This window comes from Acidovorax facilis (assembly GCF_023913775.1).
Lineage (GTDB): Bacteria > Pseudomonadota > Gammaproteobacteria > Burkholderiales > Burkholderiaceae_C > Acidovorax > Acidovorax facilis.
Map to the genome: position 1 here is coordinate 55150 of NZ_JAMXAX010000005.1, position 55852 is coordinate 111001.

The 55852-nt window shown below is 65.7% G+C and carries 45 protein-coding genes and 1 pseudogene (1 of these 46 cut by a window edge); 38 read left to right on the forward strand and 8 right to left on the reverse strand.

Annotation, left to right across the window (positions count from 1 at the left end; translation table 11 throughout):
- The 20 genes from NFX52_RS03270 to NFX52_RS03365 form a co-directional block, all read left to right on the forward strand.
- Positions 1 to 310, forward strand: partial view of a branched-chain amino acid ABC transporter permease gene (locus tag NFX52_RS03270; RefSeq protein ID WP_055394030.1) — the final stretch only. It extends 1019 nt beyond the left edge of the window; the window shows 310 of its 1329 coding nt (coding positions 1020-1329); its start codon lies off the left edge, out of view; its stop codon occupies positions 308 to 310.
- Positions 311 to 312: 2 nt separating this feature from the next.
- The gene (locus NFX52_RS03275; RefSeq protein WP_055394028.1) at positions 313 to 1107 is read left to right on the forward strand and encodes an ABC transporter ATP-binding protein; all 795 of its coding nucleotides are present in this window, start codon (positions 313 to 315) and stop codon (positions 1105 to 1107) included.
- A gap of 1 nt (position 1108) precedes the next feature.
- Positions 1109 to 1804 (forward strand): ABC transporter ATP-binding protein, encoded by a 696-nt coding sequence (locus tag NFX52_RS03280; protein WP_055394026.1) that lies wholly within the window; start codon positions 1109 to 1111, stop codon positions 1802 to 1804.
- Positions 1805 to 2119: 315 nt separating this feature from the next.
- Positions 2120 to 4219, forward strand: coding sequence for a 3-hydroxyacyl-CoA dehydrogenase NAD-binding domain-containing protein (locus NFX52_RS03285; RefSeq protein ID WP_055394024.1), 2100 nt, complete (start codon positions 2120 to 2122; stop codon positions 4217 to 4219).
- A 40-nt stretch (positions 4220 to 4259) separates the two neighbouring features.
- Positions 4260 to 5435, forward strand: coding sequence for an acetyl-CoA C-acyltransferase (locus NFX52_RS03290; protein ID WP_055394022.1), 1176 nt, complete (start codon positions 4260 to 4262; stop codon positions 5433 to 5435).
- Between the two features lie 352 nt (positions 5436 to 5787).
- Positions 5788 to 6270 (forward strand): hypothetical protein, encoded by a 483-nt coding sequence (locus NFX52_RS03295; protein WP_055394020.1) that lies wholly within the window; start codon positions 5788 to 5790, stop codon positions 6268 to 6270.
- A 56-nt stretch (positions 6271 to 6326) separates the two neighbouring features.
- Positions 6327 to 8180 carry an acyl-CoA dehydrogenase gene (locus NFX52_RS03300; protein WP_055394018.1) on the forward strand — a complete coding sequence of 618 codons (1854 nt, stop codon included), beginning with the start codon at positions 6327 to 6329 and terminating at the stop codon, positions 8178 to 8180.
- Positions 8180 to 8389, forward strand: coding sequence for a hypothetical protein (locus NFX52_RS03305; RefSeq protein ID WP_055394016.1), 210 nt, complete (start codon positions 8180 to 8182; stop codon positions 8387 to 8389). The genes NFX52_RS03300 and NFX52_RS03305 overlap by 1 nt, the downstream gene beginning before the upstream one ends.
- A gap of 386 nt (positions 8390 to 8775) precedes the next feature.
- Positions 8776 to 9567 carry an SDR family oxidoreductase gene (locus tag NFX52_RS03310; protein WP_055394014.1) on the forward strand — a complete coding sequence of 264 codons (792 nt, stop codon included), beginning with the start codon at positions 8776 to 8778 and terminating at the stop codon, positions 9565 to 9567.
- Between the two features lie 152 nt (positions 9568 to 9719).
- Entirely contained in the window at positions 9720 to 10151 is a 432-nt protein-coding gene (locus NFX52_RS03315) for a PaaI family thioesterase (RefSeq protein WP_055394013.1), read from the forward strand.
- Between the two features lie 95 nt (positions 10152 to 10246).
- Complete coding sequence (locus NFX52_RS03320; protein WP_055394011.1) at positions 10247 to 11263, forward strand: NADP-dependent oxidoreductase; 1017 nt, start codon at positions 10247 to 10249, stop codon at positions 11261 to 11263.
- On the forward strand, positions 11263 to 11727 hold the full coding sequence (locus tag NFX52_RS03325) for a GNAT family N-acetyltransferase (RefSeq protein ID WP_055394009.1): 465 nt from the start codon (positions 11263 to 11265) through the stop codon (positions 11725 to 11727). Before NFX52_RS03320 ends, NFX52_RS03325 begins: the two co-directional genes overlap by 1 nt.
- A gap of 9 nt (positions 11728 to 11736) precedes the next feature.
- Positions 11737 to 13407 (forward strand): acyl-CoA dehydrogenase family protein, encoded by a 1671-nt coding sequence (locus NFX52_RS03330; RefSeq protein ID WP_055394007.1) that lies wholly within the window; start codon positions 11737 to 11739, stop codon positions 13405 to 13407.
- A 186-nt stretch (positions 13408 to 13593) separates the two neighbouring features.
- A complete protein-coding gene (locus NFX52_RS03335; protein ID WP_055394005.1) occupies positions 13594 to 14526 on the forward strand; it encodes a glutathione S-transferase family protein in 933 nt (310 codons plus the stop codon).
- Positions 14527 to 14702: 176 nt separating this feature from the next.
- A complete protein-coding gene (locus NFX52_RS03340) occupies positions 14703 to 15608 on the forward strand; it encodes an SDR family oxidoreductase (RefSeq protein WP_055394003.1) in 906 nt (301 codons plus the stop codon).
- Positions 15609 to 15732: 124 nt separating this feature from the next.
- Positions 15733 to 16293 carry a methylated-DNA--[protein]-cysteine S-methyltransferase gene (locus NFX52_RS03345; RefSeq protein ID WP_055394001.1) on the forward strand — a complete coding sequence of 187 codons (561 nt, stop codon included), beginning with the start codon at positions 15733 to 15735 and terminating at the stop codon, positions 16291 to 16293.
- 162 nt (positions 16294 to 16455) lie between these two features.
- Positions 16456 to 16698 carry a hypothetical protein gene (locus NFX52_RS03350; protein WP_055393999.1) on the forward strand — a complete coding sequence of 81 codons (243 nt, stop codon included), beginning with the start codon at positions 16456 to 16458 and terminating at the stop codon, positions 16696 to 16698.
- Between the two features lie 59 nt (positions 16699 to 16757).
- Positions 16758 to 25403, forward strand: coding sequence for a glycoside hydrolase family 94 protein (locus tag NFX52_RS03355; RefSeq protein WP_252635387.1), 8646 nt, complete (start codon positions 16758 to 16760; stop codon positions 25401 to 25403).
- A 192-nt stretch (positions 25404 to 25595) separates the two neighbouring features.
- The gene (locus NFX52_RS03360; protein ID WP_055394229.1) at positions 25596 to 26270 is read left to right on the forward strand and encodes a Crp/Fnr family transcriptional regulator; all 675 of its coding nucleotides are present in this window, start codon (positions 25596 to 25598) and stop codon (positions 26268 to 26270) included.
- Positions 26271 to 26445: 175 nt separating this feature from the next.
- Positions 26446 to 27147 carry a Crp/Fnr family transcriptional regulator gene (locus NFX52_RS03365; RefSeq protein ID WP_252635384.1) on the forward strand — a complete coding sequence of 234 codons (702 nt, stop codon included), beginning with the start codon at positions 26446 to 26448 and terminating at the stop codon, positions 27145 to 27147.
- Between the two features lie 77 nt (positions 27148 to 27224).
- Here the strand turns inward: NFX52_RS03365 and NFX52_RS03370 are convergent, their stop codons facing one another.
- Positions 27225 to 27842: a BON domain-containing protein gene (locus tag NFX52_RS03370; RefSeq protein ID WP_238385473.1), complete on the reverse strand. Its 618-nt coding sequence runs from the start codon at positions 27840 to 27842 to the stop codon at positions 27225 to 27227.
- 132 nt (positions 27843 to 27974) lie between these two features.
- A complete protein-coding gene (locus tag NFX52_RS03375; RefSeq protein ID WP_055393991.1) occupies positions 27975 to 28838 on the reverse strand; it encodes a GGDEF domain-containing protein in 864 nt (287 codons plus the stop codon).
- Between the two features lie 380 nt (positions 28839 to 29218).
- Here NFX52_RS03375 and NFX52_RS03380 point away from each other — a divergent pair, with 380 nt between their 5' ends.
- Positions 29219 to 30241, forward strand: a complete 1023-nt coding sequence (locus tag NFX52_RS03380) for a GGDEF domain-containing protein (protein WP_055393989.1) — start codon at positions 29219 to 29221, stop codon at positions 30239 to 30241.
- A 98-nt stretch (positions 30242 to 30339) separates the two neighbouring features.
- A complete protein-coding gene (locus NFX52_RS03385) occupies positions 30340 to 31542 on the forward strand; it encodes a multidrug effflux MFS transporter (protein WP_055393987.1) in 1203 nt (400 codons plus the stop codon).
- 338 nt (positions 31543 to 31880) lie between these two features.
- Here NFX52_RS03385 and NFX52_RS03390 read toward each other — a convergent pair whose 3' ends face one another.
- Both NFX52_RS03390 and NFX52_RS03395 read right to left on the reverse strand, forming a co-directional pair.
- On the reverse strand, positions 31881 to 32987 hold the full coding sequence (locus NFX52_RS03390; RefSeq protein WP_055393985.1) for a DUF72 domain-containing protein: 1107 nt from the start codon (positions 32985 to 32987) through the stop codon (positions 31881 to 31883).
- A 42-nt stretch (positions 32988 to 33029) separates the two neighbouring features.
- Positions 33030 to 33440 (reverse strand): hypothetical protein, encoded by a 411-nt coding sequence (locus NFX52_RS03395; protein WP_055393983.1) that lies wholly within the window; start codon positions 33438 to 33440, stop codon positions 33030 to 33032.
- Positions 33441 to 33607: 167 nt separating this feature from the next.
- On the opposite strand from NFX52_RS03395, the gene NFX52_RS03400 reads away from it, so the two are divergent.
- The 3 genes from NFX52_RS03400 to NFX52_RS03410 all read left to right on the forward strand — a co-directional run bounded on the left by NFX52_RS03400 (position 33608) and on the right by NFX52_RS03410 (position 38136).
- On the forward strand, positions 33608 to 35977 hold the full coding sequence (locus NFX52_RS03400; protein WP_055393981.1) for a Tex family protein: 2370 nt from the start codon (positions 33608 to 33610) through the stop codon (positions 35975 to 35977).
- An 81-nt stretch (positions 35978 to 36058) separates the two neighbouring features.
- Positions 36059 to 36886 (forward strand): HDOD domain-containing protein, encoded by an 828-nt coding sequence (locus tag NFX52_RS03405; protein WP_055393979.1) that lies wholly within the window; start codon positions 36059 to 36061, stop codon positions 36884 to 36886.
- A 44-nt stretch (positions 36887 to 36930) separates the two neighbouring features.
- On the forward strand, positions 36931 to 38136 hold the full coding sequence (locus NFX52_RS03410) for a patatin-like phospholipase domain-containing protein (protein WP_055394227.1): 1206 nt from the start codon (positions 36931 to 36933) through the stop codon (positions 38134 to 38136).
- A gap of 3 nt (positions 38137 to 38139) precedes the next feature.
- On the opposite strand, the gene NFX52_RS03415 is transcribed toward NFX52_RS03410, so the two are convergent.
- Both NFX52_RS03415 and gbd read right to left on the reverse strand, forming a co-directional pair.
- On the reverse strand, positions 38140 to 40974 hold the full coding sequence (locus NFX52_RS03415) for a bifunctional diguanylate cyclase/phosphodiesterase (RefSeq protein ID WP_252635385.1): 2835 nt from the start codon (positions 40972 to 40974) through the stop codon (positions 38140 to 38142).
- 270 nt (positions 40975 to 41244) lie between these two features.
- Positions 41245 to 42381, reverse strand: coding sequence for a 4-hydroxybutyrate dehydrogenase (gene gbd / locus NFX52_RS03420; RefSeq protein ID WP_055393978.1), 1137 nt, complete (start codon positions 42379 to 42381; stop codon positions 41245 to 41247).
- A 97-nt stretch (positions 42382 to 42478) separates the two neighbouring features.
- Between gbd and NFX52_RS03425 the strand changes: the two genes are divergently transcribed.
- From NFX52_RS03425 to NFX52_RS03435, 3 genes are all read left to right on the forward strand, one after another.
- The gene (locus NFX52_RS03425; RefSeq protein ID WP_055393976.1) at positions 42479 to 43348 is read left to right on the forward strand and encodes a 2-keto-4-pentenoate hydratase; all 870 of its coding nucleotides are present in this window, start codon (positions 42479 to 42481) and stop codon (positions 43346 to 43348) included.
- Between the two features lie 62 nt (positions 43349 to 43410).
- The gene (locus NFX52_RS03430) at positions 43411 to 44373 is read left to right on the forward strand and encodes an alpha/beta hydrolase (RefSeq protein WP_055393974.1); all 963 of its coding nucleotides are present in this window, start codon (positions 43411 to 43413) and stop codon (positions 44371 to 44373) included.
- A 7-nt stretch (positions 44374 to 44380) separates the two neighbouring features.
- On the forward strand, positions 44381 to 45238 hold the full coding sequence (locus NFX52_RS03435; protein ID WP_055394225.1) for a YbgC/FadM family acyl-CoA thioesterase: 858 nt from the start codon (positions 44381 to 44383) through the stop codon (positions 45236 to 45238).
- Between the two features lie 65 nt (positions 45239 to 45303).
- Here the strand turns inward: NFX52_RS03435 and ygfZ are convergent, their stop codons facing one another.
- The gene (gene ygfZ / locus NFX52_RS03440; protein ID WP_055393972.1) at positions 45304 to 46212 is read right to left on the reverse strand and encodes a CAF17-like 4Fe-4S cluster assembly/insertion protein YgfZ; all 909 of its coding nucleotides are present in this window, start codon (positions 46210 to 46212) and stop codon (positions 45304 to 45306) included.
- Positions 46213 to 46257: 45 nt separating this feature from the next.
- Between ygfZ and mltG the strand changes: the two genes are divergently transcribed.
- The 6 genes from mltG to NFX52_RS03470 all read left to right on the forward strand — a co-directional run bounded on the left by mltG (position 46258) and on the right by NFX52_RS03470 (position 50958).
- Positions 46258 to 47244: an endolytic transglycosylase MltG gene (gene mltG / locus NFX52_RS03445; protein WP_369801316.1), complete on the forward strand. Its 987-nt coding sequence runs from the start codon at positions 46258 to 46260 to the stop codon at positions 47242 to 47244.
- Between the two features lie 20 nt (positions 47245 to 47264).
- Positions 47265 to 47942, forward strand: a complete 678-nt coding sequence (gene tmk, locus NFX52_RS03450) for a dTMP kinase (protein WP_055393968.1) — start codon at positions 47265 to 47267, stop codon at positions 47940 to 47942.
- A complete protein-coding gene (locus tag NFX52_RS03455) occupies positions 47939 to 48949 on the forward strand; it encodes a DNA polymerase III delta subunit-related protein (protein WP_055393966.1) in 1011 nt (336 codons plus the stop codon). Before tmk ends, NFX52_RS03455 begins: the two co-directional genes overlap by 4 nt.
- A gap of 17 nt (positions 48950 to 48966) precedes the next feature.
- Positions 48967 to 49326 carry a PilZ domain-containing protein gene (locus NFX52_RS03460; RefSeq protein WP_010465538.1) on the forward strand — a complete coding sequence of 120 codons (360 nt, stop codon included), beginning with the start codon at positions 48967 to 48969 and terminating at the stop codon, positions 49324 to 49326.
- A 154-nt stretch (positions 49327 to 49480) separates the two neighbouring features.
- Positions 49481 to 50287 (forward strand): TatD family hydrolase, encoded by an 807-nt coding sequence (locus tag NFX52_RS03465; RefSeq protein ID WP_055393963.1) that lies wholly within the window; start codon positions 49481 to 49483, stop codon positions 50285 to 50287.
- Positions 50284 to 50958 carry an ankyrin repeat domain-containing protein gene (locus NFX52_RS03470; protein ID WP_055393961.1) on the forward strand — a complete coding sequence of 225 codons (675 nt, stop codon included), beginning with the start codon at positions 50284 to 50286 and terminating at the stop codon, positions 50956 to 50958. The genes NFX52_RS03465 and NFX52_RS03470 overlap by 4 nt, the downstream gene beginning before the upstream one ends.
- 54 nt (positions 50959 to 51012) lie before the next feature.
- Here the strand turns inward: NFX52_RS03470 and msbA are convergent, their stop codons facing one another.
- A complete protein-coding gene (gene msbA / locus NFX52_RS03475) occupies positions 51013 to 52818 on the reverse strand; it encodes a lipid A export permease/ATP-binding protein MsbA (protein WP_055393959.1) in 1806 nt (601 codons plus the stop codon).
- Between the two features lie 187 nt (positions 52819 to 53005).
- Here msbA and tolB point away from each other — a divergent pair, with 187 nt between their 5' ends.
- From tolB to NFX52_RS03495, 4 genes and pseudogenes are all read left to right on the forward strand, one after another.
- The gene (gene tolB, locus NFX52_RS03480; RefSeq protein WP_055393957.1) at positions 53006 to 54325 is read left to right on the forward strand and encodes a Tol-Pal system beta propeller repeat protein TolB; all 1320 of its coding nucleotides are present in this window, start codon (positions 53006 to 53008) and stop codon (positions 54323 to 54325) included.
- 44 nt (positions 54326 to 54369) lie between these two features.
- A complete protein-coding gene (gene pal / locus NFX52_RS03485) occupies positions 54370 to 54909 on the forward strand; it encodes a peptidoglycan-associated lipoprotein Pal (protein ID WP_055393955.1) in 540 nt (179 codons plus the stop codon).
- Positions 54909 to 55700, forward strand: a complete 792-nt coding sequence (gene ybgF, locus NFX52_RS03490; protein WP_055393953.1) for a tol-pal system protein YbgF — start codon at positions 54909 to 54911, stop codon at positions 55698 to 55700. The genes pal and ybgF overlap by 1 nt, the downstream gene beginning before the upstream one ends.
- Positions 55700 to 55852 (forward strand): annotated as a pseudogene (locus NFX52_RS03495) (tRNA threonylcarbamoyladenosine dehydratase); the annotation flags it as partial. The gene ybgF and the pseudogene NFX52_RS03495, both read left to right, overlap by 1 nt.

The window sequence follows — 55852 nt, forward strand, 5'->3', positions numbered from 1 at the left end:
GTACGGCAAGCTGCGTCAGCTCTGGAGTTCTTACCTGGCGCTGGGCGGCACGGCGCTGGTGGGGGTGATGGGCGCAGCCTGCATGATCGAGATGACCTACCACCTGCAGCTCAACGCGGCCCTGGGGCCAGAACTGACGTTCCTAGGGGCCACGCTCAATGCCGCGGGCTTTACGAGCTGGTTTGGCGCCATTTTCGTGATGGTCACGGGCTTTGGACTTTTTGAACTCTGCCGCCGCCAGTTCCTGCGGCAGTGGAGCACGATCCAGGAAGAGATCGAACATGAAATCAAGCGTGGGGAGGCGCTGTAAACATGGCAGCTGACAACCCAACCAACACCACCTATGCCCTGGAACTGCGCGACCTGCGCAAGAGCTTTGGCAAGACGGAAATTATCCGTGGCGTTAACCTGTCCGTGGCCTCGGGCGAACGCGTGGCCATCATCGGCCCCAATGGCGCGGGCAAGTCCACGCTGTTCAATCTCATCAGTGGGCGTTTTGCGCCCACAAGCGGGGATGTGATCCTCAATGGCCAGCGCATCAACGGGCTGGCGCCGTACGAGATCAACCGCAAGGGGCTGTCGCGCAGCTTCCAGATCACGAACATCTTTCCCAAGCTCTCGGTGTTCGAGAACCTGCGCTGCGGTGTGCTCTGGAGCATGGGCTACAAGTACACGTTCCTGCGTTTCCTGTCGAACCTGCACGATGCCAATGAGCGCGCCAAGCAGCTCATGGAAATGATCAAGCTCGACAAGAAGCGCGACACGCTGGCGATGAACCTCACCTATGCCGAGCAGCGCGCGCTGGAGATCGGCATCACCATCGCGGGTGGTGCCAACGTGATCCTGCTCGACGAGCCCACGGCCGGCATGAGCAAGACCGAGACCACGCGCTTCATCCACCTCATCAAGGAAGTGACCGAAGGCCGCACGCTGCTGACGGTGGAGCATGACATGGGCGTGGTCTTTGGCCTGGCGGACAAGATTGCTGTGGTGGTCTATGGCGAGGTCATTGCCTATGACACGCCCGACAAGGTGCGCGCCAACCAGCGCGTGCAGGAGGCCTATCTGGGCTCTGTCGTTGCGGACGAGCAAGGGGCGGGACATTGACATGCTGAAAATCGAAAATCTCCACGCCTATTACGGCAAGAGCCATGTGCTGCATGGCGTGACCTTCGACGTACAACCCGGTGAAATCGTGGCCCTGCTGGGGCGTAACGGCTCGGGCCGTTCCACCACCGCCAAGGCCATCATGGGCCTGGTGGACTGGGAGGGCACGCTGAACTGGAAGGGGCAGGACCTCAACGGCAAGAAGGCTTACGAGATCGCCCACCTGGGGGTGGGCTACGTGCCCGAAAGCCGCGATGTGTTCCCCAACCTCACCGTGCACCAGAACTTGCTGCTGGGCCAGAAAGGCAAAGGCAAGAGTAGCCGCTGGTCGTTTGACGACATGTACGAGATGTTCCCGCGCCTCAAGGAGCGCCAGCACACCGAGGCGGGCGTGATGTCGGGCGGCGAGCAGCAGATGCTTACGCTGTGCCGCACCCTGATGGGCGACCCCGACCTGATCATCATCGACGAGCCCACCGAAGGCCTGGCCCCAAAGATTGTCGAGCTGGTGGGGCAGTACCTGCAGACCATCAAGGCGCGGGGTATCTCGGTGCTGCTGATCGAGCAGAAGCTGACCATTGCCATGAAGATCTCGGACCGCGCGCTGGTCATGGGGCACGGCTCGATCGTGTTCCAGGGCACACCGGACAGCCTGCGGGCCGACAACTACATCCGCAAGGAATGGCTGGAGGTATGAAAGCCCCCCTGAGTCGCTTCGCGCCTTCCCCCCAAAGGGGGGACGCCCCCAGCGCGGCGGGGCGGCCCTTGCGCGGGGGCACTGGCCTTGGCCGCGCCGGTCTCACCGGCTGCGGGCCGTGCCCCAGCCTGTGATTGGCCAATAGAGGCGCCTGGAATCCCCATGGCGCCTTCTTTATGTCCGGTGGAGCCGTTTGGCGGCGACAGCCTTGTCCCGCCCGGGACAAATTGACACTGTCAATGTCACGCGAAGTCTCTACAATAAAAACGCACGACCGTTCTTTTTCACTTTTCCAAGCAAGCAAGGAACACCAGCATGACCGCTGAATACAAAGTCCACGGCTCCGTTGCCGTGATCACCATGGCCAACCCTCCCGTCAACGGACTGGGCCTGGCGACCCGCCAAGGCATCGTGGACGGCCTTGGCCGTGCCAATGCCGATGCAGCGGTCACGTCCATCGTGATCACCGGTGCCGGTGGTGCGTTCTCTGGCGGCGCCGACATCAAGGAGTTCGGCACCGACAAGTCGCTGCAAGAACCCAACCTGCTGTCGGTGATTGCCGCCATTGAAAACTCGGCCAAGCCTGTCGTGGCCGCCATGCACAGCGTGGCCATGGGCGGCGGGCTGGAGCTGGCCCTGGGTTGCCACTACCGCATTGCGGCGCCTGGCTGCTCGATTGCACTGCCCGAAGTCAAGCTGGGCCTGATCCCCGGCGCGGGCGGCACGCAGCGCCTGCCCCGCGTGATTGGTGTTGAAGCCGCGCTCAACCTCATCGTGAGCGGCGAGCCCGTGAAGAGCGAAATGATTGGCGCCGTGCCCGGCCAGAAGCTGTTTGACAAGATGGCAGCGTCGGCCGAATCGCTGGCCGCAGAAGCCCTGGCATTCGCGCAGAGCGTGGCCGATGCCCGCCCGCTGCCCCTGGTGCGCAACTTCCCCTGCAAGCACCCCGAAGGCGACGCGTACTTCCAGTTCGCGCGCAACATGGTCAAGGGCATGGCCAAGAACTTCCCCGCACCCGCCAAGTGCGTGGACGCTGTTGAAGCCGCCACCAAGAAGAAGTTTGCCGAAGGCATGCTGGTCGAGCGCGAGATCTTTATCAACCTGATGTGGACGCCGGAGTCGCGTGCATTGCGCCACCTGTTCATGGCCGAGCGTGCGGCGAGCAAGATCCCTGATGTCGCATCCGACACCCCCAAGCGCGACATCAAGCTGGTGGGCGTGATTGGCGCGGGCACCATGGGCGGCGGCATTTCCATGAACTTCCTGAACGCAGGCATCCCCGTCAAGATCCTGGAAATGAAGCAGGAAGCCCTGGACCGTGGCGTGGCCACGATCAAGAAGAACTACGAAGCCCAGGTCAAGAAGGGAAAGCTCAAGCAGGACAAGTACGAGCAGCGCATGGCCCTGCTGAGCACCACGCTGAGCTACGACGATCTCAAGGACTGCGACCTCATCATCGAAGCCGTGTTCGAAGAGATGGGCGTCAAGGAAGCCGTGTTCAAGCAACTCGACGCTGTGGCCAAGCCTGGCGCCATTCTGGCTTCCAACACCTCCACGCTCGACGTGGACAAGATCGCAGCGTTTACCAAGCGTCCGCAGGACGTGGTGGGCATGCACTTCTTCAGCCCTGCCAACGTGATGAAGCTGCTGGAAGTGGTGCGTGGCAAGGAGACCGCCAAGGACGTGCTGGCCACGGTGATGGCCATCGGCAAGAAGATCAAGAAGACTTCAGTGGTCTCGGGCGTGTGCGATGGTTTCATCGGCAACCGCATGATCGAGCAGTACAGCCGCCAGGCTGGCTTCCTGCTGGACGAAGGCTGCACGCCCCAGCAGGTGGACAAGGCCATCGAAAAGTTTGGCTTTGCCATGGGTCCGTTCCGCATGGGCGACCTGGCGGGCAACGACATTGGCTGGGCCATCCGCAAGCGCCGCTCCGTCGAACGTGCCGACATGAAGTACAGCCGCACGGCCGACAAGCTGTGTGAACTGGGCCGCTTCGGCCAGAAGACCGGCGCAGGCTGGTACGACTACCAGGCCGGCAAGCGTGACGCGATCCCGAGCGACCTGGTCAACAAGATGATCGAAGACCATCGCAAGGAACTGGGCATCACGCCGCGCAAGATTTCGGACGAAGAAATCGTGCAGCGCCTGGTGTTCGCCCTGGTCAACGAAGGCGCGCACATCCTGGAAGACGGCATCGCCAGCAAGTCCGGCGACATCGACATGGTGTACTTGACCGGCTACGGTTTCCCCATCCACCGTGGCGGCCCCATGCACTACGCCAGCGAAGTGGGTCTGTTCAACGTGGTGCAGGCCATGGACCGTTTTGCCAAGAACCCGCTGGATGACGCAGCGTTCTGGAAGCCCGCTCCGCTGCTGGCCAAGCTGGCCGCCGAAGGCAAGGCCTTCCAGTAAATAGCCGCGTGCACCCATCCACAGAATCAAAGGAATTCACATGACCTCCGCAGTGATTGTTTCTACCGCCCGCACGCCGCTCGCCAAGAGCTGGAAGGGTTCTTTCAACATGACGCATGGCGCCACCCTGGGCGGCCATGCCGTGCAGCACGCCGTGTTGCGCGCCGGCATTGATGGCGCTGACGTGGACGACGTCATCATGGGTTGCGCGACACCCGAAGGTGCCACAGGCAGCAACATCGCGCGCCAGATCGCCCTGAAGGCCGGCCTGCCCATCACCGCCTCCGGTGTCACCGTCAACCGCTTCTGCTCGTCGGGCCTGCAGACCATTGCCATGGCCGCCCAGCGCATCATCGCTGGCGAAGCCGATGTGTTCGTGGCCGGTGGTGTCGAAAGCATCTCCTGCGTGCAGCAGGAGATGAACCTGCACATGATCCAGGACCTGGCCTTGGCCAAGCAAAAGCCCGAGATCTACTGGAGCATGCTGCAGACCGCCGAGCAAGTGGCCAAGCGCTACAACATCGGCCGCGAAGCCATGGACGAATACGGTGCCGCCAGCCAGCAGAAGGCTTGCGCAGCGCAGGCCGCTGGCTTGTTCGACGCAGAAATCGCCCCCATCACGGTGACGGCCGGTGTGGCCGACAAAACGCTGGGCCTGATCACCAAGCAGGTCACCGTGAGCAAGGATGAAGGCACACGCGAAGGCACCACGGTAGAAGCCATCAGCGGCCTGCGCTCGGCGCTGCCTGGCGGTTTGATCTCTGCCGGCAACGCCAGCCAGTTCTCCGACGGCGCCGGCGCCTGCGTGGTGACCAGCGAAGAGTACGCCAGCAAGAAGGGCCTCAAGCCCCTGGGCCGCTTCCTCGGCTTTGCGGTGGCAGGTTGCGAGCCCGACGAAATGGGCATCGGCCCCGTGTTTGCCGTGCCCAAGGTGCTGAAAAAGCTGGGCCTCACGGTGCAGGACATCGACCTGTGGGAGCTGAACGAAGCCTTTGCCGTGCAGGTGCTGTACTGCCGCGACAAGCTGGGCATTCCGGCCGACCGCCTGAACGTCAACGGCGGCGCGATTGCCGTGGGCCACCCCTACGGTGTGTCGGGCCAGCGCCTCACGGGCCACGCGCTTATCGAAGGCAAGCGCCGTGGTGCGAAGAAGGTGTGCGTGACGATGTGCATTGGTGGCGGCATGGGCGCTGCGGGCATTTTCGAAGTGCTGTAAAACTTGGCTTGGGGCGGCGCAACAGGCGGCACCTACACGTGTTTCCTGTGCGCTTGCCCCTTTGTGGGTGGCGCAAGCAGCAGTGGTGGGGCCCATGGGCGGACCGCATGTGTTGGCTCTCCGCACAGCAAATTTCAGATGGATGCCTGAACTACCGGTAGAAGGGGATGAGAGGAAGACACCAGGGCCCAGCAGTGCCGGGGGGGTGAAGAGGCGCTGGCTACAAATTGTTGCTTTGCCGGGGCATGATGCGCCCCTCGGCGCGGTTGGCGCGGGCAGAATCCGCGCGACCACCGGCTTGCCTGTGGCCCTGAACCACTCTCCTTTCTCCATCCCGAACCCGGTACCTCCCATGCGTTGTCTGCTTCCTTCCTTTCGCCACTGTGTCGCCCTCTCGGCCCTTGCCGTTGCATGCGGTGCCCATGCCCAGAGCCAGACTTACAAGCTCCAGCTGCCGCTGGAGTCGGACTCCGACGTGGTTTTGCAGGACATCGTGGTGGACGCCAAACAGACGCGGGTGACGCTTGCCGTCAAGAACACCACCGATGAATCGTTCGAGGCCTGTGCACAACCCACCGGCTCGCCCGATGCGTTCACGCTCAAGGACCTGGGCACCGGCACCGTGCTGCAGCAGTTGTCGATTGGAGGCCTGTCTTTCTGCAACGTGAAGATGGATGTGGTCAAGCCCGGCCGCAACAAGCTCGTCAAGATCACGTTCCCGCCACTGCCTGCAGGTGCCACACGCCTGCAGCTCGGAGAAGCCAATTGCCAGCCCAAGCCCGATTCGGACATGGACTACTGGTGTTTCAAGAACATCGTGCTGCCTGCACGCTGAGGCCCTATCAGGCCATTGGAGATCGGGCATGCACGCAGCCACAAGGAGACCTTCTGATGACCCTGCGTTCCACGCTCGACTTTCTGCTGTATGACTGGCTCGATGCCCAGTCCCTCACGGCCCGCACGCGTTTTGCAGACCACTCGCGCGAAACCTTCGATGCGGTGCTCGACACCTGCGAGCGCATCGCTCGCGAGAAGTACGCGCCCTTCAACCGCACCGTAGACATCGAGGAGCCACACTTCGACGGTGAAAAGGTCATCCTGCCCCAGGCGACTTACGAGGCGCGCAAGGCCTACGCGGAATCCGGCCTGTTGTCGGCCGCGCAGGACTACGAGGTCGGCGGCATGCAGCTGCCCTATGCCGTCGAGGCGGCCGCCAACAGCTTCTTTGCGGTGGCATCCATCAGCATCGGCTCGAACCTGCTGACTTCGGGCAACGCCAACCTGCTCATGGTGCATGGCACCGAGGCGCAAAAGCAGGTGTTTGCACTCAATGAATTCAACGGGCGTTGGTCGGGCACCATGTGTCTGTCCGAGCCGCAGGCGGGCTCCTCGCTGTCGGATGTGGCCACGCGCGCAGTGCCTGATGGCGATGGCTTCGAGGCCGACCCATTGGGTGCAAGGTATCGCCTCACGGGCAACAAGATGTGGATCAGCTCGGGCGACCATGAGCTGACCGAAAACATCGTGCACCTGGTGCTGGCCAAGATCCCGGGGCCGGACGGCAAGCTGGTGCCGGGCACCAAGGGCATCTCGTTGTTCATCGTGCCCAAGAAACTGGTGGACACCGAAGGCAAGCTCACCGGCGTGCGCAACGACGTGGCGCTGGCGGGCCTCAACCACAAGCTGGGCTGGCGCGGTACCACCAACACGCTGCTTAATTTCGGTGAAGGCAGGTTCCCGGTTGAGGGCAAGGCCGGGGCCGTGGGCTACCTGGTGGGCCAGCCCGGCAAGGGCCTGCACTGCATGTTCCACATGATGAACGAGGCGCGCATTGGCATCGGCATGGCCGCCACCATGCTGGGGCTGGCGGGCTACTACGCCAGCCTGGACTACGCCAGGAACCGGCCCCAGGGGCGCCCGGTGCAGGGCCCCAAGGATGGCGCTGCTGCCGTGGTCAAGGACGCCGCCCAGCCCCAGGTGCGCATCATCGAACACGCCGACGTCAAGCGCATGCTGCTGGCCCAGAAGTCGTATGGCGAAGGGGCGCTCGCGCTCAACCTGTTTTGCGCCAAGCTGGTGGACGAGCAGCACACGGGCGACGCGGCGACGGCCGACGAAGCCCGCCTGCTGCTGGAGGTGCTCACCCCCATTGCCAAGAGCTGGCCCAGCGAGTTCTGCCTGGAGGCCAACTCATTGGCCATCCAGATCCATGGTGGCTATGGCTACACCCGCGACTTCCCGGTGGAGCAGTACTGGCGCGACAACCGCCTGAACATGATCCACGAAGGCACCCACGGCATCCAGGCCATGGACCTGCTCGGCCGCAAGGTGCTGATGGAAGGCGGCCGCGGCCTGCAACTGCTGGCCGGGCGCATCAACGCCACCATCGAACGTGCGATCCAGGTGCCCGCACTGGCGGCCCATGCCAACGCGCTGGGCAAGGCGCTGCAGGACGTGGGCGCCGCCACCAAGGCCGCCTGGGCCACGGGCCAGCCTGCCGATGCGCTGGCCAATGCCGTGCCCTACATGCAGGCCTTTGGCCACACGGTGCTCGCCTGGGTTTGGCTGGACGTGGCCCTGGCCACGCTGGCCCGGGATGCCGATCTGGCCCAGCCCGCGAGCGTGGGACGCATGGGCGGCATGCGCTTTTTCTTCCACTACGAGCTGCCCAAGATCGGTGCCTGGCTGCAGGTGGTGAGCACGCGCGATGCCACCTGCGCGGCCTTCCCTGAAGAGGCATTTTGATGGCGGCGCAACTCACCCTGCAACGCCTGCACAAGCTCATCTGGCTGCTGATTTACGGCGGGTTGCTCACGCTGATACTGGGCATCGCCACCGCCCGCACCGATCAGGCTCTGGGCTGGAGCCTCATCGTGGGCGGCGGGGTGCTGGCCGTGGTGGGTGTGGTGCTGATCGCGGTGCGGGCCCGGTTGCACACCGACCCCGGCCCTTAGAGCCTGTTCAAAGTCTTTTTGGAGACCGCATTGGAGTGCAATCGGGATGAGTGGATGCTTCGGATGCGCCGCATGGGCTCATGCCCATGCAAGCAGCCGGGGCGTCCAATCGCCCGATTTCACTCCAACCCTTCGGGCAAGTGCCTTGCCGGGCTGTCTGCGGCGTTGCGGCGCTTGCCAATAGCCGCGCTATTGGCTGCCCACCGCGCCTTGCATCCCATCCCGGCAAGGCACTTGTGCGGCTCCAGAAAAATTTTGAACAGGCTCTTAGCTGAACGCCCGACACCCCCGCGACACAAAGCGCCCGCATTGCATCGCACAATCCTCGGGCGCGTGGGGCAAACACCCAACGACAGATCCATCCAAAACCGAAGGAGACTTTCAGCATGACCCGTACCATCCAACAACTGTTTGACCTCACCGGCAAGACCGCACTGGTCACCGGCGGCTCGCGCGGCCTGGGACTGCAACTGGCTCACGCGCTGGGCGAAGCGGGCGCCAAGATCATGCTCAGCTCGCGCAAGGCGTCTGACCTGGAAGAGGCTGCCGCCGACCTGCAGGCTGCGGGTATCGACGCACGGTGGATCGCCGCTGATTGCGCCAAGGAAGACGACATCCGGCGTCTGGCCGACGAGACCCTGGAGCGCCTGGGCCATGTGGACATCCTCGTCAACAACGCAGGCGCAGCCTGGGGTGCCCCTGCCGAAGACCACCCTGTGGACGCGTGGGACAAGGTGATGAACCTCAACGTGCGCGGTTACTTCATCCTGAGTCAGCACATCGCCAAGCACAGCATGATCGCGCGCCGCAGCGGCAGCATCATCAACGTGGCGTCCATCGCAGGCTTGGGCGGCAACCCCAAGGGCATGAACACCATTGCTTACAACACCTCCAAGGGCGCGGTGATCAACTTCACACGGGCCCTGGCCGCTGAATGGGGCGCGTACAACATCCGCGTCAACGCCATCTGCCCGGGTTTCTTCCCAAGCAAAATGACGGTGGGTACGCTCAAGGCCATGGGCGAGGAAGCGCTGGCCGCCCACGCCCCCCTGGGCCGTCTCGGCGATGATGAAGATCTGAAGGGCCTGTGCGCGTTGTACGCGTCGGATGCGGGCAAGCACATCACCGGCCAATGGCTGGCGGTGGACGGAGGCGTGAGTATCGTCACGGGAGGGTGAATTCGGTACATCCCCCTGAGGCGCTGTGCGCCTTCCCCCTTCTCTCGGCTTCGCCGGGAAGGAGGACGCAGCCCTCGCCGCGGGGCGGCCCTTGCTCGGCTGCCCTGGTCTGGGCCGCGCCAGTTTTTGAGTTCGTGTACTGAGGAAATCCCTTGAAAAGTTTCGGTGTCGAAATTCCCTTTGTCCACCACCTGGGCTTTACGCTGCAGCGTATGGAAGGCGGCGAGTCTGAGCTGCATTACGAAGCCCAGCCCGAGCACTTGAACTCGTTTGCCGTGACCCACGGCGGTGCGTCGATGACGCTGCTGGACGTGACCATGGCCACGGCGGCGCGCAGCGACACGCCCGACATGGGCGTGGTCACCATTGAGATGAAGACCAGCTTCATGCAGCCCGCACGCGGGCCGCTGGTGGCCAAGGGGCGGCTCATTCACCGCACGGCCACCATGGCTTTTACCGAAGGCACGGTGTATGACGCGCAGGGCAAGGTGTGTTGCCATGCCACCGGCACGTTCAAGTACGTGCGGCGCCTGCCAGTCGATGGGCGCAATGTGAATGACCTCAAGGTCATTTCCACCGATTGAGTCAGATTTTTAAGTCAAATTGGCCTCTAGCGCTTTATCTATAAGCGCTGGCAGCTATTGAATTCATAGTGATAGACATTCTGAAGGAGCCTCTCATGCCACGCAACCAACAAATCGTTCTCGACAACCGCCCCCAAGGCGAAGCCGTGGCCAGCAACTTCAAGCTGGTGGCCACCGACACGCCGGCGCTCAAGGACGGCGAGGTGCTGGTGCGCCACCACTTTCTGAGCCTGGACCCCTATATGCGTGGCCGCATGAACGAGAGCAAGAGCTACGCCGCATCGCAGGCGCTGGGCGAAGTCATGATCGGCGGCACCGTGGGCGAGGTGGCCGAAAGCAAGCACCCCAAGTACGCGGTGGGCGACAAGGTGGTGGGCATGGGTGGCTGGCAGGAGTACAGCGTGGTCAATGCCGAGCAGCCCGGCGCGCTGCGCAAGGTCGATACGACCCATGTGCCGCTGTCGCACTACCTGGGCGCCGTGGGCATGCCTGGCGTGACCGCCTGGTACGGACTGGTCAAGATCATTGCGCCCAAGGAAGGCGACACCGTGGTGGTGAGCGCCGCTACTGGCGCCGTGGGCAGCGCCTTTGCCGCTCTGGCCAAGGCCCGGGGCTGCCGTGCGGTGGGCATTGCCGGTGGCGCCGACAAGTGCAAGTACGCAGTGGAAGAGCTGGGCTTTGACGCCTGCATCGACTACAAGGAACACAGCGACGTGAAGGCCATGTCCAAGGCCCTGAAGGAAGCCTGCCCCAACGGCATCGACGGCTACTTCGAGAACGTGGGCGGCTGGATCATGGACGCCGTCATGCTGCGCATGAACGCCTTCAGCCGCATTGCCCTGTGCGGGATGATCGCTGGCTACGACGGCGCGCCGCTGCCCATGGCCAACCCCGCGCTCATGCTCATCAACCGCATGAAGGTCGAAGGTTTCATTGTGAGCGAGCACATGGAAGTCTGGCCTGATGCCCTCAAGGAACTGGGCACGCTGGTCGGCACCGGCAAGCTGCGCCCACGCGAGACCATTGCGCAGGGCATCGCCGCTGCGCCCGAGGCCTTCCTGGGCCTGCTCAAGGGCAAGAACTTTGGCAAACAGCTGGTGAAGCTGATCTGATGATGCTGAGGTGGACCTGGGCCCGCTTCGACGACCTCGGCGTGCACGCCCTGCACGATGCGCTGGCGCTGCGCTGCAAGGTGTTCATCCTGGAGCAGGGCCCTTACCAGGACCCGGACGGAGCGGACAAGCAGTCCTACCACCTGCTGGGCTACGACGAGGCCGGGGTGGCGCAGGCCTGTCTGCGCGTGGTGGACCCGGGCGTGAACTACCCCGAGCCCTCCATCGGCCGCGTGGTCACCGCCAAGGAAGCGCGCGGCAACGGCACGGGCAGGGCGCTGATGGCCGAGGGCATCGCTCGCTGCAGCCAGGCATGGCCGGGGCGGGGCATCCGCATCAGTGCGCAGGCGCACCTGCAGGGCTTCTACGGCAGCCTGGGCTTTGAGACCGTGTCCGATGAGTACCTGGAAGACGATATCCCCCACATCGAAATGCTGAGGCGGGGTGACAGCCCCGCCGCCTGAGGAGCCGCCATGACCGCTGCCAGCCCTGCCGCCACCCATGAGGTGTTCAACCAGAGCACGCCCTGGGCCGATGTGAACCTCTTCACCGCCAACCAGCCCTTGCAGGACGCGCTGCGCCTGCATGCCCCCAGCCTGCCGCTGGCGGGCCTCGCGGCGCTGGGCGCGGAGATGGGATCGGCCGAAATGCAGACCCATGCTCGGCTCGCCAACACCTACAAGCCCCAACTGCGCACCCACGACCGCTTCGGCCACCGCACCGATGTGGTGGAGTTCCACCCCAGCTACCACGCGCTCATCGGCACTGCGCTGCGCCACGGCCTGCACGCCACGCCGTGGTCGCGCCAGGACACGGGCCACGCGCATACCGAGCGGGCCGCAGGCTTCATGCTGTTCACCGAAGCCGAGCCCTCGGTGCTGTGCCCCGTGTCGATGAGCTACGCCGTGACCCCGGCATTGCGAGGCAATTCAGCGGTATGGGCGGACTGGAGCAAGGGTTTGGCGAGCACGCAGTACGACCCGCGCCTCGCGCTGTTCTCGCAGAAATCCGCGCTCACCATGGGCATGGGCATGACCGAGAAGCAGGGCGGATCGGACGTGCGCGCCAACACCACACAGGCTGTGCACGATGGTGACGATGCCTGGGGCGCGCGCTACCGCATCACCGGCCACAAATGGTTCTTCTCGGCCCCCATGTGCGATGCGTTCCTGATCCTGGCGCAGGCGCCCGGCGGGCTCACCTGCTTCTTCCTGCCGCGTGTGTTGCCGGATGGTGGTGAAGGGGCGGTCAACACGATCCGCATCCAGCGCCTGAAAGACAAGCTGGGCAACCACGCCAACGCGAGTTCCGAGGTCGAATTTATCGGCGCCACGGCCTGGCGCGTGGGCGAGGAGGGCCGGGGCGTGGCGCAGATCCTGGAGATGGGCACCATGACGCGGCTCGATTGCGCTTTAGGCACCAGCGGCCTCATGCGCCAGGCGCTCAGCATCGCTCTGCACCACACGCGCCAGCGCTCGGCCTTTGGCAAGAAGCTCATCGACCAGCCACTCATGCGCAACGTGCTCGCCGATCTGGCGCTGGAAAGTGAAGCGGCTACCGCTCTCTCCATAAGGCTTGCGAGCGCCTTTGACCACAAAGACAAGAGCGAGCACGAGGCCATCATGGACCGCCTGCTCACACCCGTGGCTAAGTTCTGGGTGTGCAAGCGCGGCAGCGTGTTTGCGCAGGAGGCCATGGAATGCCTGGGCGGCAACGGCTATGTGGAAGAGGGCGGCGAAGGCGTGATGGCCCGCATCTACCGCGAGATGCCGCTTAACTCCATCTGGGAAGGCGCGGGAAACATCATGGCGCTGGATTTGATGCGCGCCGTGCGCCGCGCCGACACCGCTGCCGCTCTGGACGCCGAACTGGCACCCGCACGCGGCGCCCACCCGGCGCTGGACCGTCTGGCCGGCGCATTGCCCCTGCGCGTGGACGCCATGACCACCGAGGCCGAGGCCCGGCGCCTCGCGCAGGATGTGGCGCTGGCCGTGCAGGCGGCCCTGCTGCTGCGCAGTGCGCCCGGTGCCGTTTTCCGCGCGTTTTGCGACTCGCGCCTCTCCGGCGACTGGGGCTACAGCTTTGGCACGCTGGGCGCGGGTGTAAACCTTGACGCCATCCTGGCCCGTGCGCTCCCTGCATGAAGCTCCCCCTGAGTCGCTTCGCGCCTTCCCCCTCTCTCGACTCACTGCGTGAGTCGGGAGGGGGACGCCCCCAGCGCGGCGGGGCGGCCCTTGCGCGGGGGCGCTGGCTTTGGCTGCGCCAGGATCACACGTTGTCACCAGTGTCAGCTCCAGCGGGCACTTCGTAAATCTTCCGAGGAGTAACCCATGTCCCACCTCATCCTGCACCACTACCCCTCGTCGCCGTTCTCCGAAAAGATCCGCGCGGTGCTCGGCTTCAAGCAGCTGGCCTGGAAGTCCGTGATCATCCCCAGCGTCATGCCCAAGCCCGATGTGGTGGCGCTCACGGGGGGTTACCGCAAGACGCCGTTCTTGCAGATCGGTGCCGACATCTATTGCGATTCGGCCCTCATCTGCGACGTGCTGGAGCATGAACAGCCCGAGCCGGTGCTGTACCCGCCGCACCTCAAGGGCGTGGCGCGTGTGTTTGCACAGTGGGCGGATAGCACGCTGTTCTGGGCCGCCATGGCCTACAACCTGCAGCCCAAAGGCGCTGCGGTGCTGTTTGCCAACTTGCCGCCTGCCGCCGCGCAAGTGTTTGGCGAAGACCGCCGTGAGATGAGCGCGGGCATGCAGCGCCTGCGACCGGCCGACGCGACGGCTGCCTACCGCTCGTACCTGCGCCGCATCGCCCACATGGCCGAGGAGCACGACTTTTTGTTTGGTGCTGAGCCCTGCCTGGCCGACTTTGCGGCCTACCACCCGCTGTGGTTCACGCGCCAATGTGTGCCGGTGATGGCCGACATCTTTGCCGCCACCCCCGCCGTGCTGGAGTGGATGGACCGCATCGCAGCGCTGGGCCATGGCCGCATGGAAAAGTTCAGCGCTCAGGACGCCGTCACGGTAGCTGCGGGCATGGACCCTTTGCCCCTGATGGACGACGTGTTCCAGGACGAACACGGCATCCCGCTGGGCAGCCAGGTCACGATTTCCGCCGAGAGCTTTGGCACGGAGCCCACCGAGGGCGAGCTGATTGCTGCCACCCGCACCCGCTACACGCTGCGGCGTACCGACCCGCGCGCGGGCACGGTGCATGTGCACTTCCCGCGCATTGGGTATGTTCTAAGACCATCCCCCTGAGCGGCTGTGCCGCTTCCCCCTTCTCTCGGCTTCGCCGGGAAGGGGGACGACGCCCTCGCACGCAAGCGAGGCGCCGCATACGCGGCTCGGCGGCCCTTGCTCGGCGTCCCCGGTGTGGGCCCCGCCAGTTTCAGCCCAACGCTCTAAATTGTTACGGACTCAAGGAGACAAAAACCATGATCGACAACTTTTCCGGCAAAACCGCCGTTCTCACTGGCGCAGGCTCGGGCTTTGGCCTGGAATGCGCGCGCATCGGTGCCCGCCTCGGCATGAACCTGGTGCTGGTGGATGTGCAGCAGGACGCGCTGGACGCCGCCGCTGCCGAGATGCAGGCCGCAGGCAGCCAGGTGCTGGCCCGCAAGGTGGATGTATCGAACGCTGCGCAGATGGAGCAGCTGGCCGCCGATGTGCAGCAGCGCTTTGGCGCGCCGCACCTGGTGTTCAACAACGCGGGTGTGGGCGCGGGCGGGCTGGTGTGGGAGAACTCGGTCAAGGACTGGGAATGGGTGCTGGGCGTGAACCTGTGGGGCGTGGTGCACGGTGTGCGCCTGTTCACTCCCATGATGCTGGCAGCGGCCAAGGCTGACCCCGCCTGGCGCGGCCACATCGTCAACACCGCCAGCATGGCGGGCCTGCTGGCGGCGCCCAACATGGGTATCTACAACGTGAGCAAGCACGCAGTGGTCAGTCTGTCGGAAACGCTGTACCAGGATTTGTCGCTGGTCACTGACCAGATCGGCGCCAGCGTGCTGTGCCCCTTCTTTGTGCCCACCGGCATCAACCAAAGCCACCGCAACCGCCCCGGCGACCTGCCTGCCGAAAAGCCCACCAAGAGCCAGCTCATCGGCCAGGCCATGAGCGACAAGGCCGTGGGCAGCGGCAAGGTGACCGCCGCCGAGGTAGCGCAAAAAGTGTTCGACGCAGCGGCTCAAGGCCAGTTCTACATCTACAGCCACCCCAAGGCACTGGCCTCGGTGCAGACGCGCATGGAAGACGTGATGATGGGCCGCAACCCCACCGACCCGTTTGCCGCCAAGCCCGAGCTGGGCGCGCAACTGCGCGCGGCGCTGCGGGCCGATTGATGGCGCACGCGCATGCTTTGGTGCCGAAAATATGAGAAAAATTAGCCTCTAGCGCTTATCCAGTAAGCGCTGGTAGCTATAAAAAGAGTAGTGAACACCAAGCCTGCAAGGATGGACCCGCACTGTGCCTGATGCCGCCCCTGGCCACGGCCATGCGCTGTTCGACACCGCCATCGGCACCTGCGGCATTGCCTGGGGTCCGGGCGGCATCGTGGCCGTGCAATTGCCCGAGGCGGATGCCGAGGCGACCCGGGCGCGTTTGCTGCGCAGCCATTCACACTGCGCGCAGTCTGGGGAGCCCCCCGCCACCGTGCGCAGCGCCATCGAAGGCATCCAGGCGCTGCTGGCGGGGCACCCCCGCGACCTGTGCGAGGTGCCGCTCGACATGTCCGGCATTTCGCCGTCTCACCAGCAGGTCTATGCCATTGCCCGGGCCATCCCGCCGGGCAGCACGCGCACCTATGGCGAGGTGGCCGAACAGATCGGCAGCAAGGGCCTGTCGCGCGCCGTGGGGCAGGCGCTGGGCCTGAACCCGTTTGCGCCCGTGGTGCCGTGCCACCGGGTGCTGGCTGCGGGTGACCGGCCGGGCGGCTTTTCGGCCGGAGGCGGCGCGCTGACCAAGCTGCGCATGCTGCAGATTGAAGGCGTGTGCCCGGGTGGAACACCATCGCTCTTTGATTGGTAACTGATCGTTTCAGTTCTTGGTGGGTTGCCTTTGGGCTGAAAAAGGCCTCTCTGGTGGTCTGTTCGACAGCGTACAGACTCGCGGCCCCAGCCCCTTGTACAAGAGGATCAGAGCGCTGCCGCAACGCGGTGGCGCCATTCACTTGTGTACCAGGAGCCGCCTATGTCCCATCCATCCACCCTTGCCTCTGCGTGGGACACGTCTTGCGTCGGGCAGCCGGCAGACGTATCGCTGCTGGAGCTTTCCCGCCTGGGTGAACACTTGGCGCACTGCGGCGCCTTGCGCGGGCCGGTGGACCAGTTGCTCGCTGGTGCTGCATGGCTGCAGACCCTGGTGGCCGAACATGTGGTGACCGTTGCACTCTTGATCACGTTGCTGGTGGGGGTCGTATCGCTGGTGCGATAGGGGGCGCACGCATGGGCTTACGCACACCATGGCCCTGGGTTCCTTCCGCGCTGGACCGCATGCTCGATGCCCGGGCAGGCCTGGTGCTGGACCCCTTGCGGGCCGAAGTGTTTGGCGTGGCCCGCTTCGAAGAGCATGGCCGGCACCTGGGCGCGTCCCACGACGCAGGCAGGGCACCGTTTGGCCGCACCACCTTTTACCCACGCCTGCAGAGCAACATCCGCGCGCTGCGGGCCGCATACCGCTACCTGTTCGATGCACCGCATGACGAGCATGCCATCAGCCCCGCCGCTGAATGGCTGTTTGACAACTTTCATTTGATCGAAAGCCAGCTCAAGGAGATCCGGGCCGGGCTGCCGCCGCGTTACTACCGCTCGCTGCCCGTGCTCAAAGACGCTCCGCTGGTGGGTCTGCCGCGTGTGTACGGTGTGGCCTGGTCGTTTGTGGCCCATACCGACAGCGCGTTTGATGAGTCGCTGCTGGTGCACTATCTCAATGCCTACCAGCAGACCCGCGAGCTGAGCCAGGGGGAGCTGTGGGCGTTGCCCACCACGCTGCGTGTGGTGCTGGTGGAGAACCTGCGCCGATTGGCCGAGCGCCTGGCCAGCCACAAGGCCGCGCAGGAGCTGGCCAGCCTGTGCGCCGCCCGCAGCAAGGACCTGAACGTGCTGACGCTGGATGCCGCCTGCGCAGCCATGGAGCAGCGTGGCGTGGCCCCGGTGTTCCTGGCCCACCTGGCGCAGTCAATGATGGGGCGCGGCGTGGTGGGCGGGCATGCCGCTGCAGGCACGCCAACGCCCGTACAGCAGTGGTTGCTGACCGCTGTGCCCGACTTGGTGGCGCTGCAGGCCCAGCAGCAGATCAACCAGGCCGCCGACCAGCTGAGCATGGGCAATGCCGTCACGGCACTGCGGCGGGTGGGCGCGGCCGACTGGTCCGACATCATCAGCCAGACCAGCCTGGTGCTGCGCGCCATGCTGCAGTCGCCCGTGTTCGCGGCCGAAGACGAGTCCACCCGCAACACCACCTTGCACGGCATTGAAAACCTGTCGGCCCGCAGCGGGCAGGGCGAGGCCGCCGTGGCGCAGGCGCTGCTGGTGCTGATGTCGGGTGCCGACGGCGAGCCTCCAGATCATCCGGGAGCTGCGCAGGCCTTGGCAGGCTATTGGCTGCAAGGCGCCGGGCGCAACCAGCTGGAGCATGCCCTGGGTGTGCGCCGACATGCCACTGACGCGGTGGCCCTGTGGCGGTCTGCGGTGGGCCTGTCGCGTGTGCCGTTGTACCTCGGCGCCTTGCTGGTGGGCTCGCTCGGTCTGCTGGCCTGGCTGATGGCGCCCCTGTGGGGTGTGCAGGCGGGGCCCGATACCAGCGCAGCCCATCTTGCGGGCCTGGCGCTGCTCGCCGTCTTGTTGCTGCTGCCGGTGTCCGAGATCGTGGTGGCCGTGGTCAACCGGCTCATTGGCGAATCCGTCCGGCCGACCTACATGCCCCGCTACCTGCTGCCAGCGGGCATTCCGGTATCGGCACGTGTGCTGGTGGCGATCCCGGCCCTGCTCAGCAGCACCGGCACCATCGAGCGGTTGGTGCACCGCCTGCACCTGCATTACCTGGCCAACCCCGAGCCCTTTGCGCAATTTGCGCTGCTGACCGACGGTGTGGATGCCGATGTGCAAGACCTGCCCGAAGACGGCGTGCTGCTGGCCCATGCCGAGGGCTTGATGTTGGCCCTGAATGCCCAGCACCCGTCTATCACGGGCGGTGCCCCGCGGTTTTTGCTGCTGCACCGCACCCGCACCTACAGCCCCACGCAGCAGCAGTGGATCGGCTGGGAGCGCAAGCGCGGCAAGCTCGAACAGCTGGTGGCGGCCCTCGCCACTGGCGGGCAAGGCGCCTTCCTGGACCTGGGCGAACTCTCGCACCTGGCACCGCAGACCCGCTATGTGCTCACGCTGGACAGCGATACGCAGCTGCCCCCGGGCCGCCTGCGCAGCCTGGTGGGGGTGGCCGAGCACCCCGAGAACCAGCCCCGGCTGGATGCCACAGGCCAGCGCGTGGTACAGGGCTACGGCATCCTGCAGCCCCGGGTGCTGGCGCCACTGCCCACCGCTGCCACCACCTCGTTGTGGCAATGGCTGTTTGCGGGCCAGCAGGGGCTGGACCCGTATAGCGCCATGACGTCCGACGTCTACCAGGATTTTTTTGCCGAAGGCAGCTTCACCGGCAAGGGCCTGCTGCATGTGGCCACGGTGCACGCCGTGCTGGGCGGGCGCTTGCCGGCCGACCAGGTGCTGAGCCACGACCTGCTGGAAGGTGCGCTGGCACGCTGCGCCGTGGTCAGCGATGTGACGCTGGTGGAGGCGGAGCCCGAACACAGTGACACCGCAGCCGCCCGCCTGCACCGCTGGACGCGGGGCGACTGGCAGCTGTGGCCCTTTCTGGCCCAGGCCCAGCGCTGGGGCCTTTCGCCCATCAACCGCTGGAAGCTGCTGGACAACCTGCGCCGCTCGCTCGTGGCGCCCGCATCGCTGGTGCTGGTGGTGCTGGCCCTGGCGGGGCTGGGCCTGCCCTTGGCCAGCACGCTGGCGCTGGTGGTGGCGGCCTATGCGGCTGCGCCCTTGATGGGGGCACTGGCGGGCTGGGTGCCCAGTCGTTTTGGGCTGGTCGGCATGCGTTTTGTGCACGAAGCATCGGGCGACCTGTTGAGGGCCCTGGCCAGTGGTGTGTGGCACTTGGCCCTGCTGCCGCAGCAGGCGCTGCTGCTGGGCGATGCCGTGGTGCGCACCGTGCACCGGCAGGCCGTGAGCCGCTGGCATCTGCTGGAGTGGACCACGGCCGAGGCTGCGCAGAACACCCTGATCACAGGCCTGGGCGCCACGCTGCGCAGACACAAGGCGGCACCCTTGCTGGCGCTGGGCTGTGGCGTGGCGCTGTGGGCCGGTGGAACCCAGGCACCCTGGGCCTTGGTGGGGCCGCTGCTGGCGCTGTGGGCGCTGTCGCCGCTGCTGGTGTGGCTGGCCAACCGCGTTCCGTCTGGCCTGGGCAACCCAACACTGTCGGCACAAGACCAGGACCTGTTGCACGGCGTGGCGCGCGACACTTGGCGTTTGTTCGAGCGCTGTGTAGACGCCCACAACCACCACCTGCCGCCCGATAACCTGCAGACCGCCCCGTGTGAAATGGTGGCGCACCGTACCTCGCCCACCAACATCGGGCTGTACCTGCTGAGCGCCAATTGCGCGCGCCAGTTCGGCTGGATCGGCACGCTGGAACTGCTCGACCGGCTCGAAGCCACCCTCGTGACCCTGCAAGCCATGGAGCGGCACCGGGGCCACTTCCTGAACTGGTACGACACCGAAACCCTGCAGCCCCTGCACCCGCGCTATGTGTCCACGGTGGACAGCGGCAATCTCTGCGCGCACCTGGTTGCCGTGGCGCAGGCCTGCAGCGCGCTGGCGGCGCAGCCACTGTCACCGCTGGCGGGTGCGCAGGCCATCCGCACCTCGCTGGCTCGACTGCAGCCCCGGCTGGGCGTCCACCACCCGGGCTTGCGTGGGATGCAGCCCTCGTCCGCCTTGAGCCGTCTGCTGGGAATGCGTCTGCCGGACCCGGCGCACCAGCCGGAGGCCACGGCGTTTCGCGCGCTGCTGGCGCAGGCGCAGGACGAACTGCGCAGCATGGCCCAGCCACGCCACCCGGCCATCGTGCACAGCCCGCCCACGGCGCAGGACGAACTGCTGTGGCTGCTGACCGACCACCTGGCCACACTGCAGTCGGTGGACCGCGACCAGCATGCCGCGCACAGTGGCGGCGCGCCCGATGCCACGCGGCGCCTCACGGCCTTGGCCGATGCGCTGGACGCCCTGGCCTGGCAGGCCGACTTCCGGTTTCTGTACCACCCCCGCCGGCACCTGTTGCACATTGGCTACCGGGTGGACGAGCAGCAGCTGGACACCTCGTTCTACGACTTGCTCGCGTCCGAGTCGCGCACTACCAGCCTGCTGGCCGTCGCCAAGGGCGACTTGCCCGTCAAGCACTGGGCGGCCCTGGGGCGGCCGTTCTTTGCCAGCGGCCACCATGCGGTGCTGCGCTCGTGGTCAGGCTCGATGTTCGAGTACCTGATGCCTACGCTGGTCATGGACGAGCCGTATCACAGCGCCCTGGGCGAGGCAGGGCGGTCCGCCCTGCGTGAGCATGTGGCGCTGGTGCTGGCCTTGGGCAAAGACATGCCCTGGGGCATTTCAGAATGCGCCTACGCCGGGCGCGACCACACGCTGGCCTACCAGTACGCTCCGCAGGGCGTGCCCCGCCTGGCCTTGCGCCGCACGCCCGTGGGCGAGCTGGTGATTGCCCCCTATGCCACGGCGCTGGCCACCCAGGTGGATGCCCGTGCAGCTTGCGCCAACTTCCGCACGCTGGCCGCACTGTCGGCGCGGGGGCGCTACGGCTTTTACGAGGCGCTGGACTTCACGCCCGAACGCCAGACCCATGGCGAACGGCTCACGCTGGTCAGCACCTACATGGCCCACCACCAGGGCATGACCATCGTGGCGCTGGCCAACGTGCTGCTGGGTGGCGTTGCGCAGCGCTGGGGCACGGCGCATGCCCGCATCGAAGCCGTGCTGCCGCTGCTGCAGGAGCGCGCCCCGCGCGAGCTGCCCACCTTGCAGGCCACACCGCCGCGCCTGCCGCTGCATGCGCGCCAACAAAAAACACCCGACCATGTGCGCCCCGTCACCCCGGGCGCCCAGGTCTTGGAGCCCACACACCTGCTGGGCAACGGGCGCTACAGCGTTACCCTGCGCGCCAACGGGGCAGGGTGGAGCCGCTGGCACCAGACGGGCATCACCCGCTGGCGCGACGATGCGCTGCGGGATGCACATGGCAGCTTTCTGTATGTGCGGCAGATGGGCTCCAGCGTGCCCGCGTCCGTCACCAGCCACCCCGCGCCCGATGCGCGTGCGGTGTATGGCAGCATCTTCCACACCGACCGCGTGTGTTTTGACGCACTGTGGCCGGGGCTGCGCGTGCACACCACCGTGTGGGTGAGCCCGGAAGACGACATTGAACTGCGCAAGGTGGTGGTGAGCAACCTGGGTGATGAGGTGATCGAGCTGGAGCTGATTTCGGCCCTGGACATCACCCTGGCCACCCACGCGGCCGACGAGGCGCACCCCGCGTTCTCCAACCTTTTCGTCGCGGCCGACTGGCTGCCCGCACAGCAGGCGCTGAGGTTCATTCGAACGCCCCGCCTGCAGACCGAGACCACCCTGCAAGCCGCCCACTTTGTCGCAGATACCCAAGGGCAGGTGCTGGGCCTGCGTTGCCAGACCGACCGGCAGCTCTGGCTGGGGCGCAACCATACGCCCGGCCAGCCGTTGGCTTTGCTCAGCCGCGTGCCTGAAGTGCCTGCATCGCTGGACACGGGCCTGGACCCTGTGGCGGCGCTGGGCGTGATGCTGCGCATTGCGCCCGGTGCGCAGGCCTGCGTCACTTTTGCCACGGCGGCATCGCAAGACCCGGCCACGCTGCTGGCCATCATCGACAAGTACCGCCAGCCCACCTATCTGGAGCGCGCTTCGGCCATGTCGGCCACGCTGGCCAGCATCCAGTGGGCGTCGCACCGCCCGCACCGCGACTACCTGCCCGCGCTGCAGGCACTGACCACGGCGCTGGTGTTCACGCTGCCCAAGGTCCACACCCCCTACGTGGGCGTGCTGACCGAGGCCCAGGCCGCCCACCCCGTGTGTGACCGGCGCACGTTGTGGCAACTGGGCCTCTCAGGCGACCGGCCCATCGTGCTGGTGATGGCCGGATCGCCCCAGGGCATGGGCTTGCTGCGCACGCTGGCCCAGGCGCTGCGCGAATGGGCGCATGGCGGTGTGGCCTGCGACCTGGTGGTGCTCAGCAGTGAATCGCACTCGTACCACATGCCCCTGCAGCGGGAGCTGACGCTGCTGCGCGAGCACCACGATGCCGACCTGGCCACACACACCGGCCCGGCGGTGACCAGCCTGCGGGTGCTACGGCTGGATGAGCTGTCGGCTGCGCAGCTGGGCACCTTGGTGAGCCTGGCCCGCATCACCCTGCAGGCCGACGGCCATGCGCTCGTGCACCAGGTGAAGGCTTGGGTAGGAGCCCATGGCGTCTCGATGGCCAGCCCCTGGCGCGGCGGCGCCACGGACGAAGTGCCCACGCACCAGGGCAGCACGCGGGCGCCCGCGCCGGTGGGCGGTTTTGCGCCGGTGACCGGCACCTTTGGGTTTGATGTGTCGGCCGCGCTGCGGCCTGCCAAACCTTGGGTCAATGTGCTGGCCAATGCCCAGTTGGGGGCCATGGTGTCGGAAACTGGCGCGGGCAACACCTGGGCGCTCAACAGCCGCCTGAACCAGCTCACCGCATGGTCCAACGACCCGGTGGCCGACCCGCCCGCCGAATGGCTGCTGCTGCAAGACCGCCGCACGCGCGAGGTGTGGGGCCTGACGCCCTCGGCCTGGGGTGCGGCCGATGTGGCGTACCGCGTGGAGCACGCCCAGGGCACCACCACCATCCGCCACCGCAGAGGCGCGCTGGATGTGGAGGTGCGCTGGTGTGTGGACCCCGTCACCGCCATCAAGCAGGTGTTTGTGCAGGTGCGCAACCTGGGCAACCGGCGCGAGCACTTGCGCCTGGTGGGCATGGTGGAGTGGATGATGGGCGAAAAACGCGGCGACCGTGCCACGCTGGCCACCGCCCCGTGTTTTGCACCACTGCCCGATGGCCGCTTGCTGGGCCTGCTGTGCACGCAGACCGAGGCGGCCGCAGGCTTGGGCGGGGGCACGGCCTTTTTCTGCGAAGCCTCGGCTGGGCCGGGCACGGACGACCGTGCCAACGACAGCCTGGACTGGACTTGCGACCGCCGCGAGTTCTTCGATGCGCAGGGCAATCTGGTGGTGCCCCTGCAGCTGGGGCAGCGCAGCGGGTATGGGCTGGACCCCTGTGCAGCCCTGTCGCGTTTGGTGACCTTGCGGGCCGGGGCGGTGTTCGAGCGCGTGTACCTGATGGGCTACGCACCCACCGAGGCTGCAGCACGCACGCTGGGCGCCGAGGCCATGGCCGTCGCGGCCCGCACGCGGGAGAAGGCGACCGTCGACCAGTGGAATCTGCTGCTGGGCGCAACGCAGGTGACCACGCCCGACCCGCTGTTCGACGTGTTGGTCAACCGCTGGCTGCTGTACCAGACGGTGTCTTCACGCCTGTTTGCCAAGGCGGGCTTTTACCAGGCGGGCGGTGCCACGGGCTACCGCGACCAGTTGCAGGATGCCATGGCGCTGGCTTGGGCGCAGCCGGGCACCTTGCGCGCCCAGATTGTGCTGTGCGCGTCGCGCCAGTTTGAAGCGGGCGATGTGCAGCATTGGTGGCACACGCCGGGCGGAGCCGGGGTGCGCACGCATTTCTCGGACGACCTGCTGTGGCTGCCCTTTGCCTGCGCGCATTACCTGGAACGCACTGCAGACTACAGCTTGCTGGAGGAGCAGGTGGCGTTCCTCGAAGGCTCTGCGATCCCCGAAGGGGCGGAAGACATCTACGAAGCGCCCAGCGCCAGCACCACCACGGCGAGTGTGTACGAGCATGCCGCCCGCACCATAGACCGCAGCCTGCGCACCGGCGCACACGGCCTGCCGCTGATGGGCGGCGGCGACTGGAACGACGGCATGAACCGCGTGGGCGACGGTGGGCGCGGCGAATCGGTGTGGTTGGCGTGGTTCCTGTGCGCCATCGTTGCTGACTGGATTCCGATCGCCCGCGATCGGGGCGATCTGGATCGCGTGCAGCGGTGGGACGCCGCCCTGACCGGCTGGCGCGCCGCATTGGAAAACCAGGCGTGGGACGGTGATTGGTACCAGCGCGCCTTTTTTGACGATGGCACGGCACTGGGCTGCCACACGCGGGACGAGGGCCGCATTGACCTCATCGCCCAGGCCTGGGCAGTGCTCTCTGGCGCAGCAAGGCCTGCGCGGCAGCGCCATGCGATGGACGCGGTCGAGGCGCATCTGGTCAACCCCGCAGCAGGCTTGATCCAGCTGCTGGCGCCCCCGCTGCGCCATGCAACGCCCAGCGCGGGCTACATCCAGGCCTACCCGCCCGGCGTGCGCGAGAACGGGGGGCAATATGCCCATGGCGGCGTGTGGGCGCTGATGGCCGCCGCAGAACTGGCCCTGCAGGAGCCTGAGCACCCCGGTGCGTTCGATGTGCCTTACCGTTACTTCACCTACCTGAGCCCGGCGCACCGGGCCCAGCACCCGGTGTGGGGGCCGGTGTACGCCGTGGAGCCCTATGTGATGGCGGCTGACATCTACAGCCAGCCACCCTATGTGGGGCGCGGCGGCTGGAGCTGGTACACCGGCGCGGCGGGCTGGCTGCACCGGGCGGCGGTGGAGTCCATCGTGGGGTTGCAGATGGGCGCGCAGGAGCTGTTCTTCACCCCTTGCCTGCCATCGCACTGGCCGGGCGCAGAGTTGACGCTCGTGCGCGGTGGGCGCACGCTGCGGTTCATCCTGGTGCGGATGGCCCCAGGGGCGGAGCCTGCCGCGTTGCCGGACGGTGCCCCATCTGGCGCACGCTGGCTCCAGGTGGGAGAGCGGCTTCGCTGGGTCGATCTGCCTTTGGACCTGTGTTGTGTGATTCCCCTCTCGGTACATGCCGACACGGTTTCTGGCGCTGTGTAGTACCTACGGATGGGCGCCATTTGGTAAATGTGTGTATGTGCGATACCGTACAGACCCGAAGGGCGTGGCCCCACAAACTGGCTGCTTGCCCAGCGGGGCAGGCACAACCGCGAGGGTGGTGCGCCCCGCGTTCCACAAGGTGCTGCCATCAAACGATCCAACTCCCCCCTCCAGAATCAATTGCTGGCCGCTTTGCCGAAGGTGGAGTTGCAGCGTTGGCTGCCGCAGCTGGAGTCGGTGGAGCTGCCTTTGGGGCAGGTGCTGTACGAATCCGGTGCAGCCATGCCATTCGTGTATTTCCCCACCAACGCCATCGTGTCTCTGCTGTACGTGCTGGAGGATGGTGCCTCGGCGGAGATTGCGGTAGTGGGCTTTGAGGGCCTGGTGGGCATCTCCATCTTCATGGGTGGCGGTTCTACCCCGAGCCGGGCTGTAGTGCAAAGCGCGGGTTCGGGTTACCGCATGCGCGCCGACGCCATGAAGCAAGAGTTTGCCCGCTCCGGGCCGGTCATGCACCTGCTGTTGCGCTACACCCAGGCACTCATTACCCAGATGGCGCAGACCGCCGTGTGCAACCGCCACCATTCGCTGGACCAGCAGCTGTGCCGCTGGCTGCTGCTGAGCCTGGACCGCCTGCAAAGCAACCAGCTGGTGATGACGCAGGAACTGATCGCCAACATGCTGGGTGTACGGCGCGAGGGCGTGACGGAAGCGGCCCTCAAGCTGCAGCGTGCGGGGCTGATCAGCTATGCCCGGGGTCATATCAATGTGCTGGATCGCCCGGGCCTGGAAGCACGCACCTGCGAGTGCTACGAGGTCGTCAAGAAGGAGTACGACCGGTTGCTGCCCACGGGCGTTGCCAGCTAGCGCGTTTTCGAAGTGGTGCCGGGTCGGGCGGGGCAGGCGTGCTGTGTGCGCTGGCAGACAGTCGCGCGGCAAAGGGACGCCCACACTGGCCGCAGACCTGCGCTGGGCAAGCCCTCGTGCGGTTGTCATGATGCCGCTTCTTTGAGCGGCGCGGACCGACCTATGAGACGCCCCGATGCACCGCCCCGAAAATGCCCTTCTTCTCAAGTTGCGCCCTGCCGCGCGCCAGCAGTTGTTGGACCACTGCGAACCGTTCGAACTGGTGCTTTCCGCAGAGCTGAGCGTGCGTGGCAAGCCGCTGCAGCATGCCCACTTTCCCATTGAAGGTTTCCTGTCCCTGGTGATCGATGTGGACAGCCACCCCCCGCTCGAAGTTGGCATGGTCGGGGGAGAGGCGATGCTGGGGGCGGAGCTGATTCTGGGGCTGGCGGCCACACCTTGGCGGGCGCTGGCGCAGGGGGCCGGGTCCAGCTGGCGCATCGGCGCCCAGCAACTGCGCACGCAGATCGACGCGATTCCCGAACTGGAGGCCTTGCTCCAGGCCTGCCTGCTGACGCGCCTGCACCAGCAGACGCTGGCGGCGGCATGCCAGCGCTACCACCAGATTGCGCCGCGCCTGGCACGCTGGCTGCTGATGATGCAGGACCGCTCGCATTCAGAGTGTTTTCACGTCACCCAGGAATTCATGGCCCTGATGCTGGGCGTGCGCCGCGTGGGCGTGACCGAGGCGGCCAGCCATTTTCAGGACAGCGGGTTGATCGTCTACCACCGGGGCGAACTCACGGTGCTCGACCGCAAGGCGTTGGAGGCCGAGGCCTGCAGCTGCTACGTCGCAGACAAGCAGATCTATCAGCGATTGATGAAGGCCAAAGTCTGACCATCCAGAAGACCTCAGGAGGCTCTGAGAGCGCAGCGCCCGCACGGTTGTGCCCCGTTCCGGGCAAGGGGCCGCGCCTACTGCTTGATCAACAGTTCTTCTTGAATGCTGCGAATGCCCAGCACGCGGTGGGCCAGGTGGACCCAGCCGCTCTGCTTGCGTTCAGTGTCGGCAGGCAGCCCGGTTTCCAGAGCCAGGGGATGGCTCAATGCCATCCCAACGGGGGACGGTGCTGGCGGCGTCCCATCCTGCGCGGCGGATTCAGGGTGTGAGAAATTGCCCAAACTGCGCTGGTTGCGCAACGTGTCTGAGTCGGGAACGTAGCTCTTGCCGAGGGTCGGGCTGGGTGCCACGCCTGTAGAGAACATGAAGCTGTCCACCGAACTCACACCGGGCACGGTTTGCGCCACAAACACAGCAAGGTCGATCTGCGTGGGGTCTGCCGCCATGCCGCTGAGCAGCACCACCCCCTGGTGCGATTCGACGCCGATGTTGAAGCTGTTTACCACCGGCGACAGGATGAGTGCGGCGCGGACGCGAGACGTCAGCACGCTGTCTTCCAGGTAGGCGGTGGCGGAGGGTGCGGCAAGCGTCCAGTCGGTGACAAGCTCGATGCGCTTGCAGCCTTGCAGCGACATCACCGCCAACGCCCCCAGAAGGGCACTGGAAAGCTTACGGGGTGTGGGATGTCGCATGCAAAAGTCCTTTGGAAAGGTTGTCACCATGGTGGTGGCCGTTGTTTGCACTGTCCCATGGCACGCTGCAGCCGTCTGTTCGTAACCGTACTCATGGGAATGTTTTACTTTGTGAGGAAGGCACCTGCGGGATCACGCGGCTTCGCCGTAGAACGCGAATCCGCGCCGTTCGCGCTTGGCCGCATACATCGCCGCATCGGCGCATGCCATCAGGTCTTTGGCCGCCGTGCCATGCTGGGGGCACATGGCTACGCCAATGCTGGGGCACACCAGCAGTTGTAGGTCGGCGACCTTCATGGGGCGGGACACGGCCTCCAGCAACTTGGCGCACAGCTGGCGCAGCGGCGCAGCGTCGGCCACGCCTTGTAGCAGGCAGACAAATTCGTCGCCCCCAAGGCGCACCACCAGGTCGCCGTGGCGCACTGCTGCACTCAGCCGTGCTGCGGTAATGCGCAGCACCTCGTCCCCCACGCCGTGTCCATGGGTGTCGTTCACGGTCTTGAAGTGGTCGAGGTCAATGTAGATCACCGTTGGCCCAAGGTCTTCAGGCCCGCGCTGGGCAAGGGCCTGGCCCAGTTGCTGCATCAGGTGGCGGCGGTTGGGCAGGGTTGTCAGCTCATCATGCAGGGCTTGGTGGCGCGCGTGGCGCTCGCCCCCACGCACGCAGGCCAGATCGGCCTCGGCCTGAATGAGTGCCTTGCGGGTTCCGCGGAAGGCGCGTTCCAGCGCTTGCCGCTGGGCGGTTTCGCGCTGGAGGGCCTGGCGCATTTCCTCAAGGGCCGCAACGCACTCTGGCAAGCTGACATCGGCGCCGGGCTTGGGATAGGGGGTGTGGGTGGTGCGGGGAAGGAGGACTTTCGCATGCGGTGCTGCGCGGTGGAACCACTGCGCACGTATCGCCCGGAACACCTGGTTCCAGCGCCGCAGTTGCACGGTGGTTGGCCAGGATGTGGTGAGGGCTTTGCCCCACAGAAATGATCTTTGGTTGGTACCCATATGCCGAGCCCTGTTGTGCCTTCACCTCAAGGAAGGAGATTTGATTTGCCTTACGGCGTGTGGTCAGGGCGCACGTGCGCTATTGCCAGCGCAGACAGACTCCCTGTTGCCACAAAGTCTGCAGGGTTGCTGCCGGTGTCACTGTCTGTCACCGCACATATCTGGCCGAGGACGGGCCGGTGAAGGCGGCCTGTTGCAGCTTGTCTCAGGAGGGGCAGTGGTGGCATGTTGCGAGTGTTACATTCAGTTATACCGTTTGAAGCAACTGTTTTTGCCCTTGCTGCGCGACCCTTGGGAGATCGCCTCCGGGCTCTTGGCTGCTGTGGCAGCTTCGCTGGCTGTCCGTGAATTTTTGAAGTCTCAGGCAAGGAATCCCTCCCATGTCCCCAGAACGCCAACGGCTGATTCGCCTGCTGTTCGACGAATACATCGAGATGTATGCCGCACGGGATGCAAGGCTGGTCACCCGTTTTAGTGACAACTTCAGCGGCTTTGCGGGCAGCAGCGACCAGCTGGTCAAGAGCCGTAGCGATTGGGTTGACGTCACCTTGCAGGACTTTGCCCAGGTGCCCGGCCGCATCGGCATTGACGTGGTGGACCTCTTCCCCCAGGAGCTGAGCGATGACGTGGTGGCCGTCACGGCGTTTTTCCACATCCGGCTGCCCATTCCTGACGCACTGTTTGCCCGGGAGACCGTGCGGCTGGTGCTGGTGTTTCGCCATGAGGAGGGCAACTGGAAGATTGCCCACAGCAGCATTTCCATCCCCTACGGCCTGGCGCGTGACGGCGAGGTGTACCCGGTAGGCCGCCTGCAGCAGCGCAACCTGGAGCTGGAGGCGCTGGTGGAAGAGCGCACCCAGGCCCTGGCGCAGGCCAACCAGCGGCTACAACTGATCAGCAACACCGATGGGCTCACCGGCATTGCCAACCGCCGCCATTTTGACCAGACTCTGGCGCACGAATGGGCCCGCGCCCAGCGGGCGCAGACGCCGCTCTCGCTGATCATGCTGGACGTGGACGTGTTCAAGCACTTCAACGACCACTATGGTCACCTGGCGGGCGATGCCTGCCTGCAGGCGCTGGCCCTGACCCTGGCGCAAACCGGCGGGCGCCGCGAGGGTGATCTGGCGGCACGCTTTGGTGGCGAGGAGTTTGTGGTGCTGCTGCCGGCGTCGGACGCGCAGGCTGCCATGGAAGTGGCCCGCCAGATCCAGCAGGCCATCCAGGCGCTGGCCTTGCCGCATGAGGGGGCACCCTTTGGGATCGTTACCGTGAGTTTTGGCGTGGCCAGCCTGGTGCCCCAGCGTGACCAGGCCCCCGAAGAACTGGTGCGCCGCGCCGACCTCGCCATGTACCGCGCCAAGCAGGCCGGGCGCAACCGCATCGAACTGGCTCCGGACTGAAGGGTGGGCGCAGTACCTGCCGTGCCCGGGTAGCGCTTTTGGCCATTCATTCAGGGTTTACCCGAGTCCATGCACCGAAATGGTGACAATGGGCGGCTATGCATTTTTCCCGCTTCCTCAAAATGGCCCTCATCCTGGGCCTGCTCTCGGCCATCGGCCCCTTTGCCATCGACATGTACCTGCCCGCGCTGCCCGATATTGGCGCCAGCCTGGGGGCATCGGTGGGCGCTGTGCAGTGGAGCCTGACGGCGTTTTTCCTGGCGCTGGGGGCTGGCCAGCTGTTCTACGGCCCTATCTCCGACATGGTGGGGCGCAAGCCGCCGCTGTACTTTGGCCTGGGCCTGTTCACGGTGGCCAGCGTGGGGTGTGCGCTGGCCAGTGACATCGAAACCCTGGTGGCCCTGCGCTTTTTGCAGGGTTTGGGCGCGGCGGCGGGTATGGCCATACCGCGTGCCGTGGTGCGCGACCTGCACACGGGCACCGATGCAGCGCGGCTGATGTCGCTGCTGATCCTGGTGTTCAGCGTGTCGCCCATCCTGGCGCCGCTGGCGGGCAGCGGGGTGATTGCGCTCACGGGCTGGCGCGGCGTCTTCTGGGTGGTGGCCGTGGCCGCCGTGGCGGGGCTGGCGCTGGTGTACGGCAGCCTGCAGGAGACACGCCCCGCATCCGACCGCGTGGAAAGCAGCCTGGGCGGCGCCCTGCGCGCCTACGCGCTGCTGCTGCGCGACTGGCACTACCTGGGCCTGGTGTTCATTGGCGGCTGTGCCATGGCCGGGTTTTTTGTGTACCTGGCGGGCTCGCCGTTTGTGCTCATCAACCACTACGGGCTGACGCCCACGCAGTACAGCCTGGCCTTTGGGGTTAACGCGGCGGCGTTCATCGGCGCCTCCCAGTTCACTGCCACGCTGGGTGAGCGCTTTGGCATGGTGCGGGTGGTGAAAGCGGCGGCCACGGCGTCCGGCACGGTGATGGCGTCGTTGCTGCTGTACTACCTGCTGGGCGGCGATGACCTGGCCGTGCTGATCGGTTTGTACTTTGTGGCCAGCGCGCTCATGGGGCTGGTCATCCCCACCACCTCGGTGCTGGCGCTGGAGAAACACGGCGCCATCGCCGGCACGGCATCTGCCCTGCTGGGCACACTGCAGATGCTGACGGGCGCCTTGGCCATGGGCGTGGTCGGCCTGTTTGCCACCGGCAAGCCCTTGCCCATGGTAGTCGGCATGGCCACCGGGGCGCTGGTGGGCGTGGCGCTGGCGTGGATCACGCTGGGCGGCAGGCGCGGGGCGATGGTGCATGCCTAGGAGCCTGTCGGACTTGGAAATCGTCGGCTGCAAATTGACCGCAGCGGTCCATTTTTCACCGTCTTTTTGCCCCATAGCCGGGCTATGGGGCTGCAAATCCGGCAAAAACTGTCCTCGCTGGGGCCAATTTTCGCTATCGACGCTCCAAGTCCGACAGGCTCCTGACCCATGCCACAAGCGCTTGCAGAAAATTTGAATAAAAAGTGCCTCTAGCGCTTGATGGATAAGCGCTAGCAGCTATGAATATGTGAGTATTTCGCCTTCCAGAGCGGTACATCGCATCCGGCTCACACCGCGCTCAGACTCACCCGCAGGGACGTCGCTGGTGCGCGTGCACATCAGCGTGGCGCTGCCGTCAGCACCGCGGCCACTTCTTCTGCCACGCCCCGCACGGTCAGCGGCGCGCAGCCCTCGGCATGGTTGCTGATGGTCACAAAGGCGTTCTGCCCCCGGCGCGTGATGCCCGCAATCACTCTGGCCAGCTCCGCCCGGGTGGGCAGGTCGGGGTGGTGCAGGCGGTCGTAAGGGGCGTACAGGCGTTCCGCCTCTTCATAGCCATAGGGGCCATGCACCGGGTTAAGGTTCCAGCGGCACACCAGGGGGCCTGGCCACAGCGCGCGCAGCATCGGTAGCTGCTGCTGCAGTGGCGGCATCTTGGCGTGCAGGCCCAGGCAGTAGGTGGCACCGGCTTCGCGCAGCACGGCGGCAAAGTCGGGGGTCAGCCATTCGGGGTCGCGCACTTCCACCGCAATCACCCCATCGGGCGCCGTGGGCGCGAGGGCTGGCAGGGCGAGCAGCATGGTGCGCAGGCGCTCCAGCAGCAGCGGCAGGCGGTCCAGCTGCGCCAGCGGCAGCGGGCTGAGCTGGAACACCAGCGCACCCAGCTTGTGCCCCAGGCCTTGCAGGGCAGGCTCCACACACTCGCTGCGGGCCAGTTCGGGGCTCAAGAATGCTGGATTGGCCTGGCGGCCCCGGCCGTCTTCGCTGCGCACCAGGGCGTCGGTCACCACACTTGGTGCCTTCACCACAAACCGGAAGTCGTCGGGCACCTGCGAGGCGTAGCTTTCGTACTGGCTCACGGTGAGCGGCCGGTAAAAGCTGCGGTCAATGCTCACGGTGCGCATCAGCGGGTGCTGGGCATATACCGCCAGGCCTTGCTTGGACAGTTGCGTGTCGGAATGTTCGCCCTCCCACACCAGGCCTTTCCAGCCGGGGTAGGTCCAGCTGGAGGTGCCCAGGCGCAACTGCCGGGGCAAGGCGGCGGCCAGGGCGGTGAGCGCATCGTCGTGCGCCATGGCGGTTACCCGGCTGGAGCGCTTGCGCGGGGCAGGCGGCGCGGCGTGTTCTGCGGCTTCGGGCGCATCGGCTTTGGTCGGCCGGGTGGAATGCCGCGAAGGCACAGGAGGTGTTGGGGCTTCGGGGCTGCCGAACAGGTCGTCTTGCATGCGGCGGGCAGGGCGGGTGGGCAAAGAGACGGATGCGCGGGGTCACAACCCCGAGAACAACCCGCCCTCGTTCAGCAGCTCGTACGTGATCTCCGGCTGCTGGTCCATGCCCTTCTTGATGGCTGCCGGAATCGCTTGGCGTGTCTTGCGGCACAGGCCGCGCTGCTCGTGGACCAGGATGGTGATGCCGCGCAGGGTGCGCACTTCGTTGGGGCTGGGGGCAATGGTCAGCCGCAGGCCCAGCTGCTGCTCCATGCGCTCCTGCAAACGCCGCAGGTCGCTCAGGCTGGTGATGTTCTCCAGCCGTTGCAGCAACTTCTTTTCTTCAGCCTGGGTGAGCTGCAGGATGCGTGCCTCCAGCACGGCATCGGGGGATTGCAGCAGCGCGTCCCGGTCGCAGACACAGGCACCGGGCGGGCATTCTGTGCGGATGGGGAAGGGCAGGGGCTGCATGAAGGGGCGGTCTTGAAGGCTGGAGCATTCTAGACAGCCCACCCCGCCCTCATGGCAAGGCCGGTTGTTCCCACGGGTTGTTACCAATAGTGCCTGTGGCAAACTCCCGCGCTTCGCGTTTTTGTTTGTTCGTTTGTTTGACCGAGTCTCAGAGAGTTTGCCCACACATGCAGCAGATCATCCGGCAGTTGGCCGCAGAAATCAGGGTTAGTGAACAGCAGGTGCGCGCAGCGGTGGAGCTGCTGGACGGGGGCGCCACGGTGCCCTTTATCGCGCGCTACCGCAAGGAAGTCACCGGTGGGCTGGACGATATCCAGCTGCGCGAGCTGGAAGCCCGCCTGTCTTACCTGCGCGAGCTGGACGACCGCCGCGCTGCGGTGCTCAAGAGCATTGACGAGCAGGGCAAGCTGACCGATGCGCTGCGTGCTGCCATTGCCGCAGCTCCAACGAAGCAGGAGCTGGAAGACATCTACCTGCCGTTCAAGCAAAAGCGCCGTACCAAGGGCCAGATGGCCCGCGAGTTCGGCATCGAGCCGCTGGCTGACAAGCTCTTTGCCGACCCCACGCTGGACCCTGCCGTGGAGGCTGCCGCCTTCACGAAGCCGCCCGAGGTGCTGGACGATGGCAAGACGGGCGCGGACTTTTCGACCGTGCCCGCAGTGCTGGATGGCGTGCGCGACATCCTTTCCGAACGCTGGGCCGAAGACCCGGCACTGGTGCAAAACCTGCGCGAATGGCTGTGGGCCGAGGGGCTGCTGCGCAGCAAGAAGGTCGAGTCCAAGAACGAGAACGACCCCGAGGTCTCCAAGTTCCGCGACTACTTTGAATACGACGAACCCATCGGCCGCGTGCCTTCGCACCGCGCGCTGGCGGTGTTCCGGGGTCGGGGCCTGGAGATTCTGGAAGCCAAGCTGGTGCTGCCCGTTGAGCCCGAACCCGGCAAGCCCAGCATGGCCGAAGGCAAGATTGCCCTGCACCTGGGCTGGAGCCACCAGGGCCGCAAGGCCGATGACCTGATCCGCAAGTGTGTGGCCTGGACCTGGCGCGTGAAGCTCAGCCTTTCAACCGAGCGCGACCTGTTCGCCCGCCTGCGCGACGACGCTGAAAAGGTGGCCATCAAGGTGTTTGCCGACAACCTGCGCGACCTGCTGCTGGCCGCGCCGGCGGGGCCGCGTGTGGTGATGGGCCTGGACCCTGGCATCCGCACCGGTGTGAAGGTGGCCGTGGTGGATGCCACGGGCAAGCTGGTGGAAACCGCGACTGTCTACCCGCACGAGCCGCGCCGCGATTGGGAGGGCTCGCTGCATACCCTGGCCAAGCTGGCCGAGAAGCACGGCGTGAACCTGATTGCGATTGGCAACGGCACGGCCAGCCGCGAGACCGACAAGCTGGCCGCCGACCTGATCAAGCTGGCGGCCAAGGTGGACCGCGTGATTGAAAAGGTGGTGGTGAGCGAGGCCGGTGCTTCGGTCTACAGCGCCAGCGAATACGCCTCGCAAGAGATGCCCGATGTGGACGTGAGCCTGCGTGGCGCGGCATCCATTGCACGCCGCCTGCAGGACCCGCTGGCCGAGCTGGTCAAGATCGACCCCAAGAGCATTGGCGTGGGCCAGTACCAGCACGACGTGAACCAGAGCGAGCTGGCGCGCACGTTGGGCACGGTGGTGGAAGACTGCGTGAACTCCGTGGGTGTGGACCTGAACACGGCCAGCGTGCCCTTGCTCAGCCGTGTCTCGGGCCTGTCGGGCAGCGTGGCCAAGGCGGTGGTGCGCTGGCGTGAGGCCAATGGCGCGTTCAAGAGCCGCAAGCAGCTCATGGACGTGGCAGGCCTGGGCGCCAAGACGTTTGAGCAGAGCGCGGGCTTCTTGCGCATCCGGGGCGGCGACAACCCCCTCGATATGACCGGCGTGCACCCCGAGACCTACCCCGTGGTAGAGCAGATCATGGAGAAGACGGGCAAGCCCGTGGCCGAGATCATGGGCCGCGCCGACATGCTCAAGACCTTGAAGCCCGAGCTGTTTGCCAACGAAAAATTCGGTGTGATCACCGTCAAGGACATCCTGGCCGAGCTGGAAAAGCCCGGCCGCGACCCGCGTCCGGACTTCAAGGTGGCGCGCTTCAACGATGGCGTGGAAGACATCAAGGACCTGAAGGAAGGCATGATCCTGGAAGGCACGGTGAGCAACGTGGCCCAGTTTGGCGCCTTCATCGACCTGGGCGTGCACCAGGATGGCCTGGTGCACGTGAGCCAGCTGGCGCACAAATTTGTGAACGATGCGCGCGAAGTGGTCAAGACCGGCGACATCGTCAAGGTCAAGGTCATGGAGGTGGACGTGGAGCGCAAGCGCATCGGCCTGTCGATGAAGCTGGGCGACGCGCCACCGCGCCAGGGCGGCGACCGGGGTGCACCCCGCGACAACCGTTTTGAGGGGGCTGGCCGCGGCTATGCACAACCCCAGCGCCGCGCGCCTGAGCCCGTGCAACAGTCGGCCATGGCGTCGGCATTTGCCAAGTTGCAACAGGCCAAGGGCCGTTGACGGATTGCGGCGGGATGGCCTGGGTTTGCGGCAGGTTGGGGGCCATAATCGCCAGCAACCCCAACTCTGGTGCCTGACCCCATGGAGCTGAACGCACTGCTGGCCCAACCCGTAGCTCTGCCCAGCCTTCCGCGCACGGTGGCATTGCTGATGAGCGAGCTGGCGCATGAAGAGCCCAGCCTGCGGCGTTTGAACCAGCTTTTCGGCACCGATCCGGCTCTGGCCGGGCGGCTGCTGGAGCTGGCCAATTCCCACACCTTCCAGGTACCGCGCCAGATTGCCGGCATCCCCGAAGCACTGGCACTGCTGGGTATTGCCCAGGTTCGCACACTGGTCACGTCGGCACCGCTGGGCACCGCGTCGCGCTCGGTGCCCGGCGTGCACATGCAGCAGTTCTGGCGCTACAGCCTCAACACGGCCAAGCTGGCACGGTCGCTGGCGGGCATCGTGCACCAGAACCAGACCGCTGCGTACACCACCGGCCTGTTGCACGCGCTGGGCGAGTTGGTGATTCACCTGGCCGACCCGGACAAAGCCCAGTCGGTGAACACACTGGTGGCCCCGTTTGACCTGCGGCGCGGCAAGATCGAGCAGCGCATCTTTGGCTACTGCTATGGCCATGTGACGGCCGGGCTGGCACGCCGCTGGCGTTTGCCCGAGGTGGTGGTGGATGCCCTGCACCACCAGAGCGCGCCGTTTGACAACAATGCCTATGAGCCCCTCGCGGGCGTGATCCACCTGGCGTCCTGGCGCGCCCGGGCGCGTGAGGCAGAACTGGGCGAAAAGGAACTGGCCGTGTCGTTCCCCGGCGAAGTGGGTTTGGCCCTGGGGCTGGACATCGACATGGTGCTGCAGCAAGACCCTATCGACTGGACTGCGAAGCCTGAGGCTGCTGACTACGTGGTGTGAGAGCTGGTTTTGAGCCGCCTTGCGGCTTTGCGAAAATGCCGCCCATGAAAGCCCTGCGCATCCATGCCGGCCCCCGCGCCCGCCAACACCTTCAAAACCACGGGCTGCAGCCCGGCGATGTGGGCGTGATCCCTGCGGCGGCAGGGGGCCCCAAGGGCCTGATCCTGGGTCCGCTGGACCGTTTCATCTTTGGGGAGTGGCTGCCCCAGTCCAGCCAGCCGGTGCACCTGGTGGGCGCCTCGATCGGCGCCTGGCGCATGGCCACGGCGTGCCTGCAGCAATCGGTGGCGGCTTTCGAGCGGCTGGAGCACGACTACATCCACCAGCACTACGACCTGCCGCCGGGCAAGAAGCGCCCCACGGCCGCGCATGTGAGCGAGCGGTTTGGGCAGAACCTGCAGGCGTTCTATGGTGGGCGCATCGACGAGGTGCTGAACCACCCGCGCTACCGCCTGCACATCGTCACCTCGCGCGGGCGGCACCTGCTGGGGCGCGAGCACCGCGTGGCCACGCCGCTGGGCTATCTGGGCGCGTTTCTGACGAACACGGTGCACCGCAAGGCGATGGGGGCGTGGCTGGAGCGGGTGGTGTTTTCCTCGTCCGATGCAGCCACGGCCGATGGTGTTGGTGTGAGCGTTGGTGCTGCGTGCGCTGCATTGCCGTTTGGCACCTCGGACTACCGCACGCGGCAGGTACTGCTGCACGGCGGCAACTTCATGCCAGCGCTGCAAGCCAGCTGCTCGATCCCGTTTGTGCTGCAGGCCGTGCACAACATTCCGGGTGCGCCCCGTGGAGCGTATTGGGACGGGGGCATCACCGACTACCACCTGCACCTGGCCTACGGTCAGCAATCGCAGAACGCTATTGAATTAGTAGCTGGCAGCGCTTATCCAACAAGCGCTGGCGGCCAAAAACCCTCAGATTCTGGCCCGACTGCCTCGCCCGGCCTGGTGCTGTACCCGCATTTCCAGCACCAGGTGGTGCCCGGCTGGCTGGACAAGGGACTCAAGTGGCGCCACCGTTCCACCCCGGCGCTGGACAACATGGTGGTGCTGTCGCCCAGCCCCGACTGGGTGCGCTCCTTGCCCAACGCCAAGCTGCCCGACCGCAACGATTTCACCCACTACGGCACCGACAGCGCCGCGCGCGCCAAGGCCTGGCTTGCGGCTACGCGGGCCAGCCAGCAGCTGGTGGACGAGTGGCAGGCGTGGCTGGCGCGGCCCGACATGAACGCAGTGCAACCGCTGTAGTGCTCAGGTTGAGGCAGGCCGCCGCGCCGCCTCCTGCACCGCCCGGGCCGCATGGCGAGCAGCGTGCTCCCGGGCCCAGGTCAGCACCTCGTGCGCAGGCATGGGCCGTGCAATGCCAAAGCCCTGGGCGCGCTCGCAGCCCAGCGCCAGCAGCTTGGCGCATTGCTCGGCGGTTTCTACGCCCTCGGCCACCACATGCCGGTGGAAGGCGGCGGCCAACGCGACGATGGCGCTCACGAGTGTGAGGTCGTCGCCGTCTTCCAGAATGCCGCGCACGAACGACTGGTCGATCTTGATGGTTTCGGCGGGCAGGCGCTTCAGGTAAGACAGCGAGGAGAAGCCGGTGCCGAAGTCGTCCAGCGCAAAACGCACGCCCAGCGCCTGGCAGCTTTGCATCATGTGGCGCATGTACTGCATGTCTTGCAGGGCCGCAGATTCGAGGATTTCCAGCTCCAGGCGGGTGGGCGACACCTCGGGGCAGGTGTGCAGGATGTCCTTGAGCCGCTCCACAAAATTGGCCCGGTGAAAGTGGGGCGCGGAGATGTTCACGCTCACCTCCCACAGCATGCCGGCGTCCGTCCACTGCCGCATCTGTGCCAGGGCCTGGCGCAGCACCCATTCACCCACTTCCACCTCCAGTTCGGCATCCTCGATCAGGGGCAGCACATGCTGCGGGCCCAGCAGGCCTTGATCGGGGTGTTGCCAGCGCAGCAGGGCCTCCAGCCCCAGGATTTCGCCGGTGCGCAGGTTCACCTTGGGCTGGTAGTGCAGCACCAGCTCGCCCGCGTGCAGCGCTTGGGCCACGCGGGTCTGGCGCGTGTGCTGGGTCTGCACGGCGTGGTCCAGCTGCACGTCGAACACATGCATCTGGTTGCGGCCGAAGCCCTTGGCCTGGCACATGGCCTGGTCGGCGTGGCGCAGCAGGGTGTCGGGGTTGGCGTCGTCTTGCGGAAACACGGCCACGCCCACACTCACGGTGGTGTGCAGCACGCGGTCGTCGATGGCGTAGGGGGCGGCCAGCTGCTGCATGAGCACGTCCACACGCGCCTCGATGGCGGGCACGTCGGGCAACTCGCCCAGCAGCAGCACAAACTCATCGCCCCCCATGCGCGCCACGGCGTCCTGCGGCGTGATGAAGGCGCCCAGGCGCCGCGCGGTTTCCTTGAGCAGGCGGTCGCCCACGCGGTTGCCGTGGGCGTCGTTCACGGTCTGGAAATGGTCCAGGTCGAGCATGCACACCGCCAGCAGCAGCCCTTTTTGCCGTGCCACGAAGATGGCATGGGTCAGCCGCTCGGCCAGGGCGGCGCGGTTGTACAACCCGGTGAGCGGATCGTGCCGTGCGTGCCATGAAATCTGGTGGCGCAGGTTGCGGGTTTCGGTCACGTCGCGGAACACCAGCACGCAGCCTGCGGCCGTGCCATCGCCCTGGCGGATCGCTGACGCGGTGTACTCGATGGCGTAGCGTTCGCCCGAGCGGTGAATCAGCACCTCGTGCGTGACCGGCTGCAGCGCGCCGGGCACGGTGTCCCGCTCGGCCGCAGAACTGGCGTTGCGGCTGGCAAGCTCTTCATACAGGCGAAACACGTCGTCCAGCTGCCGCCCCAGCGCCTGGTCGGCGGTGAAGCCGGTCATGAGCTGTGCGGCCTCGTTGATGGTTTCGATGCAGCCCGAGGGGTCGGTGGTGATCACCCCGTCGCCGATGGAGGCGAGCGTGACCTCGGCGCGTTCCTTCTCGGCGCGCAGGGCCTCCTGGGCGCGTTTGCGTTCGGTCACATCCACCAGGGTGCCAATGGTGCCGGCCAGCGTGCCCCGGGTGGTGGTGAATGGGGCCTCGTAGTAGGCCATGTCCCTTGGGGGCTGGTGGTTGGCGGGGGGCACGCGGATCTCGTTGTCCTGCGCCTGGGCGATCTGGGTGGAGCGCTCGGGCGACAGCTCCTGGGGATACGCGGGTGGCGAGGCCTGAGCGCTGCCAGCACCGGCAGGGGCATGAAAAAGCCGCTGCCAGGCGCAGTTGACTTCGAGGGTGACACCCTTCGCATCCCGCACGAACACCGGCAGGGGCAGGGCGTCGATCAGCTGGCGTGTGAAGTGCAGTTGTTCGCTTTGCTGCTGCTGGGTTTCGCGCAGCGACAGCACCAGCGACTGGACCTTGCCCGCCATGTCATTGAAGGTGGCCGCCATGGCGCGCGATTCGAGCGTGCCCGTCACCTCCATGCGCGTGTCCAGGCGGCCCTGGCGGAACGCATCGGTGGCTTCTGCCAGGCGGCGCAGCATGCGGGCATTGGCCCGCAGCAGCAGGGTGAGCAGCAGCAGGATGGTGAAAATGTTGAGGGCCGAGATGCGCAACTGCACCACCACCGTGCTCCAGACCTGGCCGACGAGGGGAGCCGCCTGCAGCGTCACCGTCAGGCGCCCGGAGGCCCCGCCGCTGGACAACGCCTGGCTGAACTGCTGCGAGGGCGGTGCAATGTTGACCCATTGGGCAAACCAGTCTGGCGCGGTGGCGGGCAGGCGGGGCGCCCGGGCTTCGGTGGCGGGCTCGTTGTCCACCTGCCATTTCAGCGAATGGATGCCCGGCCCGAAGCTGGCAATCCCTTCGCTGAGCAGCGTGGCCTGGGCCTGGCGGTCCGAGGCGGGCAGGGCCGCCAGTGACGGCAACAGCGCATCGCCCGCACGGCGCAGTTCGGTGGCGGCATGGCGGCGCACCTCGTCGGTTTCTGTGGCCACCAGGTAGTGGTAGCGCACCGTGCTGACCAGCACGATGATCAGCACGATAGGCACATACAGCCGGGGATAGGTGCCCCGCAGGAGCCAGGTGCTGAGATTTCCGGTGCGCATCGACAGTGGCCCTCCCCCCATGGACTGATCAAAGTCTCTGGGCAGCGCCAGAACGACATTGAACTGGCTCTCCACCAGGGTAATGAATTGTTAATTAATTGTTGACGAGTCGGAGTCTAGCGCGTAGTGAATCGCGTGAGATGGGTTTGGACAGCGCAATCCCGCAGGAGCGGTCACGGCAGGAAGGCTTCTATGTGCGTTGGAGGCGGCGGCACGCCAGGTGCTGTGGCGCCGCCGCAGGGAGATCGCCAATACGCTTTGGGCAGGCTCTTACAGCGACTGCGCCAGCATGTCGCGGTATTCCTCGGGCGTGGCAATGCGCGGGTTGGTCTTGTGGCAGTGGTCGGCCATGGCGCCCTTGATGATGTCGTCGAACAGGGCTTCGGTCACCCCCATGGCCGCCAGGCCCGTGGGCAGGCCAAGGCGGGCGTTCATGTCACGGATGGCTTCGGGAATGTCGCCTGCGCTGACCAGCCCCATGGCGTGGGCCATGCGTTCCAGGCGCTTTTCCTTCTGCACCGATTCCGCCGTTGCGTTAAAGCGGATCACGGCGGGCAGGAACATGGCGTTGAGCGTGCCGTGGTGCAGGCGCGGGTTCACGCCGCCCAGGCTGTGGCTGAGCGAATGCACCGCGCCTAGGCCCTTCTGGAAGGCCATGGCGCCCTGCATGCTGGCGCTCATCATGTGCAGGCGCGCGTCGCGGTCGCTGCCGTTTTGGGTGGCCTGCTCGATGTTCGCCCAGCCGCGCGTGAGGCCGTCCAGCGCAATGCCGTCGGCGGGTGGGTTGAAGGCGGCGGACATGAAGGTTTCCATGCAGTGCGCGATCGCGTCCATGCCCGTGGCGGCCGTGAGCATGGGGGGCAGGCCCAGCGTGAGTTCGGGGTCGCAGATGGCGGTCTTGGGCACCAGGTGCCACGAGTGAAAGCCCAGCTTGCGGTGGTCATCCACGATGATGATGGCGCCGCGCGCCACTTCGCTGCCCGTGCCGCTGGTGGTGGGCACGGCGATCAGCGGCGCGGCGCGTTCGGTGATGCGTGGGGAGCCGCCTTCGATGGTGGCGTAGTGGGTGAGGGGACCTTCGTGCGTGGCGGCAATCGCAATGCCCTTGGCGCAGTCGATGGCCGAGCCGCCGCCCACGGCGATCAGGCCATCGCAGCCCTGGGCCTTGTACATTGCCACGGCCGCGCGCACGGCGGCTTCGGTGGGGTTCGACGGCGTCTGGTCAAACACGGCCACGGTCATGCCGGGCAGCGCGTCCAGCGCCTTTTGCAGCACGCCTGCGGCCTTCACGCCAGGGTCTGTCACGATCAGCGGACGTGTGATGCCCACACGCTCGCACTCTTGTTTCAGCAGCTTGACGGCGCCGAATTCAAACTGGATCTGGGTGACGTAATAGATGAAAGCCATGGTGCAACAAGATGTGTGAATGGGAGTGCCAGCGATTACGATAGCTCGCCAGCCTTTGATACAGGTTCCAAGCCCACTTTATAAGGAGGAGACACATATGAAAACGAAGCAAACCCTGATGGCCGCCCTGGTGGTCGTCGCCTCTGCGACAAACGCCCAGGCCCAGTGCCTGACCGACACACAAGCCGCCGAGCTGGTGGCCAACTATGTGGCCAAGACCCCGGCCGCCAACCCCGAGAACCTCACTGACGCCGACGGCGCCTGCACACGCGGCAAGGTCAACGCATTGCTGGCACAGCGCATGGGCAAGGTGATTGGCTACAAGGCGGGCCTGACCAACCCTGCTGTGCAAAAGCGCTTCAACACCGACAAACCCGTGTGGGGCAAGCTCTACGAAGGCATGGTGCTGCCCAGCGGCGCCACGGTGGATGCAGCCTTCGGTGCCCGCCCCCTGTACGAGGCCGACATGCTGGTGCGCGTGAAAAGCGCCGCCATCAACCAGGCCAAGACCCCCATGGACGTGCTGGATGCCGTGGACCAGATCATCCCGTTCATGGAATTGCCCGACCTGATGGTGCAGGCGCCGCCCAAGCTCAATGGCGCAGGCGTGACGGCCATCAACGTGGGCGCGCGCCTGGGCGTGGCGGGTACGCCCATTGCTGTGCCAGCCTATCGCGGCGAGCGTTTTGCCATGCTGAAGGCGCTGGCCGACATGAACGTATCGCTGACCGATGGTGCGGGCGCGCGCCTGGGCGGTGGCAAGGGCAGCGACATCCTGGAGCATCCGCTCAATGCCGTGGTGTGGCTGGCGGGCGCGCTGGCGCAAGAAGGCCTGGCCATGCAGCCGGGCGATCTGATCAGCCTGGGCTCATTCTCGCCCCTGCTGCCACCCAAGGCCGGTTTGTCGGTGACGGCCACCTACGATGGCCTGCCCGGCGCCGCACCGGTGCGCGTGACCTTCAAGTAAGCCACCGATGAGCGGCCCGCCGCCGTGCGGGCCGTTTTCTTTTTTTGCCGAGACCCCAACCGTTGACCGACCTGCACATCCACCACACCCGTCTCACCCCCCAGATGCGCAGCGTTCTCGAACGCATGGCCCGCGCGGGGCACCCACCGCTGCACACGCGCACGCCGCAAGAGGCACGCATCGCTTACCAGGCGGGCGCGGATGTGCTGGAGGTGCCCAAGGCCGCACTGGCGCGGGTGGAGGACCTGCAGATCCCGGCCCGCGACGGCGCCATGCTGCCCGCACGGCTGTATGCGCCCAGCACCGACGCGGGCCTGCCCATGCTGCTGTACACGCATGGCGGCGGCTTCACCATCGGCAGCGTTGCCACGCACGACATCCTGTGCCGCGAACTGGCACGCCTTGCCGGTTGCATGGTCGTGTCGCTGGACTACCGTCTGGCGCCGGAGCACCGCTTTCCCACGGCCAGCAACGATGCGTGGGATGCGCTGCAGTGGCTGGCTGCCAACGCTGAGCGCCTGGGGGCCGATCCCCAGCGGCTGGCCGTGGGCGGCGACAGTGCAGGCGGTACGCTGGCCGCCGTCAACGCCATCCTGGCGCGGGATGCGGGCCTGCCGCTGGCGCTGCAACTGCTGATCTACCCCGGCTGTGCAGCGCACCAGGACACGCCTTCGCACACCACCTTCGCGCGCGGCCTGGTGCTGGAAGAGCCTGCCATCAGCTGGTTCTTCGGCAACTACGTGCAAAGCCGCGCCGAGCGCGAAGACTGGCGCTTTGCCCCGCTGCATGCCCCGGATGTCGATGGTGTGGCCCCCGCCTGGATCGGTCTGGCCGAGTGTGACCCGCTGGTGGACGAAGGCATAGCCTACGCCGACAAGCTGCGCCTGGCAGGCGTGCAAGTGGACCTGGACATCTACCGCGGCGTGACCCACGAATTCATCAAAATGGGCCGCGCCATCCCCGAGGCGCGCAAGGCCCATGCTGACGCAGCCCGTGCGCTGCGATTGGCCTTTGGAATGGAGTGAAGACAACATGCAACGCAACGAATTCCGCTGTTTCCACCGCCTGCGCGTGCGCTGGGCCGAGGTGGACATGCAAAAGATCGTGTTCAACGCGCACTACCTCATGTACATCGACACGGCCATGAGCGACTACTGGCGCGCGCTGGGTTTGCCCTATGAGGCGAGCATGCATGTGCTGGGCGGTGAGATGTATGTGAAGAAGGCCACGGTGGAATACCACGCCTCTGCGCGGCTCGATGACACGCTGAATGTGGGCCTGCGCTGCACGCGCATCGGCAACTCGTCGTGCCTGTTCACGGCTGGCATTTTCTGTGGCGACCGGTTGCTGATCTCGGCCGAACTGGTCTATGTGTTTGCCGACCCGGCCACGCAGACCTCGCGCCCGGTGCCACCCGCGCTGCGCGCCATCTTCGAGGGCTTTGAGGCCGGTGCCGACATGGCCGAGGTGCGCACGGGCGACTGGAACACGCTGGGCCGCGATGCAGGCCGTGTGCGCACGGAAGTGTTTGTGCACGAGCAGGGCATTCCCGCCGAAATCGAAGCCGATGTACAAGACATCTCGGCCCGCCATGCCGTGCTCTACAACCGGCTGGGCATGCCCATTGCTGCAGGCCGCTTGCTGCAGCAGTCACCGGGTGTGGGCCGCATCGGCCGCATGGCCGTGGACCGCTCAGTGCGTGGTGCGCAGTGGGGGCGGCAGTTGCTGGATGCGCTGGTCGCCGCCGCCCGCGCCCGGGGCGACACGGAGGTGCAATTGCACGCCCAGCGCAGCGCTGAGGGCTTTTACCGCCGCGCCGGTTTCTCCGTGGTGGGTGAGCCTTACGAAGAGGCTGGCATCGCGCACATTGCCATGGCGCAGCGGTTGTAGTCGATTTTGCTATTAAAAAATGAGCTGCTTGCGCTTGTTGGATAAGCGCTGGAGCCCATTTTTATTCAAATATCTTCGAGCAGCGCGTAGGGCAGCGGCAGCAGGGCCAACGCTACGCCGTCCGTGGCACCCACCTGCAGGCTGCCTTCCTGCGCGGCGCTGATCTGCAGCGACACAATGGTGTCGAATCCGCCGCTCGGCGCAGAAGCCACCTGCACCACGGTGCCGCAGGGCTGTTCCAGGTCTGCCGTGTTGAACACTTCGGCTCCCACTGCCACTTCGGCCGCCGCATGGGCGATGTAGGCCCGGCGCTTGAGCGTGCCCCGGAACTGGCTGCGCGCCACCACTTCCTGGCCGGGGTAGCAGCCCTTCTTGAAGTTCACGCCACCCACGGATTCATAGTTCAGCATCTGGGGCACAAAGGCCTCGACCACGGGCGTGGTCAGGGTTGCCACGCCGCTCTTCACCTCGCTCCAGAGCCACAGCGCGGCGTCCAGCGCGGGGCCTGCGGGGGCCGGGTCAACGGCCGGGGCCACCCACAGGGCCCGGGGCTGGCCATCGGCGGGGTACAGGTGGACCACCGACGCGGTGCCGATATCGGCCTTGGTCCAGGCGGGTTGGCTGCCGTCGGGCACGGTGTCTCCGGCCAGACCGTACAGGGCAAAGTCGTTGGTGGCGTCGGTCAGCTTGGCCTTGGCGCGCAATACAAACATCGACAGGCGCTTGAGCGTGGGGGGCAGCAGGTCGCGGCTGCACACCAGCAGCACCTCGGTAGCGCTACGCTTGAAGCCGATGAAGCTGGCCTGCATGCGGCCCTTGGCCGACAAAAAGGCTGCGAGGCGGGCCTGGTCCATGCCCAGCAGGGCGAAATCCTGGGTGAGCTGGCCGTGCAGAAACTTGGCGGCGTCTTCGCCTTCCACGCGAATCACGCCCAGGTGGGACAGGGGGGCAATGCCGTTCAGGGGGTAAGTCATCGCTGAATTATGATGCCCTGTTTCATACACACAGACGGCAGGGTTGTGCGACGTTTACTGGCTTTGATCGCGTTGGTTTTGATCGCATCCGGTGGTGCGGCTTTTTGGTGGCTGCACCAGCCGCTGGTGACCGGCAGCGAGCCTCTGGAGCTTGCCATCGAGCCCGGCACCACACCCCGGGGCGTCGCCCGCGATGTGGTGTCTGCTGGCGCGCGTGTGGATGCCCGCATGCTCTACGCCTGGTTCCGCTTCTCGGGGCAGGACCGTGCCATCAAGGCCGGCAACTATGAAATCCCCCCTGGCACCACGCCCCGCAGCCTGCTGCAAAAGCTGGTGCGCGGCGAAGAGAGCCTGCGCGCCATCACCCTGGTCGAGGGCTGGAACTGGCGCCAGGTGCGCCAGGCGCTGGCCAAGGAAGATCAGCTCAAGCGCGACGTTGCCACGTTGACCGACGAAGCGCTGATGGCCCAGCTGGGCCGCCCCGGTGTGCCACCCGAGGGGCGCTTCTTTCCGGACACCTACACCTACGCCAAAGGCTCCAGCGACATCGCTGTGTTGCGCCGGGCGATGCATGCCATGGACCGCCGCCTCGAAGCCGCCTGGGCGCAGCGTGCGGCAGACACGCCCCTCAAGTCGGCCGAAGAGGCCCTGATTCTGGCCAGCATTGTGGAGAAGGAAACGGGCAAGGCCAGCGACCGGGGCCAGATTGCGGGCGTGTTTGCCAACCGGCTGCGCGTGGGCATGCTGCTGCAGACCGACCCCACGGTGATCTACGGCCTGGGCGAGAAGTTTGATGGCAACCTGCGCCGCCGCGACTTGCAGACGGACACGCCCTGGAACACCTACACCCGCGCAGGCCTGCCGCCCACTCCGATTGCCATGCCCGGCAAGGCGTCGCTGCTGGCCGCCGTGCAGCCGGACGCCACGCGCGCCCTGTACTTTGTGGCCAAGGGCGATGGCGCCAGCCACTTCAGCACGTCGCTGGAGGAGCACAACCGTGCCGTCAACCGCTACCAACGCGGCCAGCAGTAGATTCTTCCACCAAGGTTTTCATGTCACGACCCGGTCTGTTCATCACCTTTGAAGGCATCGACGGTGCGGGCAAGTCCTCGCACATCGAGGGGCTGGCCACCGCCTTTCGGGCACAGGGCCGTGCCGTCACCGTCAGCCGCGAGCCGGGCGGCACGCCGCTGGCCGAGAAGCTGCGTGAGATGGTCCTCAACGACCCGATGGATGCGCTCACCGAGTCGCTGCTGATTTTTGCGGCCCGCCGCGATCACCTGCGCAATGTGATCGAGCCCGCCCTGGCGCGGGGCGACGTGGTGCTGTGCGACCGCTTCACCGATGCCACCTTTGCCTACCAGGGCGCGGGGCGCGGCTTTGATCTTGATGTGCTATCAATATTGGAGCGTCTTGCGCAGACTGGACTTTCGCCAGAGGCAGATTTGATGCGTGAACCCGATCTGACGGTGTGGTTTGATCTGGCGCCGGAAGTGGCTGCAGAACGCCTGGCCGGTGCGCGTGTGCCCGACCGTTTCGAGGCCCAGCCTGTGGAGTTCTTCCGCCGCGTTGCCCAGGGCTATGCCGACCGCGCCGCTGCAGCGCCGCAGCGCTTTGCGCGCCTGGACGCGGCCCAAGACCGCCACCGCGTGTGGCAGCAGCTCACCAGCGTGTTTGTGCGCAAGGGGTGGCTGGCGATCATGGTGGCGTCCCAAGGGGGGCCGCAATGAGCGAGGCCACAGTGGCATTGGCGCCGTGGATTGCCGCGCAGCGCACCAGCCTGCTGGCCCAGCGCGGCCACGCGTGGTTGTTGCAGGGGCCGTCGGGCCTGGGCCAGTACGCCCTGGGTATGGAGCTGGTGCGGGCCTGGCTGTGCGATGCGCCCACAGAGCAGGGCGCGTGCGGCCAATGCAGCAGTTGCCACGCCATCGACGTGCGCACCCACGCCGATCTGTGTGTGCTGATGCCCGAGGTGCAGATGATGGCGCTGGGCTGGCCCTTGTCGGAAAAGGCCCAGGCGGACATCGACGACAAGAAGCGCAAGCCCAGCCGCGAGATCCGCGTGGAAGCCATGCGCGATGCGGTGGAGTTCTCGCAGCGCACCTCGGCGCGCGGCAAAGGCAAGGCGGTGCTGGTGTACCCGGCCGAGCAGATGAACCACATCACGGCCAATGCCTTGCTCAAGACCCTGGAGGAGCCGCCGGGTGACGTGCGCTTTGTACTCGCTAGCGAGGCGGCGCACCAATTGCTGCCCACCATTCGCAGCCGCTGCCTGGGCCACACCATGGTCTGGCCCGCACAGGATCAGATGCTGCAGTGGCTGCAAGGGCAGGGCATCGCTGCGGATGCAGTTGTGTCTTTTTTGCGGGCCGCAGGCGGGCGGCCCGACGATGCGTTGGCACTGGCGCGCTCGGGCCGAAGTCCACAAGCCTGGTCGGCCTTGCCGCAGGCGGTGGCCAAGGGCGATGTGACTGCCTTGGGAGACTGGTCGCCCGCGCAGGTGATCGACGCACTGCAAAAACTCTGCCATGACCTGCTGGCGGCCAGCGTAGGCGGCGCGCCGCGCTACTTTGCACCCGCAGACCTGCCCAAGACGGTGCCGCCGTTGGGAGCTCTGACCCGCTGGTCGCGCGCACTGGCCAAGGCTGCACGCACGGCGGACCATCCTTTCAATGCTGGCCTCATGCTGGAGGCGCTTGTCGCCCAGGCGCGAAACACCCTACACTCCAAGCACTGAGCCGCACCCATCCATCCATGAGCAGTCCATCCACCGCCCCTCGCCCCAGCGTCATGCAGCTGGCCATCAAGGAAAAGGGGGCCCTGTACGCGGCCTACATTCCCTTTTTTGCCGAAGGGGGCATTTTTGTCCCCACCCAGCGGGACTACAAGCTGGGCGATGATGTCTATGTGCTGCTCACGCTGCCGGACGACACGCAGCGCTATCCGGTGGCGGGGCGCGTGGCATGGGTCACGCCAGCACGGGCTGCGGGCAACCGCACCCAGGGCGTGGGCATCCAGTTTCCCAAGGACGAAAAGTCGCGCCAGCTGAAGGCCAAGATTGAGGAGCTGCTGGGCACATCCCTGGGGTCCGACCGGCCCACCCAGACCATCTGAGTTTGGCGCCGCCACCGTGCCGACCTGCGCAGGCTGGTCGGCATTTTTTATGGGCGCCCACGACGAGGGAGCGGATGGCGTATCTTTGCTCCAGAGCGCTGCGCCGCCTTTGACGGCCCGCGTTGCGCCCCAGAAACGACTAATTTGAAACCGCATGTTCACTGATTCGCACTGCCATCTCAATTTTCCGGAACTGGTGAGCCAGCTGCCCGCCATCCGCCAGGCCATGGCCGAGGCACAGGTCACCCGGGCTCTTTGCATCTGCACCACGCTGGAAGAATTCGACGGGGTACATGCCCTGGCCATGGCCCACGACAACTTCTGGAGCACGGTGGGGGTGCACCCCGACAACGAAGGCATTGCCGAGCCGTCGGTGCAGGACCTGCTGGACCGTGCTGCCCTGCCGCGCGTAGTGGCCATTGGCGAAACGGGGCTCGACTACTACGGCATGGAAGACCGCAAAGGCGGGCGCAGCATCGCTGATTTGGAGTGGCAGCGCGACCGTTTTCGCAACCACATTCGCGCGGCCCGGGTGTGCGAAAAGCCCTTGGTCATCCATACGCGCAGCGCGTCGGACGACACCCTCGCCATCCTGCGCGAAGAGGGCGAAGACGGCCCCGGAAACCGTGCAGGCGGTGTCTTCCACTGCTTTACCGAGTCGATGCAGGTGGCGCGTGCGGCGCTGGATCTGGGCTACTACATTTCTTTCTCGGGCATCGTGACCTTCAAGAGCGCCCAGGAGCTGCGCGACGTGGTGGCCTTTGTGCCGCTGGACCGCACGCTGATCGAAACCGACAGCCCCTATCTGGCGCCCGTGCCGTATCGCGGCAAGACCAACAATCCCTCGTATGTGCCTTATGTGGCCCGGCAGGTGGCCGAGACCAAGGGGCTGACGCTGGAGGAAGTGGCCGACGCCACCAGCCGCAACTTCGACATTCTGTTCAAGGGAGTGACCGCATGATTTGCCATCGCCGCAATGCGCTGGCCACCCTGGCGCTGGGGCTTGCCGCCCCCGGCATCTGGGCCGGAGCCTATGAGGATTTTTTTGTCGCCATCCTGCGTGATGACGATGCTGCCATTGCCGCGCTGTTGCGGAGGGGTTTTGATCCCAATACGCGCGACCCGAAAGGGCAGGTGGGCCTGACCATCGCTTTACAGAATGGGTCGTCCAAAGCGTTTGCAGCCTTGCTGGCATCCAGCCAGGTGAACGTGGAAGCCCGCAATGCGCAGGACGAAAGTCCCTTGATGATGGCGGCCCTCAAGGGCAATCTGGAAGCCGTCAAGGCGCTGCTGGCACGCGATGCAGATGTGAACAAGACAGGCTGGGCGCCCTTGCACTATGCGGCCTCTGCAGGTTCGCGCCAGCATGTAGCCATCATCGCGTTGCTGCTGGAAAACCATGCCTACATCGACGCCACATCACCCAACGGCACCACGCCCCTCATGATGGCGGCGCAATACGGTTCCAACGAGGCCGTTCAGCTGCTGCTGGATGAGGGCGCGGACCCTACGCTCAAGAACCAGCTGGGGCTCACGGCCGCCGACTTTGCCTTGCGGGTGAGTCGTACCGAATCTGCCGACAAAATCGCCGCAGCCATCCGCAAGCGCCAGCCCAACCGGGGCCGGTGGTAGATGTAGCGCTGGGATCGGCCGTTGTCGCGGGCCGGTTAGCGCGCAATGGCGTGTTTAGTGCAATGCGGCGGTTTCGCCCGAGTCAGGCCGGGCCTGCAGGCGTGCGTACAGTCCGCCCATCGCCATCAACTCAGCGTGTGTGCCTTGTTCGGCAATGCGCCCACGCTCCATGACGATGACCCGGTTGGCATGCTCGATGGTGGACAGGCGGTGCGCAATGACCAAGGTGGTACGTCCCTGCATCAGGCGCTGAAGGGCGTCCTGTACCAGCCGTTCGGATTCGGTGTCCAGCGCCGAGGTGGCTTCGTCCAGGATCAGGATGGGGGCGTCCTTGTACAGCGCCCTCGCAATTGCCAGCCGCTGGCGCTGCCCCCCCGACAACTGCGTGGCGTTGTGACCCACCACCGTGTGCATGCCCTGGGGGAGTGCTGCCACGTGTTCGGCCAGGTTGGCCGCCGCCAGGCACGCCTGCACGCGTGCTTCATCCACCGCGTGTCCCAGTGCCACGTTGGCCGCAATGGTGTCGTTGAACATCACCACGTCCTGGCTCACCATGGCGAATTGCGAGCGCAGCGATCCTAGGTCCCACTCTGGCAACGGGTTCCCGTCGACCAGGATTTCACCCGAAGCGGGCGTCACAAACCGTGGCAACAGGTTGACCAGCGTGGTCTTGCCTGCCCCGGAGGGGCCGACCAGTGCGACGATTTCGCCAGGCTCCACACGCAAGCTGATGTGGTCCAGTGCAGGGGCGTGGTCAGGGCCAAACGACACCGTGACCTGCTTGAGTTCCAGCTCCCCCTGGGCGCGGTCCTTGCGGAACTGGCCGCCCGCTTCGGCTCCGGTGTCTCCCAGCAGTGCCAGCCCCCGCTCCAGGGCGGCAACACCCCGCGTGATCGGGCTGGCGACATCGGCCAAGCGGCGTATGGGGGCGATGAGCATCAGCATGGCCGTGATGAACGACACGAAGCCGCCGACGGTGACATCCTTGGCGTCCACAGTGCCGCGGCTTTGCCACAGGGCAATGCAGATCACTACGGAGAGCGCAGCAGCGGCGAGTAGCTGCGTCAGCGGCGTCATGGCTGCGGAGGCGATGGTGGACTTGATCGCCAGGCGTCGCAGGCTCTGGCTCAAGGCGGCGAAGCGCCCGGCCTGGCCAGGCTGCGCGCCATGCAGCCGGACCATGCGGTGGGCAAGCACGTTTTCTTCCACCACATAGGCGAGTTCGTCGGTGGCCTGCTGGCTGCTTTTGGTCAGGTGGTAAAGGCGCCGGGACAAGGTCTTCATGATCCACGCCACGCCCGGCACGACCACGGCGACGATCAGCGTGAGCTGCCAGTTGAGGTACAGCAGGTACACCAGCAGCGCCACCAGTGTGAATCCGTCGCGCGACACCCCTAGCAGTGCCTGTACGAGCAGGGTTGCGCCGGTTTGCACCTCGTACACCACGGTGTTGGACAGCGTGCTGGCCGACTGGCGCGAGAACAGGCCCATCTCGGCAGCCAGCACCCTGTCAAACAGCGACTGGCGCAGCGTCAGCATGCCTTCGTTGGCAATGCGTGCCAGTGCGTACTGGCCGACGAACTGGGCAACGCCCCGCACAAAAAACACGCCCAGGATGGCCAGTGGCACCATCCACAGTTGGAGGGTGCCTTGCGTGAAGCCCCGGTCCAGCAGGGGCTGCAGCAATGCGGGAATCAGCGGCTCGGTGATCGCGCCGACGAGGGTGGCAACAACGGCAAGGCTCCAGGCCATTCGCTGGTTGCCAAAGTAGACAGACAGTCGGCGCAGGCGTGTGGCCAGGCTTGCAGCGGGCGGGGAGGGAGTGTTGGGAGGCGCGGTGCCCGTATCTGTGGCTTGCATGTGGCCCGGATTCTACGGTTGTGGGCGGTCAAGGTGCCGGTGAGATATTTCTGCGCAGCAGGTTGTGGGCTGCAAGAAATCGGTGCGAATAGGTTTGGAGGTCGCACGTTTTGTCACAGGGGTTTCCCCGCTGTGTGTAACATTCGGGTTTGCCTTTCGGCATTTGTTCGGCCACCGCTGGATGCCAATGACCACAGATCGAATCCCAACACACCCATCCCCTGCGGCCTTGCCGCATCCCTTGCGCCGCCACATGCTGGCTGCGCTGATCTCGACCCCCGCACTGCCCGCCCTCGCGCAATTTCGCGTTGAGGTCACGGGTGTTGGTTTGACCCAGTTGCCCATCGCAATTGCGCCGTTCCGGGGCGAGGCGCAGTCTCCCCAGAAAATATCGGCCATCGTCCAGGCCGACCTGGAGCGCAGCGGACAGTTCCGCGCGGTAGACGCCTCCGGCGCGGTGCTGGACGAAACCGCGCGCCCGGATGTCGCACTGTGGCGCCAGAAGAGTGCGGACTCCCTGGCTACTGGCAGTGTGACTCGCCTGGCAGATGGGCGTTTCGATGTGCGCTTTCGCCTTTGGGATGTGGTGAAGGGGCAGGACCTTGGTGGCCAAAGCTTTGTGGTCACCCAAGGCGATCTGCGCCTGGTGTCGCACCGCATTGCGGATTTCATCTATGAAAAGCTGACGGGCGAGCGCGGCATTTTCTCGACGCGTATCGCCTATGTCACCAAGACAGGCTCCCGGTACAGCCTGTGGGTGGCAGACGCTGACGGAGAGAATGCCCAATCGGCACTGTCGAGCCCGGAGCCCATCATTTCCCCTGCATGGTCGCCCAACGGGGGGCAACTGGCCTATGTGTCGTTTGAATCGCGCAAGCCGGTGGTCTATGTGCATGATGTGGCCTCCGGCCGCAGGCGTCTGATTGCCAATTTCCGGGGGTCCAACAGTGCCCCTGCCTGGGCTCCGGATGGTCGATCCCTCGCCGTGACGCTCAGCCGTGACGGGGGATCTCAGCTCTACACCATCGACGCCAACGGTGGCGAACCGCGCCGCCTCATGCAAAGCGCTGGCATCGACACGGAGCCCATGTTCTCCGGTGACGGCCGCAGCATTTACTTTGTCAGCGACCGTGGCGGCGCGCCGCAGATCTACAAGGTCTCCACATCTGGCGGCAACGCGGAACGTGTGACGTTTACCGGCAGCTACAACATCTCCCCCAGCGTCAGCCCCGATGGCCGCTGGCTGGCCTACATCTCCCGTGTCGGTGGGGCTTTCAAACTGCACGTGATGGACCTGTCCGCGGGCACTGTGAATGCGGTCACCGACACAACGGCAGATGAGAACCCCAGCTTTGCCCCCAACAGCCGCCTTATCGTTTATGCCACCCAGCAGCAAGGGCGTGAAGCGCTCATGACCACCACGCTGGACGGCAAGATCAAGGCCCGGCTCGCGGGGCAGGCGGGCGATATCCGTGAGCCCGATTGGGGCCCGTTTCAAAAGCAATGAACTTATCAGCACTTTCAAGTATCAAGTTTTCAGGAGAATTTTGGATGATCAAACGTTTTACCCTTGCCCTTACCGTTGTCGCCCTCGTTGCCGGGTGCAGCTCTGGCGTGAAGCTGGACGATGTGCCGGTCGAAGACAAGAACGCCACGTCTACCATGGGTGGTAATACTGGCGCCAACTCTGGCAATACCGCGCAGAGCGGTGTTGCTGGTGTGGACCTCGGCCAGTCGGGCCGCGATGCTGCAGGCCCGGTGGGCGTGAGCCGTATCGTTTATTTTGATTACGACAGCTACGTGATCAAGCCCGAATTTCAGTCGCTGATCGAGGCGCACTCTCGTTTCATCAAGGCCGGCACCAATCGCAAGCTGATGATTGAAGGCCACACGGACGACCGAGGTGGTCGTGAGTACAACCTGGCGCTCGGCCAGAAGCGCGCCGAGGCAGTGCGCCGTTCGCTGGCTCTGCTCGGCGTGCAGGACAGCCAGATGGAAGCTGTGAGCTTTGGCAAGGAAAAACCAGCAGCCCAAGGCAATTCTGAAGACGCGCACGCCCAAAATCGCCGGGCTGAACTGTCCTATCGTTGATGCGCACGATTTCTTTGTCCTACCCGCTCAAGGCGCTGGCGGCAGTGATGCTGTCCGTGACCTTGCTGCCCACTGGCCATGCCGCAATTTTTGAAGATGGCGAAGCCCGCCGCGCCATTCTCGAAATGCGGCAGCGCGTGGATGGCATGCAGCTGTCTCAGCAACGGTCCGCAGAGGAAGTGCGCAGGCTCAGTGAAGAGAACGCCCAGCTGCGGCGCAGTCTGCTGGATCTGCAAGGTCAGATTGACACACTGCGCGCGGAGCAGTCCACACTTCGCGGCCAGAACGAACAGTTGTTGCGTGATGCTGCCGATTTGCAGCGGCGCCAGAAAGACATCGCCCAGGGGGTAGACGAGCGCCTGCGTCAGTTTGAACCTGTGAAGGTGACCTTGGACGGCCAGGAGTTCCAGGCAGATCCTGCTGAGAAAAAGGACTTTGAAGCCGCACTGGCCGTGTTTCGCTCAGGCAAGTTTCCAGAAGCTGGGGCAGCATTTGCAGCCTTTGTGCGGCAGTATCCGCGCAGCGGTTTTGTCCCATCTGCGCGTTTCTGGCTTGGGAATGCCCAATACGCTACCCGGGACTACAAGGAAGCCATTGGTAATTTCAAGCTGATGTTGTCTGATGCCCCGGCTCATGCGCGGGCGCCAGAGGCGGCTTTGTCCATTGCCAACTGCCAGATTGAACTCAAAGACACGCGAACTGCCCGCAAGACCCTGGAAGACCTTGTACGCGCCTACCCGCAGTCCGAGGCGGCTGTGGCGGCCAAAGAGCGCCTTTCCCGATTGAAGTAATGGTCGGCGAAGCGCCTTTGCAAGCCCCGGCAGGGAGTGTTGAAGATGCAGCGCAGGAGCGTCGCTTTGGCGGACTGGAACGGCTGTACGGCGTACAAGGCGCTCGGCGTATCCGCCGGGCGCATGTGGTGGTGGTGGGTGTTGGGGGGGTG

Excerpts from the sequence above, each read along its gene's own strand:
- NFX52_RS03350 (WP_055393999.1), top strand. The coding sequence starts at position 16,456 with ATGTCCCATCCATCCACCCTTGCCTCTGCGTGGGACACGTCTTGCGTC.
- msbA (WP_055393959.1), bottom strand. The coding sequence starts at position 52,818 with ATGCAAGCCACAGATACGGGCACCGCGCCTCCCAACACTCCCTCCCCG.
- NFX52_RS03435 (WP_055394225.1), top strand. The coding sequence starts at position 44,381 with ATGCAACGCAACGAATTCCGCTGTTTCCACCGCCTGCGCGTGCGCTGG.
- NFX52_RS03385 (WP_055393987.1), top strand. The coding sequence starts at position 30,340 with ATGCATTTTTCCCGCTTCCTCAAAATGGCCCTCATCCTGGGCCTGCTC.
- tolB (WP_055393957.1), top strand. The coding sequence starts at position 53,006 with ATGACCACAGATCGAATCCCAACACACCCATCCCCTGCGGCCTTGCCG.
- NFX52_RS03395 (WP_055393983.1), bottom strand. The coding sequence starts at position 33,440 with ATGCAGCCCCTGCCCTTCCCCATCCGCACAGAATGCCCGCCCGGTGCC.
- NFX52_RS03300 (WP_055394018.1), top strand. The coding sequence starts at position 6,327 with ATGACCCTGCGTTCCACGCTCGACTTTCTGCTGTATGACTGGCTCGAT.
- NFX52_RS03295 (WP_055394020.1), top strand. The coding sequence starts at position 5,788 with ATGCGTTGTCTGCTTCCTTCCTTTCGCCACTGTGTCGCCCTCTCGGCC.
- NFX52_RS03365 (WP_252635384.1), top strand. The coding sequence starts at position 26,446 with ATGCACCGCCCCGAAAATGCCCTTCTTCTCAAGTTGCGCCCTGCCGCG.
- pal (WP_055393955.1), top strand. The coding sequence starts at position 54,370 with ATGATCAAACGTTTTACCCTTGCCCTTACCGTTGTCGCCCTCGTTGCC.
- ygfZ (WP_055393972.1), bottom strand. The coding sequence starts at position 46,212 with ATGACTTACCCCCTGAACGGCATTGCCCCCCTGTCCCACCTGGGCGTG.
- tmk (WP_055393968.1), top strand. The coding sequence starts at position 47,265 with ATGTCACGACCCGGTCTGTTCATCACCTTTGAAGGCATCGACGGTGCG.
- NFX52_RS03335 (WP_055394005.1), top strand. The coding sequence starts at position 13,594 with ATGTCCCACCTCATCCTGCACCACTACCCCTCGTCGCCGTTCTCCGAA.
- NFX52_RS03275 (WP_055394028.1), top strand. The coding sequence starts at position 313 with ATGGCAGCTGACAACCCAACCAACACCACCTATGCCCTGGAACTGCGC.
- NFX52_RS03370 (WP_238385473.1), bottom strand. The coding sequence starts at position 27,842 with ATGCGACATCCCACACCCCGTAAGCTTTCCAGTGCCCTTCTGGGGGCG.
- NFX52_RS03470 (WP_055393961.1), top strand. The coding sequence starts at position 50,284 with ATGATTTGCCATCGCCGCAATGCGCTGGCCACCCTGGCGCTGGGGCTT.
- NFX52_RS03380 (WP_055393989.1), top strand. The coding sequence starts at position 29,219 with ATGTCCCCAGAACGCCAACGGCTGATTCGCCTGCTGTTCGACGAATAC.
- NFX52_RS03310 (WP_055394014.1), top strand. The coding sequence starts at position 8,776 with ATGACCCGTACCATCCAACAACTGTTTGACCTCACCGGCAAGACCGCA.
- NFX52_RS03330 (WP_055394007.1), top strand. The coding sequence starts at position 11,737 with ATGACCGCTGCCAGCCCTGCCGCCACCCATGAGGTGTTCAACCAGAGC.
- gbd (WP_055393978.1), bottom strand. The coding sequence starts at position 42,381 with ATGGCTTTCATCTATTACGTCACCCAGATCCAGTTTGAATTCGGCGCC.
- NFX52_RS03405 (WP_055393979.1), top strand. The coding sequence starts at position 36,059 with ATGGAGCTGAACGCACTGCTGGCCCAACCCGTAGCTCTGCCCAGCCTT.
- NFX52_RS03465 (WP_055393963.1), top strand. The coding sequence starts at position 49,481 with ATGTTCACTGATTCGCACTGCCATCTCAATTTTCCGGAACTGGTGAGC.
- NFX52_RS03415 (WP_252635385.1), bottom strand. The coding sequence starts at position 40,974 with ATGCGCACCGGAAATCTCAGCACCTGGCTCCTGCGGGGCACCTATCCC.
- NFX52_RS03305 (WP_055394016.1), top strand. The coding sequence starts at position 8,180 with ATGGCGGCGCAACTCACCCTGCAACGCCTGCACAAGCTCATCTGGCTG.
- NFX52_RS03460 (WP_010465538.1), top strand. The coding sequence starts at position 48,967 with ATGAGCAGTCCATCCACCGCCCCTCGCCCCAGCGTCATGCAGCTGGCC.
- NFX52_RS03280 (WP_055394026.1), top strand. The coding sequence starts at position 1,109 with ATGCTGAAAATCGAAAATCTCCACGCCTATTACGGCAAGAGCCATGTG.
- ybgF (WP_055393953.1), top strand. The coding sequence starts at position 54,909 with ATGCGCACGATTTCTTTGTCCTACCCGCTCAAGGCGCTGGCGGCAGTG.
- NFX52_RS03355 (WP_252635387.1), top strand. The coding sequence starts at position 16,758 with ATGCTCGATGCCCGGGCAGGCCTGGTGCTGGACCCCTTGCGGGCCGAA.
- NFX52_RS03320 (WP_055394011.1), top strand. The coding sequence starts at position 10,247 with ATGCCACGCAACCAACAAATCGTTCTCGACAACCGCCCCCAAGGCGAA.
- NFX52_RS03375 (WP_055393991.1), bottom strand. The coding sequence starts at position 28,838 with ATGGGTACCAACCAAAGATCATTTCTGTGGGGCAAAGCCCTCACCACA.
- NFX52_RS03290 (WP_055394022.1), top strand. The coding sequence starts at position 4,260 with ATGACCTCCGCAGTGATTGTTTCTACCGCCCGCACGCCGCTCGCCAAG.
- NFX52_RS03410 (WP_055394227.1), top strand. The coding sequence starts at position 36,931 with ATGAAAGCCCTGCGCATCCATGCCGGCCCCCGCGCCCGCCAACACCTT.
- NFX52_RS03425 (WP_055393976.1), top strand. The coding sequence starts at position 42,479 with ATGAAAACGAAGCAAACCCTGATGGCCGCCCTGGTGGTCGTCGCCTCT.
- NFX52_RS03340 (WP_055394003.1), top strand. The coding sequence starts at position 14,703 with ATGATCGACAACTTTTCCGGCAAAACCGCCGTTCTCACTGGCGCAGGC.
- NFX52_RS03285 (WP_055394024.1), top strand. The coding sequence starts at position 2,120 with ATGACCGCTGAATACAAAGTCCACGGCTCCGTTGCCGTGATCACCATG.
- NFX52_RS03400 (WP_055393981.1), top strand. The coding sequence starts at position 33,608 with ATGCAGCAGATCATCCGGCAGTTGGCCGCAGAAATCAGGGTTAGTGAA.
- NFX52_RS03325 (WP_055394009.1), top strand. The coding sequence starts at position 11,263 with ATGATGCTGAGGTGGACCTGGGCCCGCTTCGACGACCTCGGCGTGCAC.
- NFX52_RS03390 (WP_055393985.1), bottom strand. The coding sequence starts at position 32,987 with ATGCAAGACGACCTGTTCGGCAGCCCCGAAGCCCCAACACCTCCTGTG.
- NFX52_RS03455 (WP_055393966.1), top strand. The coding sequence starts at position 47,939 with ATGAGCGAGGCCACAGTGGCATTGGCGCCGTGGATTGCCGCGCAGCGC.